The organism is Ruminiclostridium papyrosolvens DSM 2782 (assembly GCF_029318685.1).
Classification (GTDB): domain Bacteria; phylum Bacillota; class Clostridia; order Acetivibrionales; family DSM-1351; genus Ruminiclostridium; species Ruminiclostridium papyrosolvens.
Map to the genome: position 1 here is coordinate 4,534,185 of NZ_CP119677.1, position 57,671 is coordinate 4,591,855.

Consider the following 57,671-nt stretch of genomic DNA (forward strand, 5'->3'; position numbering starts at 1 on the left):
TCAGGTGCAAACTTCAGCTCACTCCAAGCACCCATATAGTAAACCACACAAACACCCACAATTGCCAAAATAAACTCAATTGAAATAACTGAGCGTACCAAATCATTTTTTATAGTTTTGAAAAAAGATTTCATATTGACACCTCTTATGTATTAAAGAATTTCTTCTCCAGAAATAGCATTAACACGAATATATGTATTTGGAACTTTGTCAATTTCTGCAATATTTGTGTTTTCCGTATTTTTTCCTTTTTGATTAATTGTAAAAAGCCAGCATGGTACAAGATTTAACTGTTTTAAATCTATTGCACCGGTTTTTGAATCAATTTTGGGATTTATTAATTTAGGCGTATATATAAGGGAAATATTTTTAATTACAATCTCTTTTTGTAGAATTACACTGTCATACCTTTTTTTTACAGTTTCTAATGCTTTATCGATTGTAATTACAGACTTGCCATCACCAACAGTTCCAACCTTCTTATAAATCGTACCAAGCGGAGTAAAAAGTTCAATTCCTTTTTTTGAAATAATAATTTCAATTTGACTACCACTCACCGGAATACCTGAAGGAATCTGTGTATATCCTATATTGTCACATGGTATGCCATTTATATCTACTCTAAATTGTATATAATAAAATTCATCATCCTTTGTCCATTTTTCTTTCAGTTTAACCTTACCTAAATCAACAAAACCCTGAAGGCCTTCTTTTAGGCTTTTTTCCTGTTCCTGTTGCATGGTTTTATAATCAATAGAATAAGCTTTAGGCTGACCATATGTAGTTATATTAAGTTTACTAATAAATTCTTTCGCTCTTGAAATTGCTTCTTGTTTAAACATGAAGTCCAGATTTTCCAACTTGAATTTATTTAGATTTCCAGTATCAGATGTATTAATAATTCCCTGAATATTACTCTTTAACGGCGTAAAAAATTCAAAAAAGGTTTTATCATTAAGTATCATAAGGTTTTTTTCATCATCTTTATACAATACCCCAACACCTTCTTTTTTACCTTTGATATTTTTTAATTTAAAGAATATGTTAAGTAGTGTTTCGGGGTCAAACTTTATACTTTCAGCTTTTAACACCGAAACACTTTCTATTTTAGGGGCATCAACTATCGCATCAACATATAGGTTTTCTCCCAGATTTTTTTTAAATCTATGTATTGAATTGGATGAATTATTTAAGTCCTCTTGAACTGACGTAATCGAAGATTTTGCAGCTGAGATATTTGTATTTATTCTCTCGTTGTTAGAACACCCGATAAAGGTAAGTATGAGTATGCAAATAAATGTTAATATAAATGTTTTTTTCATAATAAGATAGCCCTCTGTTGTAATAGATTAAATACGTTTCATAGCATTACCGTTTGTTGTATTTTAGCATTTATGTAATCATATGTAAACAAACCCCATAAATAAAGCCCCGTTTATAAAACGGAGCTTTAGAAAAAATAATTTATTAAGAGGAAAAACAAAAATGAAAAAAAGTTTATGCACTTATATTAACAGCACAATATTAATAAATATTATATAATCAATGAACTTTTTGTAAACACGCAAAAGTGTATAAAAAATCCTCAAAGTACGATTCTTTGAGGATTTTTAACAGGTCTTTATTTTATGCTTATGACAATTCCATATGCTTTTTATTAAATAACCTTACACCTATAACATAGTACACAGCTGTAACAATGATAACTACTGCTAAATCACCTAAAACATTCTGCAGTCCCGCACCTTCATCCATTACCTTTTTTAGCGCAGTCATTGCAGGGGTTGTAGGCAAAAAGTCATTTATAGCTATAGTGTAGCCTGATATAGTAAATAAGTTTAATCTTGGTATAGGGAATGCTCCCGAAAAAATGAACAGCAACATATATGGTATATTTCCGAATATCAGAATATCGCTGGTTGTTCTTGAAAAACTTGCAACAATAAATCCAATAGGTATTACAGAAATACATGCAAGCATACTTATTAGAAATATAGTTGCTACGTTACCGCCAGGTTTAGCGCCAAATAATACAAAGGCTGTGAATAAGGTTATTCCTACTTCAACAAAACCAATTAATATCTGAGTAAGATTAAGTGACGCAAGCACTTCTAAAGCTGAAGCTTTAGATATTTGGAGTCTCCTTAATGTTCCGCTGTCAACTTCTTTAATTAAAGCTATTGCAGCAGTAAATAGTATCATTATTATTCCCACCATTATAGCTGCCGGTATTGATGCTTCAAAGGTTGTTCTGTTCTTATAATCTACTACAAAATCCTCTACAAAATTCAAGGAAGAACTTTTTCCGGTTATAGAATTAATCAGCTGCATACAATACTCGTTTATCATGATTGCTGAAATCATATAGTTTTGATTAGCCTTATCACCATAAACATACATATCTGCTTTAGCAGCATTAGGATTATTTTTTTGTTCTGCTATTCTTTGTGAGAAGTTTTCTGGAAATACTATATATCCATCATATTTCTTTGCTCTTATATTTTCTTTAGCTGTGTCCAGGTCTTTTTCAACAATAACTTTAAACATGGGTGTACCGTCAGAATTCTTTCGCTTATTTAATACATCAAGCAGACTTTGAGCAACATTCACGGTTGTACCGCTGTTGTCTGTGACCTGAACGTCCTTATTATAGATTGCAACTTTATATGTAGTTTCATGATTACTAAATACTCCAAAGAATATAGCAACAAACAATGGCCCGAATACTAGAACAAAGATGAGCAGTTTCCAGTCTCTAATTGCTTCAATTATAAATTTTTTAAAGAGGTACCATGTTCTCATTCTCTTAATCCCCTTCCAGTTAAAGTAATAAACACATCTTCTAATGTTCTTTTCCTGAATCTAATATCTTCAACAGTAATTCCATTCTTTTGTAAGATACCTTTAATATTTTGAATGTTATCCAGAATATCCGGTGCAACTATATTTAAAAGATCGTCAACAAATGAAAAACTTTCTGAAACCGCTGATAAATCAGTCTTCATGTTTTCAATCTTTTTAGGTGTAGCCCCTTCTGTTTTGATTTCAAGAACATCCCCCTGTCCTAGCTTGTTCTTTAACTGTTCTGATGTATCTATAACTAAAAGCTTGCCTTTGTCAATTATAGCAATTCTGTCTGCAACTCTATCGGCTTCATCCATATTATGAGTTGTTAGCAGAACTGTCTTATGTTTTGCAAGAGATTTTATATAGTCTCTCACTAAAATTTTACTTTGAGGGTCTAATCCGGCCTCCGGTTCATCCAATATAACCAGTTCAGGGTTATGAACCAGAGCAAGAATAATATTCAGTCTTCTCTGCATACCACCGGAAAGAGTTTTAGCAAGCTTGTTCTTCTTTTCTATCAATCCCATAGACTCAAGCAAACCCATTCCTTTTTCTTTGATTGCTTTTTTCTCCATATCATACATTTTTCCAACTAACTCGATTTGTTCGTAGCATGTTAAATCCTTCCATACTACAACATTCTGAGGACATATTCCAATAAGCCCTCTGGCAGTTTTGGGTTCTTTTTTAAGAGAAACGCCGTTTATATAAATATCTCCGTCGTCAGGCTCTATAAGTCCGCTAATCATACTGATAGTAGTGCTTTTCCCTGCTCCGTTAGGACCAAGGAATCCAAAAATTTCTCCTCTTTTTACATCAAAATTCAACTTATCAACTGCTTGAACCCCTTTGTAACTTTTAGTCAGATTCGTTACAGTAAGAATCGAAGAAACGTTATTATTTTTCATAGAAACTACCTCCAACATCCTTATAAAAATAATGAAAACTATTCACTTACATGGTTTGTAATTAAAATCTATACTTAGATAAACCTTGGAGATTTAGTACAGAACTCTTCAAATTCTTTTCCATAAATTCTTAGAAGATTCTTTTCTTCTATTAAAATCGTTATATAAATCATTATAAAATATGTAATTAAAACTATTACCGAAAGGAAAGTGTACCAAGCTATATTAAACCCTATTATAGCAATCCCATATCCAACATATTGAGGATTCCTGGTAAATCTGTACAAACCGCCTGTTATAAGTTTCTTTGTGTCAGTACCCATAGTTCTGGTGAATTTTCCGAAGTTAACCATACCCAAAACCATTACACCAAGTCCAAATACTATTAATAAAATACCAAATACTTTTAGAAGCATGTTATCAGGATGTTGATAAATTGAGTTGTAAGATGAATAATCTAAGATTATCCCATGCTCACAGAACCAAATTAAGAGAATTATAGAGCCCGTTAGTGTAAGCCTTCCTTTTTTATTGTAATCATACAGCATTTTAACGGAACTTATCACTCCTAAAACAAAAAATAAAATAAAGTATCCTAACATTGATTTTTCTGTATACATAGTTTTCCCCCTTGTCTTTTCCGTGGTATTTATATAACATATGCGTAATTTTTCTATATCAATCCTCCCTGTGATTAAAGTACATCAGCAATACCTAAATAGAAATATACTTCTATTATATTTTCAAATTTCTACTTTAGGCTGATTGCAGCTAAATAGTTCTAAATGGAATCTGTATCATCAGGCATTTTTATACCTTTGTAATATACTTCATTAAAGAGAATATTATATTCAAATATAGAGTCCTCTCTCAGCTTTACTTCCTCATCAGTTATATCTAAAAAACCCAGTCTTGCTAAATGTTTAATAAAATCGTTAGTGTTTTCAACAGGATCAGCATCGAACTGCTGCTTAAATTTTCTTCTGGAGATGTTCAGTGAATTTAAACCATAAAATATATTGGAAACTATATCACCCTCTTTATCATTACAGTTTACGTAAGATAGTGGCGGTATCTCTTTTTCTATACAGTCAATATATTTATCAATGCTTTTATATTTCAGATAGTTGCCTGCTGAAGCTGTCATGCCATGGCCTGAAGTTCCTAAAGCTAAATTTTCATGTAAAGGTATCCTATCTCTTAAATCTGCATATACATTAATACTTTTATCATCACGTGCAAAGTCATTTATTTTATAGTGAACAAAACCTTCATCTAATAGTCGCTTCCTTGCATGAAAATACATATCCGTTTCTCTTTTTATCATGGCTTCTTTTGTTTTATTATCTGTATTTCTCATTAATCCGTATATCGATATATGGTTTGCATTAAATTGAATTGCTCTTTCAAGATCCTCATAAAACATTTCGTCAGTTTCTGAATCAAAACCGTACATTATATCAACATTAAAATTCCAGCCGGCCTCTGATACTTTTCTTGCAACTTCTAATGCTCTATTAGAATCATAATCCCTTCCCATTTCCTTCAATACACTATCTTGAAATGACTGTATTCCCAGACTTATACGGTTTATTCCAGCATCTCTGTACTTGCTTAAATTATCACAGTCAAGAGATTTAGGGTGGGATTCTAATGTTATGCTGGTGCTCTCGTCAACAAAATATTCTTTTAATTTTCCAATAATATCGGACAGCTGATGAGCAGATAGTACTGTTGGTGTCCCCCCACCAAAATAGACAGCTTTGGCTCTTATTTTACTATTATTTTTATTCTTTCCGATGAATTCTATTTCTTTTATGAGTGCCCGTACATATTTCTCCAAATTGCCTTTATTTACTGATTTACTGTACGGACAATCTCTGCAAAAGGAATCGCAGAAGGGGACATGAATATAAATAATAAAATCTTCTTTTGGAACAAGCCTCTCAAAATCACTGCTTGCTTTGGCCCTGACCACATCGTTCATACCTTTATTAAAATCCGGCCCTAAACGTTCTACCAGTTTTCTTCTAATAGAAGCTTTTGTTGCAGAATAATTACTTGATATATTAATGGAATTAAGCATAGTTTTATATTCCTTTCCTAGTAGCCATTTTTTCTATAAAGGCTTCAAATCTCGTTGTTATTTGAGATTCTGAAAAATATCTCTCATCCATTGTATCTGAGTCGAAAAACAGTACTGGTATGCCCAGCTCTTCTAAAATGTATTTTCTTATTTCATATTGTGGTAAGGATTGAGGTCTGCAACTTCTGTCATTATGTAATATAACACCATCAATATTATATCTTTCAACCATATTTTTTATTTTTAGGCATTTATCCTGAACACCTCTATGAACATCCGAGTTTAACATTGAAGTTGCTGTATATCTGATCATGCCTTCCCTTACTTCATCAATGGTTTCACCTTTTTTTGAGTATTTTAACTGGAATTTTGCATTTTCTATTTGTTCTTTTGTAATCGGATACTTAAAGTCAAATTTCATGGCACTGCCTAACTCGTCATGCATTGCAAGATAAGTTCCGGTAACTAAGGAAACATTGTGTTCATCGAAAAGATTTTTAAAGAACCTCTTTTTTGAGTATATCGGAAGGTAGTGCCACATAACTCTAAACTTTTCATTGTTTTCAATTTTTTTGTTTCTCTCTGTTTGTATATAAACGTCGTTATATAGTGCAGCCATCATGTTTAGCATACCATCATCGGTATCCATTGAAATAAAACATGAGGTGAACATAAATAAATCCAACGCATTTACCGGTGCCGGACTGATAATATTAGCTTCACAAATTTCCCTCCACATTTCTGAAAATGTAAAGATATTAGCGTAGCTATCGTGTATACTTTCTATATCCATTTTATGACCTATTTTATTTTCTAAAATGTCCATCATCTCAGCTACCTGATCTGATACATAATTTATCATATCTTCATTTATTTCATCATATACGTATGGAAAATCAAGATTAATTAGGTCAACACCCATATATTTGCTTAAAAACTTAAAGCCCTTAGTTACTTGTCCACATGTACTATTAGATGTAATCAATATATCCGGCTTTGGAATATTAAAAGCAATTTCATTTTCACAAAGAACGGCTCCGATAACACCCTTTACTTCGCCACAAATATTGTGTGGTATTTCCCACTTACTCTCCAAATCATTCATCATGTTTTTAACTGCTTTGCGTTGAGCCTGAAAAGCTGCATGGATTTGTGGAAACACCGGTACAATACCCATTGCTCTGAATATGTAAGCCGGAATATCTACTCCTACCCAAGCCACCGGCTGGTTATTATCCTTCTTTCTGTTCATCCCGTTATAATGCTTAAGTAATAAGTTATTTGCTATTCTTGTAGAATGTGATAAATCGGCTTTATTATTTTTTTTCTTAAATAAATCATTCATAATTATATCCTTTCTAAAAACGATATAGTGATTCCAAAAATGCCTCTACTCTGGTTTGCATTTGGGCAAAATTATTTGTATTTATCACTGTTTCAACAAGCAAAGATTTTATACCCTCTTCTGCAAATTTTCTCTTTACGTAGGCATATTCCATAAACTGTGGGTCACAAAATGGAAAATAAATAAATATTACTCCGTCACAATCAGCTTCCCTGAACTTATCTATAAGTACCTTATCATAGCTTATATTTTCATAATTCTTTGCAGGGCAGAATAAATTGGACGTTACATTTGCAAAAGCATCCGGATATTTGAAGTCTCCACTGTCCTTTAGAGGTACAGTTCTTGCTCCTTCACATAAGTCATCACTTAATACTATTGCTCCACTTTCTTCTATGAGCTCAATTAACTTCAGATTACAGTTAATTATTCCGGAAACAATAATTTTCTTTTTATCTGTTTGTATATACTCTTGTAAAGACAATTGTTCTAATAAGCTTTTAAGTAGCTCGTTATGCTTATCCTTAGCCATGTAAAGTCCGGCTATTGTTACAGCCAAGCTATCGTATCCGCTGATTATTCCGGGCTTATTCCTTCTCAATTCATTGAGTTTAGAAAGTAGTTGTCTGTTTTCTCTATATATTTCATAACTTTTTTGAAGCATCTCTTCATCAATATCAATGTTCAATCTACTTTCTACCTCTGACTTAAAACCAGATATTGCACTCTTTATGTAGTCGTAAGAATATTGTGAATCCAGACTGGAAGGTATATTATAAATAAAAATATTTTTGTCAGTAATCCCGTGTGCTATACACGCTGTAACCTGAAGAGTGTCACAGCAATGACTGAATACAATTCCATCAAGAGAATCAGCATCCTCTGAACTTAGAAAATCAATAATACTCCTTGCAAACTCACAACAGTTACTGGTAATATATTTTTCTGAATTTATATTCTTTTTAGAAAAGCCCATAATCCTTACGGGTATGTAGCCTGCTGCATGAAGAATTTCTTCCGGTGGAAATATGCATGTATAGCCAATATATTTACCACCACTTTTAACTTTTTCTTCTTTAATATAATTTACAGGATCGTTAACAATTCTATGACATTCTCTATAAATATCCTTTATATCCATGAATACCTCCCACCTTTATGTATGCCAGTATTTTTTTCTATTAAATATATATCCCGGCGCACTAACAATTTTAAGCTGTTGACCTAAGTAATAATTCTTCCAGTTAACCGCTGTCCCTTTAACATAAAAATTTGCTATAGCTGCTCTAAAAAGACTTACGGTACTGATTTTATCAATCTGAGTCAACTCAAATTTACTTTGTCCGTTAATATGTGCCGTCAGAGCTTCCTTGTTGCATTTTTCCGTTAAATCCTTTATTGATAATTCAGTCATACTGATATCATCAAGTGCAATAAGATTTTCCCCATTAGAGCCCATGAACTTACAATCTGTTTGGTTGTCATTAAGATTAATAGTCGTTATTTCATCTGTAATTAGCTTTTCTAGTCCGTTGAATTTTACAATTTTTGATATGATTAATGAAGAAAATACTCCTACTGTTCCCAAACTATATATTCCTTTGAAGCTAATTCCCAGACTAAAGAGAAAGTTGAATATGCAGAAATTATGAATTATGGTTAATACCAAATTGAAATCATTATTACTGCTTGCTTTTAACTCTCCACTTTTAATAAAATCTTTTATGTACTGTATGTATTTATCAGGCAATTCTTTTAGTACACTGTCAAAGCAGTCTCTATAGAGTGAAAAGCTGTTGTAAAAGTTCAGCACATCCTCTTGTTTATGAATAGCTTCATTGAGAACTAATATTCTTTCCGGGAACGTTTTTTCTTTATGTCCATAGAATATTCTATCCTTCATAGGGCCTTTTTCGACTAACTCTTGCAGTTTTTCTTTTATTCCTTCTATTGAGTCGCTTTCAACTGCCACCCTATACTTATGATGAGCTCTTCCATATGATAATGTATAACACAAATTTGAAAAATAGTAACGATTTTCTTGTCGATTTATAGAATTTATTATTTTCTTGTATATTTCTGTCATAGTGTTTTCGTTCTGAGAGGATAGCACTAATAAATAACCATTATTGTTGCATTCATTTACATCATACAGGGGCGTTTGTATGTATTCCTCCACTACAACATGTGCATTAGTTCCTCCAAATCCGAAACAATTTATCCCGGCTCTTCTGGTATATCCATTAGGCTTCCAATCAGATAATTTATCATTAATATAAAATGAAGAACCTGCCAAATTTATTTTGCGATTTGCTTTATTAAAATTTAACATAGGAGGCAGCTTACGCTTTTTGAGTGCCATTATTACTTTAATAAGCGCCATAATTCCGGCAGCTGATTCACAATGCCCGATATTCCCCTTTGTTGTAGCAATTGCACAGAACTGTTTTTTATCAGTTGCTTGTTTAAAGGCATCTGCCAAAGCTTTAAACTCAGTATAGTCACCTAACTTTGTTCCGGTGCCGTGTGCTTCAATATAGGATATTGTATCTGCATCTATACCTGACTTCTTATAGGCTTCCAGTATTGTTTTCTTTTGTGCTACAGGGCTTGGAGTATTAAGTCCGTTAGTCTGACCTGCATGCATCACAGAAGTACTTTTTATTACAGCATGTATATTGTCCCCTGCTTCAATTGCTTTAGACAGAGGCTTCAATAACACAGCACCTACGCCTTCACCTCTTATATAACCATTTGCATAATCATCAAATGGTCTGACTTTACCATCTGTCGATAAAAGTCTTGCCTTAGAAAATATAATATTATTATCAGGAGCCAAAGTGAGATTAACTCCTCCCACCAGTCCCATTTCACATTCTCCTTGCAAAATATCCCGGCAGGCATTATGCAAGGCTACCATTGAGGATGAACATGCTGTATCCACAGCCAAGCTCGGCCCCGTCACATCTAAAACATATGAAATTCTGTTAGCAACTATTGAAAAGGTATTGCCTGACGCTAAATGAGGGGATAAATTTTTATAGTCCTTTGATTTTAGGTGAGCGTATTCATTGTTGCATATGCCTATATATACTCCTGTTTTAGTTTTAGCTAACCTTCCGTTACTGTAACCTGCATCCTCTACGGCCCTCCATGCAACTTCCAGCATGAGTCTTTGCTGAGGATCTATCATTGACGCCTTGTTAACTGATATACCAAAAAATGCAGGATCAAATTTATCAATACCATCTATAAAGCTTCCATATCTGCAGTCAGTTTTTCCCAGTTCCTCCGGATCAACAGAATAGTACTCTTCAATATTCCATCTTTCTTTAGGAATTTCTTTTATGGAGGTATATCCCTCACATAAATTTCCGAAGAATTCTTCGGCCTCTTCTGTCCCCGGAAACCTTCCTGCAAGACCAATAACGGCTATGTCATAACAACCGTCTTGTGTCTTTTTATATATTTTTTCTTCTTTTATAATTTCATCAGTTTTTTTAGCCTCAATAATTTCAGAGGATCTGGCTTCACTGATGGTTACATCATCAGCAGCTTCCTTCTCGTCCGCTAACCCATTGGCTAATTGTTCTCCATACGTTTCAAGCAAAAATTCGGCATATTTATTTATAGTATTATATTCAAACAGTTCTGTAGGGTCCAACTCCATATTTAATGAGTTCTCATATCTTGCAATAACTTTACCCGAAATAATAGAATCAAAGCCTATACAATCTAAGGTTTCGTTAATGTCTATCTCTTCTTTTTCGTATCCCATGCTTTTATTTATCTCGTCCAAAAAAATGTCTATGATTTTGTCTTTTATTTCTTCCTCACTTATTTTATGAGGTTTTTCAGATACTATATGTTGCTCAATAGACGCAACAGCTTCAACCACTTTTTCTGCTCTCGAAGTATTAGCCTGAACCTGCCCCGCCCTCTGGACTTTGTTTGTATTATCCTTGAGAGCTTTCAGTGTTACCCAGTATCTCTTATCTTCAAAAGGATATGTAGGAAGTGGTATTATCTGACCCTTACTCTTAAAATAATCGCTCCAATTAATTTCGCACCCTGAGCTATATAGTTTAGCAACTATATCATGTATGAATTTAGTACCTGAAACTTGTCTTGAACCGGCTGTTATCCTAGTTTCACAATACTGGTTTCTATTATCTCTGTATAAAGGCTCCACTACACCAAAGTCAATAGCTATATCATATTTTTCTTCTAGCATAGGAGTTTCTGCTATAGAGTTATTATTAGTATCTCTAATAACTTTTTCAAAAACATATTTATGATTATATATTTGATTACCGGCTTTAATAATATCTGCTAAAACAGCACCTCTGCCTGCTCCAATGGCCATTTTAGGCTTAATTCCCCACTTCATAAAAAGCACTGCCAACGCATATTGATAAGCGGTAATTGCTACTCCCAGCTGATAGTTTGTTAATGTTGTAAAAGCACTGCCACTCTTAGTTTCTAATAGTTCAAGTAAAGTTTCACTGTCCTTCGGTTCTGCTTCATTTATAAACTTCTGATAATACTGTTTAAAGTCTTCTTCCTCCATGAATAATGCAGTGATATTTTTGATGGTAGTTTCATAATCCAAGTTCTTTGCATTAGGAAAAACAAATAAACAACTTCCTTTTTGTTTCGCCTGTTCTTTACAATTACTGTAAATATTATTACTTTCTATTTCAGTGTCTAATCCTCTAAGTGATATTATTTCAAGTTTATCTTTTAATTGTTCAACATCTTTACAAACAAGAGCTATTCTTTTATTAAAATGCTTTCTTCCTACTCCCAGTGTATAGGATATATCTTCTATATTGTGGTCAGTTGTAATATAATTAGAATTCTTCGCCAAGTAATTTTTGAGATTTTTCACTATGCTTAAAAGAGCTTCCTTTGTTCTTGCTGATAAAAGAATAACCACTGAAGTTCTTGCAGGAACATTTATATTTTGTGTCCTTTGTACCTTTCCAACAGGCTGCTGCAATATGACATGTGCATTAGAACCCCCCATGCCAAAAGAACTCACGGCTACCGTCTTAGTAATATCTTTTCTATCATATCCGGTTACTTTATCTGCAATAAAAAATGGAGTGTCTTCCAATTTTGCCAGTGCATTTGGCTCATTAAAATTCAAGTTGGGAGTGAGTAGCCCACATTTAAAGCTCATCAGTGCTTTCAATATTCCTGCTATACCTGACGCAGGCTCAAGATGTCCTATATTTGTTTTTAAAGCTCCTATTGCGCAGAATGATTTCTTATCCGTATACTTGTTGAATACATTAGTTAGAGCCTTTATCTCCAACGAATCTCCATATAGGGTTCCTGTGCCATTTGTCTCAACGTACCATAAATCGGATGGATTGACGCCACTGTCCCCGTAGGCCTTTAAAAGCAACTGCTCTTGAGCTTTGGGATTTGGTGCCATAAGTCCATTAGATTTTCCATTATTATTTACTGCATATCCTTTTATAACTCCATATATAGTGTCTCCATCCCGTAAAGCCTTTTTGGCGGACTTTAACATAACAAAGCCCCCTCCTTCGCCGGGAACAACACCATTGGCATTCTTATCAAATGCCTTACACTTTCCATCCGATGAAAGAAGGCTCAACTGAGAAAAGCCCATATAATGTTCCGGCGGAATAAGAAGTCTTATACCTCCGGCGAGAGCCATTGAACACATACCACTTCTAATACTGTCACATGCGGAGGTAACTGCAATTAAAGAGGATGAGCATAGTGTTGCAACATGTTCACTGGGTCCTTGCAGTCCAAAAGAGTATGAAATCCTGTTTGCTATAACTGCAGCCTTATTCCCTAGCAGTAAAAACGGGCTGTCTGTATCTTCACTCTTACTAATTATGTCTTCGTAACAATTGTAGGAAGAGCCTACAAATACCCCTGTATCAGTATTCATGGACCTCTGTGCATATCCGGAAGTTTCAAGAGCCTCCCAGGCCAGCTCGAGCATAACTCTCTGCTGAGGATCCATAACCTTTGCTTCGTTTGGTGAAATTCCGAAGAAGGCTGCGTCGAACTTATCAACATCCTTTACAAACCCGCCCCATCTGCAACTTACTTTTTCAGAGTCTTCTTCTTTTAAACCACTTATATACCCCTGCCAGTCTATTCTGTCATAGGGTATTTCTTCAACTTTATTTACTCCTGCCGCTAAGTTACTCCAAAACTCCTCTATGTTAGCAGCTCCCGGCAGTCGGCAAGAATATCCTATTATAGCTATGTCACTATCATCATATACTGTTTTTATATTGCTACTGCTTACTTCTTCTTTGTACTGTTTTTTAGGTTCTTTCACAATATTATCTATTTGTATAGGCTTTGATTCCTCTTTTAATTCGCCGTCATCTCTTACATGTAACTCTTTTTCTTCTGTTGTTATCTGCGCTACATAGTCGCTTAACTCATTTATATTTTTATATTCAAAGAATACCGTAGGTTCAAGTTCGACTTTAAATTCTTCAATAATCCTCTCAACTATATTACCAACAATTATTGAATCCACTCCGTAGTCGCTGAAGGCTGCGAACCCATCAATTTCTTCTATGTCTATACTCAGAACCTCGGACAATATGATCTTAATCTTGTCCTGAACTTTTATTTCATAATTATTATCAGAAAAATCCTTCTTTGGGTTTTCAATTACATTCCCTTCATGCATTCCTTCAATTATATAATCAGATATTTCATCCACATTTTTATATTCAAAAAATATAGTCGGATCTATTTCCATGTTAAATTTAACATTTATAGCTTCCACTATCTCGCTGGCATTTATTGAATCAATGCCATAATCAGTGAAGGATGTAGTACTGTCAAATTCTACAGCATCTAACCCAAGTTTTATTGAAAGGATTTCTATTATATCTTGTTGAATAGCATCTTTGGATTTTACAGCATTAATTGCACATTCCTCTAATATAGGTTTTTCAGTTCTTTCAACTGATTCACTTATGTTGTCTATCCCCAATACCTTTAAGTAAACTTTATCAAAATCAAACTTATCCTCTTTTGTGGGTACGAAGGCTATGTTTTTATATGACGAACCCAAAATTCTTTTAAAAGCCTCAACACCCATCTCTTTGGATATACTTATTAAGCCCATATTTTCATTGGCCTTAAGTACTTCCTCAGATGCCATTCCCTCTGTCCAGGTAGACCAGTTTATACTTATTACCTTTTTTATATTCTTATAGGATTTTGATGCAAATGCATCCATATAAGAATTAGCAGCAGCATAGTTTGCCTGACCTCTATTACCTATTACTGAAACAATAGATGAACATAGTATAAGAAAGTCTAATTGTCTGCTTTTTAAAAGGTTATCTAAAATCCACAACCCGTGAACCTTTGGTTTTAGCACACTGGAAAAATCCTCAGAACTCATATTTACTATAAGTTTATCTCTTAAACCTCCGGCAGCATGAATTATTCCATTTATTTTTCCAACTTCTTTTTCTATGCTGCCCATTACTGTTTGCATATCCTCATAATTACATATATCAACTGTATAGAGGAATAATTTCGCTCCACTTATTTCAATATTTACCAGTCTTTTGATTTTACTTTTTAATTGAGCATTTTCCGTATTTTCCAGTACTCTTTTCCAATCCTGTTTTTCAGGATATCGGGTTCTGTTTAATAACACAATTTTAACGTTTTTATATTTGCCTATAAATTCTGCCAGAGATAAACCTATACCTCCACAACCGCCTATTATTACATATACTCCGCCTTCTTTGATATCTGTAACTTCATTTTTTAATAAATCTATAGATTCGCTAATTGGAACATACCAATCGTTATTTCGTATTACATTGTTTACTGCTGCCTTTTTGTTACAAATTACCTTTAATACTTTATGTGATAACTCCTCCTCCGAGCTGAAGCTGCTATCAACATCTGATAAAGAACAACTCAATCCGGTGTTTTCCATATTTATACTTTTTACTAACCCTGATATGGAAGCATTTTCACAACATATTTCTTCTTCATCTGAAATCGAAAAAGCATTTGAGGTTATTACATTTAGAAAACCGGTATTTGTATTTTTTAATTCTTTAAATGCTTTTACTATATTGAAAATACTTATTAAACCCGTATCCAATCTTTTTTCAAAATCCTCAAATGTATCGTTTTCAATAGTAAAATTACTTATAGTTGTCAAATGAATTATACGGCTTATGTTATTGTACTTACTAAAAAAATAGTTAAATACTTTTTTATAGTCTTCAAAGAGGTTATCTCTAATAAGAAAAGAATTCTCAGAGACTTGTCTAAATTCATTGCCTGCTCTTATAATTAACGGATTTGCGCCATTTGATTTTATGTCTTTGGAAAGCTGCTCTGCCAAAGCAGTTTCCTTGCAGAAAATAATACAATTCTCACCTTGTATTGATAATTCATTTCTATTATCACTATTTAGTTTTATATATTTAGAACTTTTAAAACTATTTTGAGGAATACTGATACCATCATTTTTCTGTTTATGTTTACCTACTGATTTGATTGTGAGTCCTTTTATTTGAACACATATTGCATCATTTTTATCACATAAACAAATATCGTACTTTTTTATTTGTGAATTATCAAAATTACTTTTCCTTTGATTACTTATACAGATAATGGAGTCATCAAAAGATTTAGTATAAATAAGTTCTTCAATATAGTAAGGCAGAAAAATAGAATCTTCACTTTCATAAAAAGATGGCATGGCTGCCGCCTGAAATGCACAATCTAATAAAGCAGGATTAACTATAAAATAATCTTGCAGGTAATCGCTGTTTTTATTAACGTTTAGTTCTGCAAATACATCCTTATCATTTATCAAAATACTATCAATACATCTGTAGAAATCTCCATATTGAAGTTCGGCCTTTCTATACATCTCATAAACTTTATCCTTATTAAGTCTGAATCCATCGTTGTTTTTATACTGAGCATATTCAGGTTTTAGTATCTCTTGGCAGACTTTCTCTTGAATCTGACCTTCAACATGTACAAGCCAACTAGAAGTCTCATCCATTGATGAAACGGAAAAATTGTATATGTCCCCTTTATATTCATATTTAATTTGAACTTTCTTCGTTTCTCCATTTTGAAATACCATGGGTGTATTTATTTTTACCCTTTTCATAACTACACCTGTTTCAGGATTCCAATACTCAAAATTGGCAAGTACAAGTTCCACATAAGCTGCGGCAGGAAGAATAGTAATTCCAGAAACTATATGATCATTTACAAATCTATGTTCTAAAGCGTTTAATTCAATTTCAAATATATCCATAAAAGCACTTCCCCTTTAACAATCTAAAAATTACTTAAACAAATCTTTTCAGTACAAAATGCGAAAAGTCCATTACTAAAGAGCCATCTTTATTACAGACCAATATGTCATATACCAACTGCTCCGGATTTTTTGAGCTATCACAGTATGCAACACCATAGCAGTAACTTATATCCTCCGGTTGTTTATAAACACGAACCCTTCTTATAAAACTTGGCAAATAAATATTTTTGGGGCTTCCACGATAAATGGCTCCTATTGATTGTATTACCCCATCTATTATTGAAGGGTTAATTGTAAAAGACTGGTTTTCTGAATTTATATTGCTGTTTTTTATAGTTGATAAAAATTCAAATTTATTTGTATAAACTTCCTCAACTGTTTTGTAATACTTCCCATATAGTATGCCGCTATCCTCATATCTTTTATAAAATTCATTTTTATTGATTATGCCTTGGCATCTTGTTCTAATTTCATTAAGCATCAAGGAATCCCCCCGCAAAATAGGGGACTCACTTACTTTACCTAATGCATGTATAATGTTCTTATCCTGTACACTACTCATTACCTTAAATCTGAACATAGAATTATCATACTCCAGATGAACCGCTGCTTTTGTGGGCACATCCTCTTCAACAACCATTGCGTTTGTTATATTTATATCTGAAAATTCAATACCTTGGAGCTTTTTGTCTTGTGTTAACGGCAGCATAACCAATGCAAAATATACTGCTGCCGGTACAACACATCTGGACATAACTTTATGGTCACTGATAAAATTTTGGTTTATTGATAAGAAGGTTTCATATATTTTGTGTGAATCATTCATTTCTTTTCCCCCAAAGTATAATTATTGAACTTTCTTTCCTCTCATAGACGAGGTTCTTCCTGTTTTACTGCTCATATGTGAGTCCTGAAGTTCTTTAAACCAATAACTTTTTCTGTTGAAAGGGTATGCAGGCAGAGGAATCTTTCTGCCTTTTTTATTAGCATATATTTTGCACCAGTTTATCTTGCTGCCCAGAGCATACAACTGGCCTAACACATCAGTTACTGTCTCCAAATAATTTTTAGAAGGCTGCAGTGATGATAAAAGTATTTTATCTTTTTTATCTATAAAAATATTTTTACACAGATTTACAAGAGTTTGTCTTCCGGATATCTCTACAAACACCTTGTACCCTTGTTCTTCAAGTAATTCTATACTGTCCATAAATTTCACAGGGTTAAGCAAATGTTCAACCAAGTATTCGGGATTAAAAGTTTTATCCTTAAATATATCAGCACTTACATTAGATACAATTGGTATAACAGGTTTAAAATATTGAATTTTGCTTGCTAATGCTCTGAATTCATTAACAATAGGCTCCATTAAAGGCGAATGGAATGCATTTGAAACCGCTAACTTTTGCGAATTTATATTATTTTCAGATAATTTTTTAATTACTTGTCGTGCAATTTCCTTGTCACCTGAAATAACAATATTATTTGGTGAATTTATGGCTGCAATGCGTATCTTATCAGAAGGATAATCCTTTATGTATGCTTTAATAACCTCTAAATTTGCAAATACGGCATACATCTCTCCCTCTGCAGCGACTTCACTCATAAGCCTTCCTCTTTCGGCAATAAGCTTAATACCATCTTGTAATGAGAAAACTCCTGCAACAACAGCAGCAATATACTCACCTACACTGTGGCCTAATACAATGTCAGGTCTTATACCCCATTCCATCCATAAGCAGGTCAGGGCATATCCAAAAGAGAATATAACCGGCTGGGCTATGTTAGTCTGATTAAGAAGCTCTTCACTACATTTATCCGAGTACAACAAATCCGTAAGCTTATATTTAATATACGGTAATAGTAATTCCTCACACTTTTCAAGGGCTTCCCTGAATATCGGTTCATTTAGATAAAGAGTATAACCCGCACCCTTATATTGAGAACCTTGACCTGTGTACATAAAAACTACAGGCTGATGTTTTTTATCACTATTTTCACTCTTCCAGACTCCTTGCATATTATCTGAAAAATCGCTTTCTATAACACTTTCCAGCTTATTAAGCAGTTCGTCTCTACTATTGCATTTAACAGCAAGTCTATTATTCATGTGCTGTCTTCCTGTAGAAAGGGTATAACATAAATCATAAATGTTTAAATCATTATTTTTCTTGATATGTGAGTAAATATCTCCTAAATATTTTTTTAACATGCTCTGATTCTTACCTGATAAAGTCAAAAGTGATAATGCTGAATCAGGCTCTTTACATACATCAGCACTTATTTTCGGTGCCTCTTCAAGTAATATATGAGAGTTAGTTCCACCGAAGCCAAAGGAGCTTATTCCCGCCCTTCTAGGAGCACCATCGCAAGACTCCCATTTATTAAGAGCAGCATTTACATATACAGGTGATTCAATAAAATTAATTTTCTTACTTGCCCTTTTAAAGTTGACACTAGGTGGTATATATCCATGTTTCATGGCCAATATTACCTTTATAATTCCGGCTATCCCTGCCGCTGATTCTGCATGTCCTATATTGCTTTTTATTGACCCTACAGCACAGAAAGACTTTTTATTTGTATATTTCTTAAAGGCTTCGGTAATTCCCCTTATTTCAATAGGATCTCCTAAAGAGGTAGCTGTTCCATGTGCCTCTATATAACTTATAGTTTCAGGATTTATGCCACCCTTATTCCAGGTATCACATAAAAGCTCTGTCTGAGATACAGCATTAGGCACTGTTAATCCGTTAGATCTTCCGTCCTGATTAACCCCGGTAGCTTTAATAACAGCATGTATATGGTCACCATCCCTCAGAGCATCCTCTAAGGGTTTCAACATTATTGCCCCTGCACATTCAGCTCTTACATATCCATTTGCTGAATCATCAAAGGTTTTGCAATGGTGGTCTGCTGAAAGCATTCCGGCTTTTTCAAATATTGCCTGACTATCATAATCCAGTAGTAAATTTACCCCTCCTGCTATAGCAATATTACTCTCTCCTGAGTATATGCTTTGACAAGCTAAGTGAATAGCTACAAGAGAAGAAGAACATGCTGTATCAACGGAAATACTGGGCCCTTTTAAATTAAATGTATGAGATATTCTGTTAGCAATAATGGAAGGAGCATTTCCCGTTCCCATATAAGGACTGAATGATTTTCCTTCACTTATTAGAACAGAATAGTCTTTACTGCTTGTACCTACAAATACCCCTGTCTTTCTATCAGATAATTCCTGGCTGTTATATCCGGAGTGTTCAAGAGTTTCCCAAACCACCTCCAGCATAAGTCTTTGCTGAGGGTCCATACATTCAGCCTCTTTACCTGATATGTTAAAAAGTAACGGGTCAAACATATGTACATTTCCTATATAGCCTGAAAATACATTTTTTAATGTATCATTCTTTTCAGCACCCCCATAAACATATCTCTCTTCCGGCAGTTGGGAAATTCCATCAAACCCTTCCTTCAGCTTGTTCCAAAGCATTTCCGGGCTATCACACTTAGGAAACCTTCCTGAATATCCAATTATGGCTATATCACTGCTATTTTTATTTATTAATTTAAGTGGTGTAGTTTCACTTCTTAATGTATCTTCCGTAGTATTTATTATTGGAGAAATATACTGCTCCACAACAGGCTCTGACTCTTCTGTTCCTGCAAAATATGTCTGGAATTGTTCATTATACTCTTCCGCAAGATATTTAGAAAAATCTCTTATGGAAGAAAAATCAAACAGAAGTGTTGGGTCAAGCTGTGTCCCAATTTTTTGCTCATATACCTGTAAGGTAGATACAGCAAAAATCGAATCAAATCCATAATCCATAAGGCTGGAATCAATATCTATCTGATCAGCTTTAAATTTTAATTTTTCTATTAATTGCTCAACAAATATGCTTGATATTTTATCTGCCAGACCCTCTGTTGAATAGCTGTAAACCTTAATAGTTTTGCTGTTATCCGAATTTTCGGTTTTTACTAAGCTCTCTTCAGCTTTCTCTGAGTTTTCTTCGCCGGCTATGTATCTATCTTCATTGAAGCAATAGGGTGGTAATTCTGAGACTCTTCTTTCATCTTCTGCAAAAATCTTAAACCATTGTATTTTTTCGTCTAAAAGATAGGCCTTCTCCAATTCCTTTAATATTGAAACGCGTTCATCTGCAGTAAGGTTTTCTTCTAACTTTTGTCCCCAAACCTTTGAAGACCTTACTGCATAGTTAGATTTTATTATGGAATACCCATATTCATTATCAGTTTTAAAATTTTCTTGAGACAATATATACTCCAATTTTCTAATAACTTCGTCTCTATTCTGTGCAATGAATACTATACGATTAGAAAAATGTTTTCTTCTTGCTGTCAAGGTATAGCTTATACTGGCAAGATTTATTTCTTTATTCTTTTTTATATAAGCACAGAGCCTTTTAATATTGTTACGCAAAGAAAGCTGATTTGTAGCAGAAACCGTAAATATACAATGTTTCTCACTGGCGTCTGATACCCTTGCTATGCTTGGAGCTTCCTGAATTACAGCATGGGAATTAGTGCCTCCAAATCCAAATGAACTAACACCTGCAATTCTCTTACCGTTTTCACACTTCCATGGCTTTACTTCATCAGCAATGTAAAATGGAGAATCTATTAAAGGTATATGTGCATTGAGCTTTTTGAAGTTCAAGGTTGGTAATATTACTTTATACTTTAATGCTAATATTACTTTAATTATTGAAGCTATACCTGAAGCGGCTTCTAAGTGTCCTATATTTGTCTTCACCGAACCTATGGCACAAAAAGACTTTCTATCAGTAAAACTATTAAACACAGATGTCAAAGCCCTTATTTCAATAGGATCACCCAACGGCGTACCCGTTCCATGAGCTTCTATATAAGTAATGTTTTCCGCATTAACCTTTGATAGCTTTAGTGCCTTCTTTATTACCAGCTCCTGTGATATAGCATTTGGTGCTGTTAATCCGTTTGTATGTCCATCCTGGTTGACTGAGCTTCCTTTTATTACTGCCAGTATATTGTCCTTATCTTCCTTTGCTTTTTTCATGGGCTTCAGTACTACAACTCCGCAGCCTTCTCCACGGACATATCCGTTGGCTGAACTGTCAAAAGTTTTACAGCGTCCATCTGCAGACAACATGCCAGCTTCATTAAATACTTTAGTAGTATTTGTTGTAAGTATTAAACTTACCCCTCCGGCAATAGCCATGTCACAATTTCCCTGTCGTATATTTGCGCAGGCCGTATCGAGGGATACAAGGGAAGATGAACAGGCTGTGTCAATAGCCATGCTCGGCCCTTTAAGGTCAAAGAAATAGGATATTCTGTTAGCGGTAATAGATAATGCATTCCCTGTTCCTACTTGTGAATGGTGTTCACCTACCAGCAATTGATATTCATTTGTACTCACTCCGATAAAAACTCCTGTATCTGAACCCTGAATTTTATCAGAATATCCGGATACTTCAACTGCCTCCCATACAACCTTGAGCATAGTTCTTTGCTGTGGGTCCATTAATTCTGCTTCTTTGGGAGTTATATTAAAGAATTGAGGATCAAAGGAGTAAATATCCTCCAAATATCCGCCTAATGGCTTGTTGTTGTCTTGCTTCTGCACTTTAGTTAATGCTCTGTCCCAGGGGAATTCATTAATTGCACTTTCTCCCTTTGTTAAAAAATCCAAGAAATCATTTTCTTCATCTGTTCCCGGAAGTCTATAGGACATGCCAATTATAGCTATGTCCGTTTCTTCAAACTCTTCTTCTGCTGTATCGGTAATTAAGGTCTCAGTAGCAATTTCATCAATAAAAGTTCTTTCATTTTCCACACTGCTTGCACTACAAGCTACTAAGCCTTTATCAATAATTTCATCCAAATAGTTTGCAGCTAAAAAATTAGATAAACGTTCAATATTGGGATAATCATAAATGAAGGTAGGGTTTAAAGGAGTATCCAGCAGGTCTTCTATTTTTCTGATTATCTCTACACCAAGTATGGAATCTATTCCCAGTTCCACAAAGCTTGTTGTTATGTCTATACTTTCCTTGTTGTAATCCAAAGCAGCACATAAAAAGTCAGCTATTTTATTAATAAAATAATCTTCTGCTTCTTGTTTATAATCTTTTCCATCATTATCTTTTTGTGAAGTTATATACTGGGATAAATCTGCTATTATAACCTGCCCATTCTCTCTAGTAAGACTGTATTCCATTGCCTCCATGGCAGCAGCATTTTTTATAGTCTTAACTCCTCTTGATTTTTGGGCATTTATAAATTTAACTCCCATACCTATCTGTTCCCATAGTGTCCAATTTAATGAAACAGCGGTTTTACCCGAAGCTCTCCTTCTATGTGCAAGAGCATCTATATATGAATTTCCTGCTGCATAATCAGATTGCCCCATATTTCCTGTAATTGCAGCTACAGAAGAATACATCGCAAAGAAATCAAGGTTATCATTTTCCGTAACCTTATCCAGCAGCTCTGCACCTATCACTTTTGGTGCCAGTACTTCAACCATATCGTCCCAAGTCTTTAAACTTATAAGCTTGTCCTTTATTATTCCTGCCATATGGAATATTCCATTTATTTTGCCATATTTTCTTCTTATAGAGTCAATGCAGTCTTTTAATTGAGCTTCATTCGTAATATCGCATTGTAAAACTTCCACTTCACTATCTAAAGCTTCAATAGCTTTAATTCTTTTATAATCCTTATGATTTTCATTTTGGTTTTCAATAATAGAGTTCCAGTCTTTTTTATCGGGGAAAGCAGTTCTTGATAGTAATATCAGTTTTGCATTATAATTTTCTGCTAAATATTTGCTTGTTTCTAAGGCTATTTCACCAAGTCCTCCCGTTATAACATATACTCCCTGTTCAAGGAATTTTGAAGGTGTCTGAGCCACTTCAGACTTTAACTGATATATTTCTGATATGTATCTTTTGCCACCATTATAAAGAACATATTTGTCCGCGCCTAAACAAATTTCCCTTGCAATACTTTCACTATTCCCCTCTTCATTTAACTGACCACAATCAAAATCAATGCATCTTACATTAAGACTTTCATTTTCTATGTCCATAACCTTTGAAAAAGCCCAGACAGAAGCATTTTTAGGATTTATTTCAGCTTTTTTCTCTTCAATATATACAGCGTCACCGGTTAAAGTAATAAACTCCAGTTTCTGCCGTCTATTAGTGCTGCCTAAGCTTTTAGCAAGATAAAACAAATTTCTTAGGGTGGCTCCTTCTTCCCTGTAAAAACATTCAATAGAATTTATTTTTGCTTTTGCATTATCATAGGCAGTACTGTATATAATGCCTCTTATACTTGAATGCATATCTTTAATGCTTGAAATCTCTTGCTCAATATCCTTAACTTCTGAAATAATAATGGCTTCCTGTCCATAACCGGCTAACTTTTCTTTTAGTATATTTGTAAACCTGTTATTGTCGGAAAATATAAGCCACTTTCCTGACTTGTCCATTTTGATATCATTATTGTTCAGATTTACATTAATCCATCTCACTTCATTCAGATAATTCATAACTTCACTTGACACATTTACATTTTTCCCATTCTGAAGAGTGAGCTGCTTTTTCTTTACAGTGAAGCCTTCTATAGAAATTATTTTTTTGCCATAAGTGTCATATATATCAATATCACACTTTATATTTGAAGCTGCTTTTGATATATCTTCTTTTATTTCTCCATGACATATGTATTTTGAGGTATTTAATTTTTCATAAATCAGTATGTTTTCATAGTAAAAAGGTAAATAGGCTGTTGAGTTATCAACTCCATTATTCATTGAAGCTGCAATTATAGATTGCAATGCCCCATCTAGCATTCCTTGATGGACATAGAAATATCCCAGTTCAGATTGCTCCTTGAGACTTAAGTGGGATACAAATTGCTTACTATTAATCCGAATAGAGTCTATACACATAAAGGATTTACCATAATTCATGCCAATAGATTTATAAGCTTCATATATGTCTATGGAATCAATAATATTTCCATCAATTAAGTTGAAATTATTTTTATCAATGTTCTGAGAAACTTGCTTTTCAAAGCTTACCCTTCCTGTGACACACTCTATTTGTCTTTCTCCCGTTGTTTCAGAATTGCTTTTACAAATAGTAAACAGACCCTCATCACTATTCTTTTTACACTCGATTATTACCTCACCACTATTAAACTGCTCATATGTAATAGTATTCAATACAGTTACGTTTTGTATTTTTGCAGGCACAGATCCAGTGAACTTCTGCATTACGAACATTACAATATCTATATAGCCTGTTCCGGGCATAATCCTATTGTTTAGTACTTTATGTTCATTCATAAGTTTTTCGAGAACTGCGTTAAGCTTAATATTATAAATTGAATGCTGATAATCTCCACTTATTAAACTTATTTCATAAACCTCTTTTACCGCCGAAGCAGGAGCTATCATACTGCTTTGCTTCCAGAAGCTATTTCTACTAAAAGGATAGAGCGGTAATTCTGCCTTTCTGGTACTATATTGCTGGTATATACCTGACCATTCTAAATCAACACCTAAGGAATATAGCTTTGATATAATAAAGGTAAACAAATTACAGTCTTTATTTATAAAGCTGTTTATTGGTAATAAACTCTTTTCTTCGTTTATCTGCTCTGTTGATTTATATCCCAGATAAAGTTTATAGTCAGCTTGTTGGTCTGAATCCCCGTCCAATGACTCTTTTATTTCTTTAAAATAGTCATCTTCCTCTGTTACACCCTTTAATATTAATTCAATAGCCTTTTCAACTTCCATATAACCAGTCAGGCATGCTACTGTGTAAACTCCTTTATCGGTATACTCCATACTAATAGGTGCCAAGCCCGCATGTTCAAGCATTTTGCCTAGGGAGTACTCAAAGAGAAACCCGGTAATGCCTTTAATTTTTTCATCTTCATTGACCTGCTTTTTAAATAAATCTTTTTGTTTTATCAATTGTAAGAAGTTTATGCCTTTTTTACACAAAATACTATCGAATTTATCCAGTATGGTCTTATACTGCTCTTCACTTTGATATAATTCTTCAATTGTTTCAGCGCAGGTTTCTAAATTCACTTGCCCGCTAAAATGATAAGTAACCTTTATATTTTTATTATTATTTTCACCATAAAAGAATAATTCTTTTTCCTTCACAGACTCTGTTTCAAAAGCGTCCAGTGCTGTTATCACTTTGTCAACGGAATCAGCATTTATTGCAAGACGATATTCAAAATGTCCTCTTCCTGTATTAGTGGTGTAGCAAACATCCTGAAATTCCGCTGTATTATCCTCTAATAACATATTCTTGTATGAAGCTGCAAGCTTTTTTAAGCCGTTTTTATTTTTAGCGGATATTGTAATAACGTTATATTTTCTTAGTTTTCTCTCTTCCTGCATTTTGTTTACAGGATATTCTTCTACTATAATATGAGCATTGGAGCCTCCCATACCAAATGAGCTTATACCCGCTCTTTTAGGGCCTTGGCACTTCCATTCCTTTAGCTTATCATTAATGTAGAATGGAGAATTTATAATATCAATAAATGGATTTAACTTATTAAAATGAATAGTTGGAGGAAGCTTTCCGTGTTTCATTGCTAAAACAACTTTTATTATTCCTGAAACTCCGGCTGCTGATTCCAAATGTCCGATATTGGATTTTAACGAGCCTATAGCACAGTATCCCTTTCTCTCTGTATCTTTGCTATATGCAGCATCTAGTCCTCGTATTTCTACCGGATCTCCTAACACAGTGCCTGTACCATGTGCTTCTATGTAAGAAATATCGTCAGGCTTCAATCCCGCATCCTTCATAGCAGACGTTATAACCATTTCCTGAGCCTTTGAGTTAGGTGCCGATAAATTGTTTGCTCTTCCTCCGTGATTTATTGCCGAGCCTTTTATTACTGCATATATATTATCTGAATCCTCTAAGGCTTTCTTTAGAGATTTTAGTAATAATACTCCGCAGCCTTCCCCGGGAACATATCCATTAGCTTCTTTATCAAAAGCCTTGCAAGACCCATCAGGAGAAAAAGCCTGAAGCTTGCTTCCGCTCAGATAATATATAGGGCTGAAGACTGCCATTACTCCCCCTGCTAATGCTTGATCACACTCTCCATTCTGAATACTTCTGCAAGCCAAATGAATGGCAACAAGTGACGATGAACATTGAGTGTTTACAACCAATGACGGTCCATTGAAATTCATAAAATATGATACACGGTTTGCTATTATCGCCTCATGGTTACCCAGAGGTGTAAAAGTATTAATGTAAGGAATGTCTTCTTTATATTGAGTATGTGCTACTCCTACAAATACTCCTGTATTACTTTCATAGAGTCTGTTACCTCCGTAGCCCCCGGCTTCCAATGCATGATATGCTTCCTGTATAAATAATCTCTGCTGAGGGTCCATGTCCTTAGCTTCTTTAGGTGATATACTAAAAAACTCAGCATCAAACATGTCAACGTTTTCTAAAAGTCCTGATTTTTTCAAGTATGTCTTCTTATCTGCATTACGGTTACTATCATAATATTTATCTAAGTCTAATCTGAAAGCAGGTATATCACTTACACAATCTAATCCTTGGGAAAGATTACTCCAGAAGGTATTTAATTCTTCTGCTTTTGGAAACTGCCCTGACATTCCTATTATGGCTATGTCATCGTCTAAGCATTTTTCAACTTTTGCTTCTTTATGCTTAAATTTTTCTTTATTATTCGTATCACTTTCAGGTACATCTTCCATTGATGGAGTTGTTATATTATCAACACTATTAAAATACCTTAGAACATTTTCTTTATATTCCTTTAATATAAAATCAGACATAGCATCTATACTGTTATATTCAAAAAATGCTGAAGGATAGAAAACCACATCAAGTCGTTTTTCAATCTCTGAACCAGTATAAATTAAAGAATTAGAATCTAGTCCCATACTCATAAAAGTGTTATAAACACTCAATTGACCTGATATAGGTTTTGAAGCTCCTGCAATTATATCCAGAAGCAAATGATTCACTTTCTCTTTTAATTTATATTCCTTTTTGGGTTTAATTGCGGGGACTTCTTCGGGCTTTATCTCAAAAGCTTTATTTTCAACAACCTGCTGATTCTGCCAGTATTTCTTACCATTGAAAGGGTATAGCGGAAGAGCAATTCTCTTCCTTTTATAGCCCTTATCGTAAGCCTCATAGTTAATGCTTATTCCCTTTATGTATAATTGGGTCATTGCTTCCTGAAAACTGCGCCAATCTGAACTTCCCCTTTTCAAGGTGGATAGTATTAGCAAATCTTCTCTGGTTACTATTTTTTTTGCCATGTTGCATAAGGTGTTTGTTGCACCTATCTCCAGCATAATTCCAATATTACTCTCTTCACAGCTCTTAACCGACGAATAAAAATCTACCGGCTCCATTACATGTCTTAGCCAGTACTCTTTTCCTAATGTTTCTTCATCTGCCTTCTGCCCTGTTACTCCGCTTATTATGGTTATCTTACTTTCATGGAAGTCTACCTCATCCAGAATTCTTTCGTAATCCTTTAACATAGGCTCAATCATAGGTGAATGGAAACCGTGGGACACAGAGAGTTCTGTTGCTCTTATGTTTTCTGTCTCTGCTTTGGTCATTAATTCTTTTACTATATCTTTATCCCCGGAAATAACCGTATTTAAATATCCGTTTTTTGCTCCTATGGATACTAGTTTCTGTTTTTCTGTGTTCAGCCCATTTATTAGGTTTTCAGCCTTTTCCAAGCTGCACATAAGGGCAGCCATTGCCCCTCTTCGGCATTTTTCCTGCATTAACCTTCCGCGCCATGAGATTAATTTTAGTCCGTCTTCCAGACTGAATATTCCTGCTATGCAAGCTGCTACATACTCTCCAACGCTGTGTCCCATTACCACCGCCGGTTTTACGCCACAGGCCATCCACATTTTTGCAAGTGCATAGTTAATGGCAAAGGTTATAGGCTGAGTTACTGAAGTTTCCTTCATTTCCTCCCCATTGGACTGATAAATCATTTCAATCAGTGATTTACCAATATAGTTTCTTAGCAGCTCATCGCATTTCTTTAATTCAGCTCTGAATATGGGCTGATTTTCATAAAGTTCCAAAGCCATTCCAGAATACTGAGCTCCCTGTCCCGTAAACATAAATGCAACTTTATGGGATGCAGCTAAGCCGTCTCCTGTCAGCACCTCCATACTTCCAAGCTTTTGAGAAAGTTCAGAAGTACTTGAACACAGTACCGCTAAGCGGTTTTTGAAGCTGGTTCGGCTTGTTCCGGCAGTAAAACATATATCCCCAAGCTTGAGCTGAGTGTTCTTTGATAAATATACCGAATAATTTTCAGCTAATTTTTTTAGAGCCTCTTGGGATTTTGCCGACAAAAGAAACAGCTGCTCCTTCCTGTCTTCAAATTCTTCTGTAGACTTTACTTGGGCAGGGGCTTCTTCCAATATCATATGGCAATTTGTACCGCCGAAGCCAAAGGAGCTTATTCCTGCCCTTCTTACCCCGCCTACGGGGTTCCAATCTGACAAATATGCCGCAGGATAGAATGGTGAATCTACGAAATTTATTCTTGGATTGGGCATTTCTATATTTAAAGTAGGTGGTATTTTCTTGTTATACAAAGACAGGACAACTTTAATGATACTTGCTATTCCTGCCGCAGTGTCAAGATGCCCTATATTAGGCTTAACAGTTCCTAATGCACAGAATGATTTATTGTCTGTATACTTTTTGAAAGCTTTATCTATAGCCCTTATTTCTATTGGATCTCCAATCATAGTACCGGTACCATGGGCTTCTATATATGAAATTGTAGCTGCATCCACTGATGCAGCTTTTAGTGCCATCTCAACAACCTCCTGCTGGGCATCCAAATCAGGAGTAGTTACACCTATGGTGTTACCGTCGTTATTAACAGCAGAACCTTTGATTACAGCATATACTGTATCTCCATCTTCAACTGCTTTTGTTAGGGATTTAAGTATAACTACTCCTACCCCTTCACCGGGTACAAATCCGTCCGCTCTTTTATCAAAAGTATAACTTACTCCATTACTTGCTAATGATCTGGGCATTAAATTCAGCGATATAAAGGTATCTGCGTTTATGCATAAATGTACCCCTCCTGCCACAGCCATGTCGCATTCATGGTTTAAAATACTTTTACAAGCATAATGAGTGCTTACTAAGGATGAAGAGCAAGCTGTATCAAATACTAAGCTTGGTCCTTTGAAATTAAAGAAGTTAGATATTCTTGCTGAATTAAAATTTCCTAATGTTCCTGTTAATGCAGCACGGGCATTCTGGTAGTTATTATCAAACCCTTGTTTATAATCTCCGCCTCTTGCCCCGATAAATATACCTGTTCTGCTTCCCCATAAACCTTCACGGCTATATCCTGAATATTCAATACCCTCCATTACAGCTTCAAGTAGTAGTCTGTGCTGGGGGTCCATTGCAACAGCTTCTTCTTCAGTAATTTCAAAAAAGTTGGCATCAAATAAGTCTACACCATCAATAAACCCGCCATATCTGCACATGGAAGCAAAAGGCTTAACACCTCTCTTTTTCAGCTCCTCATCAAGCTTCCATCTATCTTCCGGTATATTTTTTATAGCAGCAGAACCCTTTATAATATTTAACCATAGCTTGTCACTTGATTCAGCATCAGGAAAACGACATGCAAATCCTATTATAGCTATATCCTTATTATTTTCTGATTTATCTGTATCTTTATATTTTTCATTTTCATAAATATATGAATATGCTTCCTCAGGGGTTATCTGCCCAGATTCAAGCCCTTTTAATATCTTATCTACTTTCTGTTGCAAAACTTCCCCTCCCTTCTAAATTTAATAACGCCTCTAAACCCTCTGCTCTATCCATTTTCCCATTAGATACATCCTTTAAAATATTCATTCTAAGCTGTTTGATATCAGGTTTAGCAACTTTATTATCTTGTGGTTTTGGTAAAGCACTTACCTTTCCTTTATGAGTTTTACATAAATATTCAGTTAGTTTGCTTATATTTGAATGTTCCATAAATACTGAGTGTGGTATTGACCCTCCTAAATATTCTTCTATGGCTTTTACCATATCCCCTATTATCAGAGAATCAAGTCCGAAATTACTAAACTCCAAGTTTGTATCAATCTGTTCCTCTTCCATATATAAAAGCTTTGCAAGGGTTGTTTTTAAAAATCTTTGTATAGCATTGCTATCTTTATTCACATTATATGTAGGGAGGACAACCGCATTATTTATATCTATATTCTGTAATATACTGTTTACAGCCTGTATAACTTCCTGAGATTTTATAGGGCCCAATCCCTTCTGACTAATGTGCTTTATGTATTTACTATCAACCTTCATACCTCCATCGAGTACAAAAGGAAGATTAATTGATACTTTTCTAACTCCTTTGTCTCCAACAGAAGCATAATAATCCATAAAAGCATTTGCTGCAGAATAATCCATCTGACCGGGATTTCCTTCTACAGACGCTAGTGATGACATCATAATAAAGAACCCTGACTTTTTTACAGGAACAAGTTTATCTAAAATATAGCTGCCAAATATCTTAGGTGATATTACTTTTTTAAAGGATTTAAAATCTTTATTTACTACCAGTGCATCCTCAACTACTCCTGCACAATGAATTAGACCGTCTAACTCCCCATATTTTAACCTGATGTGCTCAGATAGTTGTTCTACACCTTCATAAGATGTAACATCGGTGCAAATATATTCAACACTATAACCAGCTTCCACTAATCTCGACAACTCTTCTGACCTTTTTACAGCTTCCTGTGAGTTATCATTGTCAGACAGTTCCGTTCTTCCAACAATAATAATCTTGCAACGGTATTTTTGCAGGTAATATTTAGCCAGCCTTAATCCTAAACCTGAAGCTCCGCCGACTATCATTATAGCTTTAAAGCTTTCCGCTATTTCCTTATCAGAACCCGTTAAGATATCCTGTATCTTCTCCAATTGTCTTACATACTTAATTCCATCTCTGAAGCATATCTGTTCCGCCTCGAAGCTTGACGTCTTAAGCTCATGGAAAATACAGTCTGCTATAATCTCACTATCCTTTTCCTGTCCGTCAATATCTAAAGATTTAGATTTTATCCTCGGATTTTCCTTAGTTAAACTCTCTAAACCAATGCAGGAAGAATACTTTATTGCAGATAAAATATTCTTTTCCTCAAATAAATTATGTGTAGAATTTGTAACAAATAAGAGTCTGATATTTGCTTCATACTTGTGAATTGCTTTCCCAATAAAAAATATTGAATACAGTCCTAAGGAAAGCCACTTTTCTATTTCTTCAATATTCTCAACTATGGGTGAAATATTGTGAGAAACATTCCACATATGCACAATTAATACTTCTGAGGAATTGCCCTTTAGAACAGCTTCAAACAGCTGAGTATAACTGTTCTCCTCCATAGGATTCAACTGGTAATGAGTTTGCGTTATCCCCCTAAAGCTGTCTGATACCTCAACGACGATATATTCCAGATTATTTTTTTCTAATGTTTCCAAAAAAGCTTTACGTTCAACTTCTTGGTTGCTAAAAACAATAATCTTTTTATTCTTTAATTCATAGTCACCTAAACTTACTTTTTCAACTTTCTTCCATTTATAGCTGAACAGACTATTGGGTTTATCTATTTGATTGGTTAACCCGGCTTTAATTAAATTGCTACTGTTTTCATTTTTCTTTTTAACGGTTTCCTTCTTAATCAAAATATCATTATTTGTAACATTGTTATTAGCTTCAATAACACTATCAATACAATATCTTTTTCTTTCAAAAGGATACATAGGAAGAATTAATCGATTATATTTTTCTCCCTGATAATATTTTGTCCAGTCCGGCTCCAACCCTGACAAAAAGGCTTTAGCTAAGGTTTCAGGGAGGGATGTTATGTTCATTATTTGGTAGTCGGAAGCTGTATTTTCCCATTCTATGGCAAAAACTTTATCAATTCTTGCTTCGCTTAAAATAGATTGAACTATTTCATTTCTATCAATATCCCCGTCTTCAATAACCCTTATTTTTTTAGAACTGATATTAATTGAAATACTCTCATCTTTAATCAATGCTTCTAAAGCAGTCTCCAAAGAAATCGCATCTGTTAGAACTGCAGCCAGCATTAACTGAGATTTTGCAGTTACATACACCGCTGGTTCCAAACCTAACACCTTTAGTGTCTTAAGGGTTACATAGGCTGAAATAAAGGACATAATTCTAACTGCGGAATGGTAGTTTTTCTTTTCTATAATTTCCTCAAGGCTATCACCTGTCAAATTAACAGCTATTTTGTTTAATTCATAGATAAGATTAAGATTATCGGATTTTTTTATATTCAGTAATAAATCCATATCAATTTTCGTAGTATTCCCTAATACTACAGCAAATCTGGAAGACTTGCTGCTATTTAAATCATAAATTACTGCACCGGACTTAGGGGAATTTTCAACACCCTTCATCGCTGCATACTTCAACTTTTCTCTTAAATCAGAAATAGAATCAGCCACAAAACAAGCTTTATAGTCAAAGGAATCTCTTCCTGTATTCATTGAGAAACAAAGATCCTGCAACCTTATGTATGGATTTTTATCAATATACTCTTCTAAATCCCTGATTATTGCATTTAAAGAGTATAAAGTCTTGGCTGAAATAGCAAGTACATTTGTATTGCTCACCGCATCTCTTTCATTTTTACTTTCAGTTTCGTAATCACTTAATATTACGTGACAATTGGTTCCCCCAAAGCCAAAGGAGCTCACTGAAGCATATTTCTTTGCTCCTCCTCTGTCCCAAGGACGTAACTTATCATTTATATAAAATGGTGTAGAAGTAAAAGGTATATGGGGATTTATCTTATTAAAATTTATAGTTGGCGGAAGCATCTTATTTTTGAACATCAAAACTGTCTTTATTAATCCGGCTACTCCTGATGAAGATTCTAAATGCCCTATTATTGACTTTGCCGTGCTTATGGCACAAAATGAATTTTTATCAGTATATTCTCTATATGCTTGTGTCAGAGCCTTAATTTCAACCGGATCTCCCAAAGCCGTACCTGTGCCATGAGCCTCAACGTGACTTATATCCTGAGGAGTAATATCCGCTCTCTTAATTGCCTCTAAAATAACTTGTTTTTGAGCGTTAGGATTTGGTGCACTAATACCCACTTTGTCATTGCCGTCGTGATTTACAGCTATGCCATTAATGACAGCATATATGTTGTCCCCGTCCTCTATAGCCTTATTTAATGGCTTTAGCAGAACTGAGCCAACGCCTTCTCCTCTTACATAACCGTCAGCTTGTTCATCAAAGGTTTTACATTTACCATCCTTAGCTAACATTCCGGCTGCTTTAAAAACTTTAAAAGCATCGGTAGAAAAATAAAGCTGAACTCCACCTGCAATAGCCATGTCTACCTGTTTATTAACAATAGCATTATATGCTATATCTAAGGCTACTAAGGAGGATGAACATGCTGAATCTACAGTTAAACTTGGTCCCTTTAGGTTTAACAGGTAAGATACTCTATTTGCAATGACACACAATGAGTTTCCTAATCCCATATAAGGACTTGTAATTCCGCTATTTTCACATAATTTTTTGTATTCTACCTGACTGGCTCCAACGTATACTCCAACAGTCTGATTATTTAGTCTCTTTGAGCTATACCCAGCCATATCCAACGTATTCCATGCTGTTTCCAGAAACAGTCTCTGCTGTGGGTCAACAAAAATTGCTTCTTTCGGAGAAATATTAAAAAATAATGGCTCAAAATATTCTACGTTTTGTAAAAATCCACCCCAGATATCAGAATCCTTATTACCTTGTATGAATTTTTCCTCAGTGAGTGCAGTAACTGAGTTTACCCCATTCTTTAAAATCTCCCAATACTCATCTACGTTTTTAGCTCCCGGAAACATCCCTGCAAACCCGATAATGGCAACATCATTGTTATTCTGTTGATGTTGCTCAGGCTTTGGGCTATCTGCCTGCACGCTCTCTGTTTCCTGCTCTTCCTTAATTGCTTCTATTATTTCAACGCTGCTTTTTATTTCTTTTGTCTCATTAATAAGCTTCTTAAAGCAATCTGCATGGTTACTGAATAAATATTGTGAAAAATCCTTTATTGTTGAGTATTCAAATAATAGTGTAGGGTAGAGTTCAGCATTTATTCTATCTGCAACCCAACTTGTAAAATCAACAATAGATATGGAATCTAAACCTAATTCCATAAAGTTAATATCAATATTTATATCTTTCTTACTTATATCTAATATTTCTGATATTTTTGTAATCAGTTCATCTTCAATAACAAACTCCACATCAACAAAATCAATTTCGTTTGTTTGGGTTTTCGGCAGGGATTCCTGTGGGTGATTTTTGATTTCTTGTGATGGTGCAGCAGTTGGTAAAGCCATTTCTTCAATAGAGTTATTAAGTGCAATAACCTGGCTTACATTAAGACCTAAAATTTCTTCTAGCGCTTCATATCCGTCTTCTATACCAAAAGGTTGCATTCCAATTCTTTTTTTAGCGTCTGCCTGTCCACTACGCACTCCCATGCCCACTGCATCCCACAAAGTCCAATTAATTGAGATAGCTGATATCCCCAAATTTTTACTAATAAAATCAGCGTAATCATCCATGAAACTATTTGCTGCAGCATAATCACTTTGCCCTATGCTTCCAAAGAAAGATGCAATACTGGAGAAAAACACTATAAAGGAAGGATTGACTTTTTTAAAGGTTTCTACAATATTTACACTTCCTTGAATCTTCGGTGACAAAACTTTATTAACATCCTCAGCACTCTTATTCCTAATAAGGGAATCTCTTATTACACCAGCCATATGGAATATGCCATCTAATTTTAGATTATCACCCAATTGGTCAAATAAGGTTTCAACCTCATATCTATAAGTCACATCCAAGTTAAAAATCTTAACTTTAGAGCCATTTGCTTCCATCGTCCTGATAGCTTTTATCTTAGTTGAAAAATTATCATCTGAATAAGTTCCTTGTAAGTAGGAATCCCATTCTTCTCTATCGGGGAATTTAGATTTGCCTACAAGTATTAAATCAGCACCATATTTCTGAGAAATAATCTGGGCAATACTAAAACCTAAACCATTAAGTCCCCCGGTAATCAAATAGGTACCTTCTTTTTTTATTTTGCCCATTGCTGATGTAGCAGGCTGTGAGCTAGTCTGCTCTATAGTCTGAATAAATCTTTTTTGATTTTTATATTTGACAACCAAATCATTACTTTCACTGTTTAACTCATTTATAATGAGCTTACACAGACTGCTTGCGGTACAATCATCCGTATTTACAAGACTCATTTTGATATTCGGATATTCTTTAGCCACAGTTTTAACAACTCCGGAAATCACTGATTTAAATGTATTAAATAAATTGTTTTTACTAAAACATTCATCCGATACCGTTAATATTTTTGAAACTTTTAAAGCTTTATTCATTTCTATAGCTTGCATTAAGCTTATAAAATCTATTACTGCTTCCTCTGAACTCCTGAAATATTTATCTTTTTCCCTGCTGAAATAATCAATATTAGTCTTAGGAAGAAAGTTGATAACTTTAATAGTTTGTATTCCCTCAGAATATAAATTGTTAAACATATTGTTAAAATTATCTGCATTACTAAAGTCCATTTCTGTTGTAGTTTTATCAATTCTCTTGAACTCTTTTCCTTTTATACAGCGTATGGTATGAAAATTAAGTTCTTTAAGACATTTTTCAACTCCATCATGGAAACTGTCATTGTTACATAAAATTAATACAGAAAATTCATTACTGTTGCCAGATATAGAACTTTCCTTTTCAACGAATTTAGGAATATAGAAATAGCCATTTCTTTTTGACTTATTTAATGAATGAATATTTATATGGGTATTTATTTTTTTGAATGAGTGACCTTGTATTGTTATCTTCACATTTCCTTCAGTATCAGTAATGAGGATATCAGCAGTTATTACCTCCTTACTATTTCTGGTAATCTTTAAATAGCTATACCCTTCCGACTGAAGCGGTTCATGTATGGAAACTTTATTTACAAGAAATGGGATAAAAGTATCATTTTTCGATTCCTCATTTTCCTTCAACCCTATTATCGATTGTAAAGCTCCATCCACAAAGTTTGGATAATAGAGGGTTCCATTATTTATTAATTCATCTGTTCCAGATAATTTCAATTTAGCTATAACACTATTTTCATTTGCCCACAGCTGCTCTATACTTCTGAAGGTACTTCCATAAGCTACACCCTTGCTGTTAAATTTGTTATATATTTCATCAATAGATACAGGTGATTTACGAAGTTTATTAATCAAATTACTCAAATCTATTCGTTCATTACTAGGGCTATCTCCAAATTCTATACTTCCACCGGCGCATAACTTCCAATCGTCTCCATTGTCAGTTTTGTACATAACTTTAAAATCGGAATTATCAATGCCTTCATAAATAATCTTAATTTTAAGGTTATTTCCATCTTTCAGTTCAAGCTGAGTAATATGTTTAATTTGTTTTAAAGCTGCAACATGCTTTTTGAATTTTTCAGCAGTATTTCTGATTACAGCTTCCCATAATGCAACCCCCGGAAAAACCTTCACTCCGTTGACTATATGGTCCCTAACCACAGGATTAAATTCATTTATTGTCTCAACTACATCCTCATCCTGCAAAGATAGGTTGTGGTATCTTTTGCCTTTATATTGTTCAATCCAGCATTTCTCCCTTTCAAGAGGACATATCGGAACCAATTCAGTTCTGGGCTTTTTAGCCTTAAAAATACTAAAGTCCAAATTTAAACCTGATGTAAATAATTCTGCTGCTGCACTGTTTATACAACTTATTTCGCCTTTATTTTTATTTAAAGAAGGTATTATTCGTATTCCATCTCTTCCTTTTAATATATCTTTAATCATATTCGAAGCAGATGTGCCGGGCCCGGCTTCGAGGAATATATTAATGCCATTTTCTGCGGCTGTGTTTATACTCTTTTCAAACATTACAGTCTGCATTAAGTGATTTTTCCAGTAATCTTTATCCAAGGTACCTTTTTTTATAAGGTTTCCCGTAACATTTTGAACCAAAGGTATTTGTAAATTATTAAAAGCAACATGTTCTAAGGCTCTTTCAAACTCTTCAACAATAGGGTTCATAAGAATTGAATGAAAGGCGTGAGAAACAGACAGCTTCACATATCTTATTCCTCTTTCGGAGAGTAGCTTTATTATTTTGTTTATAAGTGTAAGTTCACATGAAATTACAGTATTTGACGGGCTGTTAATTGCAGCTATGGATATGGAGTTTTGTTGGTCAGCTGACAGCTCATGGATTAGCTCTAAAACCTTATGGTGTGGCATAAAAATTACAATCATCCCACCATTTAGAGGAAGGCTTTGAATAAGATTGCCTCTGATACAAATCAACTTTAATGCATCTTCCAAGGTTAATATACCGGATATACATGCAGCAACGTATTCACCTACACTATGTCCAATAACTACCTTAGGTCTGATACCGCTCTTTATCCATACTTGCGCTAAAGAATAACATATGGAAAACAAAGCAGGCTGCGTATAACATGTCTGATTTAAAAGCTCTTCATTTTCTTTTTTGTATATTATGTCTATTAAGGGTCTGTCCAAAAACTCACTTGCAAGGGCATTACATTCATCAAAGGCTTTCTTGAACACAGGTATCTGCTGATACAGCTTTTCTGCCATGCCTATATAATGTGAGCCCTGTCCCGGAAAAACCATAGCAACGGAGGCCTTAGTAAAGCTGTTATCCCTTGTATATACTTTAAGGTTTTTGACTCCCAAAATTTCATTGGTCTCTGCCAGTTTAAGTTTATCTATGGTATCCTGTTTATCCTGAACGCATAAAGCTGTCCTGTAATCTAACATTTCTCTGGCAGTATTAGCAGTATAAATAAAGTCTTGTAAATTTATTGAACTGTTATTTTCCAGTGCAGTTCTATAGAGATATGCTAATTTCTGAAGATTGTATACATTTTCAGCAGAAAGCGTTAATACTTGTTCTTCTTTTATATCTTCCGTAGCTGTTTTCTTTTTATCAATGTATTCTTCAAGAACCATATGACAATTTGTCCCGCCAAACCCAAAGGAACTAATGGCAGCTCGCCTTATGTTATCAACAGGCTCCCAATTTTGTAAGGACATAACCGGATAAAAAGGTGAGTTTAAAAAGTTTAGTCTTGGATTAGGTATTTCACAATTTAATGTAGGAACAATTTTTTTATTGTAAAGTGAAAGAATAACTTTAATAAAACCGGCTACTCCGGAAGCCGTATCTAAATGTCCGATGTTAGTTTTTACTGAACCGATAGCGCAATAACCTTTTTTATCAGTATATTCTTTAAAAATCTCAGTCAACGCTTTGATTTCAATAGGATCACCTATTACCGTACCTGTTCCGTGAGCTTCAACATATGATATGGTAGACGGCTCTGTCTTGGCGTTTTTATATGCTTGCCTTAAGACATCCTTCTGACCGTCGTAATTGGGAGTTGTTATTCCCATAGTATGTCCGTCGTTATTAACACAAGACCCCGAAATTATACCATATATTATATCCCCATCTTTCAAAGCTTTTTCCAGAGGTTTTAACAGAACTGCACCTCCGCCTTCTCCCGGTACAAATCCATCAGCTCGCTTGTCAAAGCTGTAACACTTTCCATCTATAGAAAGAGCTTTTGAATCACTAAGGGTAAGGTAAGGCACTGGGGTAAGTTTCAGATCAATACCTCCGGCTAATGCCATATCGCATTCCCCTTCATTAAGCATTTTGCATGCATTATGAATTGCTACCAGAGAGGAGGAACATGCGGTATCAATGACATAACTGGAGCCTTTAAGATTAAAAAAATCTGAAACTCTTGCAGCTATGAAATTAGTTATATTTCCTGTTAATTTTTTGGGTGTTCCATATTCATCGTCAGAGGTATTGTAGGTACTGGCTCTAGAACCTACAATTACAGAAGTTCTTGAATTCGAAAGCTGTTTTTTTGAATAGCCGGCTCTATGAAATGCTTCAAGTGCAATTTCTAAGAATACTCTTTGTTGAGGCTCTATATATTGAGCTTCATCTTTATCAATTTTGAAAAAAGCTGTTGCAAACTTATCTGCATCCTTGATAAAGCCGCCCCATTTTGAGTAGCTCATCCCTTGCTTTTTACCATCGGGGCTATAAAATGAGTCCACAGGGCACCGCTCTGAAGGATATTCAGATATACAATCTTTCCCCGTTACTAAATTATTCCAAAAATCTTCAGGACTATCTGCCTGGGGGAATCTTAAAGCCATTCCTATAACTGCTATCTTTTGGTGTTCTTTATCCTTATGTCCGGCTTCAGGAACGACAGTTTTATATACATTCTTGAAAGATTCCTTCAATTCTTCAATTAATAATGACGCTGTTTTTTTATCTATACTATTATTCTCTAATAATTCAAGTATGGCTTTTACTAACCGTTCCACTATAGCTCCTCCCAAATACTCTTTTTACCTATTTGAGCAACTATTTGCTCACATGCACTGTTTATATCAATGTCACCTTTTGCAAATTTATCAATAATGCTATTAAATGGATTAGTAAAATCCAGTCTTATGTGTTCTTCTTTATCTAACACTACACTTTTATTTAATTCTTCCTCTGTGATTGTTTCAGCCATTTCAGGTATATAATGACTAAGTTTTTCTGACAGGTACCCGGCTAATTCAGCCACATTAGGATACTCTAGAAAAATACTTGATTCAATTTGAGTATTAAATTCTCTTTCAAATAATACCGTTGCTTCTTTTATTAACATAGAGTCCATGCCATAATCTCCGAAGTTAACACTATCATCCATTTCTTGAGGGTCTAATATAAGAAGTCTCAAGATTAAAGTTCTTACCTTTATCAAAATATATTTTTTGACATTATCTTCATTTTCGGCATTATGTAACAAATTATCACATCTATTTTTATCAATATTATTACATGGAACCCTACTTTTTCCATTTTTATTGTAGCACTTAATTTTATTGCTGTAAACCCCGGGGATGATTTTCAAGGCTGAACCCGTATGCTTCATAGCACAGAAAGTATTAATATCTTTATGTGAGAGGGATACCTTCAATGCCTCAATGACTTCCTCCAGTTCTACGGAATATATGCCATAATTCTCCATTCTTTTTAATACTATATCCGTTGATTTCATTCCACCTCCATTTACAAAGGGTAAACACAGTGAAATAACTCTTTTGGCTGACTTTTTGAAAGCTGACTTTGCATAACTATTATAAAAGCAGTTAGCTACTGAATAATCTGCTTGTCCCTGATTGCAGAAATACGACGAAACTGATGACAATAAAAGTACAAATTCTACAGGCTTATTGCTAAATATTCTCTCGAAATTGAGCAAGCCTTTAACCTTTGGAGAAAGAACTTTCTTAAAGGCAGGAAGCTCTTTGTTTTGCAATAATGAATCATCCTTAATTCCTGCACAATGGAATATACCGTTTACTTCGCCAAAATTATCCTCAATCTTTTTAACGGTTTTTTCTAGTTCAGTCAAATCAGCTACATCGCAACTAAAATACATAGTCTTAGAACCTGCTTTTTCAAATTTGGCTATAGCTTCCTTCAATTTTTCTGAAGGTTCCTGACTTCTTCCTATAAATGCAATTCTAACAGGGGCTTGCTTTACCACAAATTCAGCAATTTTTACTCCTATATTTGACCCGCCGCCGGTTATAATATAGGTTCCCATACTTTTTATACAGTTGCTATTGCTGGGTTCAACATTTATTTTCACAAAGTCTTTAACAAACCTTTTTCCTTTTCTATAACATACATCCATATTTCTGTCGGCAGTCAGTAATTCATCTGCTACGGTTCCTCCTATAAACTCCAAATCTGCACTTGCTTCGTAATCCAGATTCAGAAAACTAACGCCCTTTTCTTCATTGGAAAATACTTTAGTTAATACCTGCAAAGACTGCATATGAGGATAGATGTTTAACTTTTCGTTATATGTATTATCTCCATTAAATGTAAGGGTAATAAAGTCAACCTTTTCTGTTTGTTTATTTTTAATAAGAGACTTAATTATATTAAATAGTGAACTCAGGTTGTCATAAAAATCTTTTTCGACATTATTGATACTTAAATTATCATTCTTAACTGTGCTGCCCGGAATATAAATTATCCCTGAAATATTGATATTTTTAGTTTTTAAGTAATCAAACAAATGAGTGTAATGTTCTTTTGTTGAAGCGTCAATTTCAATGTAATTATTTGCTATATAGTACTTTTTGCCCAAATATACAGTAATACTATTAATATCTTCTGAGGATAATTGTCTACTGATATGCTGAGACAACCCATCAGTACCGTCAAATATTATGTAGCTGCCCTGAAGCTTAATATTTTGTTTTTCCGTTACAGGCTCTTCCTGCCAAGTATTATCATAAAAACTTATAATATTATTTTTCTCTTTGATGTTAGCAGTAGCCTTCAAATTAGGCTCAACCTTTTCACGAGAAGCGGCTTTAGAAACCTCTGTCCAATATGACTTCAAATTGAAGGGATATAGTGGTAAGCTAACTTTTTTATACCTCTTGGAAGCGTAGAATGACTGCCATCTTATGCTCACACCTGCCTTGAATAATTGTGCTATTAAGCTTAAAAAGTCAAATCTGCTTTCCAGATTGCATTCAATAAGCTTACTAAAAATCTCAGGGGCCTCTTTACTGTAATCAATTTCAGTTATTTCTTTCCCGCTTCCTCCTAAGTGTATAATACAGTCAGTTTTATTTTCACTTATATAGGTTGTAATTGGAGTATCAAATACAGATATTTCCTTAGCGAGTTTAAATGCTTGTACTAATTCTGCATTTTCAGTAACAAGCTTGTTATTAATAATTGATACCACAGGATAGTTTCCATCATTTACATTTATGGTTATGTCCTCTTTATTTAGAACTATCATAATTGCATCCCTAATAGATATACCACCGGATAAAGCCACCCCAGCTATTATTTCCCTGCCATAAGCTATCACGTATGAAGGCACGACGCCTAAACTTTCCATAGTTTTCCCGGTGGAGTAAGCTCTAAAGAGTTGCTCCAATTCGTCTTCCGCCTCTACATTTATTTCCAAGTCAAGTTCCTTAAAAATCTCCCAGCATTCCTCCATTGTTTCATTAAACATGTCATTATCTAAAGACTTTTTATTTGTATTTAAATAGAAAGCTATTTTTTTATCTTTCTTTAAAACAACCTGTTCTGAAGTTTCATCAACAAACCGTTGAAGTTTCTGCTTTAATTCCTCCACTGAATAAACAACTTCCGCAAGCCTGCTGTCCAGTTGTCTTTTACCTACAGCGGATGTATAACATATATCACTTAAACTAAGCTCCTCATTGTTTTCCATCATTTCTGTAAAAGCTTTTGCAAAGCTTCTCAGGGATGCTCTGTTAGCAGCTGAGAGTGTGAATATATGCGGAATCTGTTCTTCTTCCGAATAGTTACTATCAATTCTATAATTGTCTGCGCTCTCAATAATAATATGTGCATTAGTACCGCTGAAACCAAAAGAACTTACCCCTGCTCTTAAAACTTCAGAATCCCAGTTCCTTAGCTTATCATTTACAAAGAATGGAGTATTTTGAAGGCTCAATATGGGGTTCATTTCTTTAAAATTTATTGAAGGAGGAAGTTTTTTCTCTTTCATTGCAAGTATAACCTTTATTATACTCGCTACCCCTGCTGCTGCTTCCGCATGTCCAATATTCGACTTTACTGAACCTATGGGACATGATGATTTATTTAAAATACCGTCATATACTTTATTAAGTCCTTCTATTTCTATAGGGTCCCCTATAAATGTACCTGTACCATGAGCTTCTATGTAGGAAATGGTTTCAGGGTCTACTTTTGCCTTGTCCAATGCCTTTTTTATTACCTCTGACTGTGCAGCTGGGTTAGGTGCAGTTATTCCGTTTGAAAAACCATCGTTATTTAATGCTGTACCCTTTATTACTGCATGTATGATGTCACCATCTTCTAAGGCCTTATCCAACGATTTAAGTAACAGTACTCCAACCCCTTCTGAAGAAACAAATCCATTAGCAGATTTATCAAATGTCTTACAGCTTGCAGAAAGTGCATTCATAGTTTTAAAGGTACCGCAGCTATCGGGCGTAACCAGAAGATTAACACCTCCGGCCATAGCCATATCGCAATCACCTGTTAAAATACTTTCACAAGCAAGATGTAATGCAACTAAAGAAGACGAGCACGCAGTATCCACTGCAATTGCGGGGCCCTTTAGATTTAACCAATAGGATATTCTGCTGGCAAGCATGGAGTGTGTATTTCCTGTAACTGAATATCCTTGAGATTGGGTAGGTATTTTATCAATTATGTCCAGATAATCTCTTCTGGAAACCCCAACAAATACACCCGTATTTACCGGAAGTGTTCCGGTATAACCGTACCCTGCATTTTCAATTGCTTCCCAGGCTTTTAGCATGTATAACCTTTGCTGAGGGTCCATTACTATTGCTTCAGCAGGAGATATGTTAAAAAACAAGGGGTCAAATTTATCTATGTCCTCTATAAAGCCTCCCTTTATATTGGTTAAATCATAATCTTTATCTATAGGCAATAACTCTCTCCGGCTTTCTGGAAAACTATTAATCGAATCAGTTGCTGAACATAAATTATCCCAATATTGTTTCAAATTTTTTGCTCCCGGAAAGGCACCTGACATACCTATAACTGCTATATCAGAATTACTGGAACCCTTTGTGATATTTGTTTGCGCTATTTGCTTTTCCGTCATTGACTTTATATCCGGAAAAGTCAGTATTACCTTGCCTACATTTTTTCTGGATGCCATATAAACAAAAGCATCTCTCATATCTTCATATTTAAATGAGGTTACATTGATAGGCTTTAAGGTTCTGCTTTTTAACATTTTATCCATAGCATTTATATGCTTATCCAATGTCTCTTTACTAAGCCTCTTTAAATCCATGCTGAAGAAGCTTTGATTCTCTACAAAGATGCTTAAGTCAATTTTAGGTGCTGCTCTCAAACCGGCCATACCCATCTCTAAAAATCTTCCGTTAGGTGCAACCAGCTTCATTAAGCCTTCTATCTCATCCCCGGAGGAAGATGTTAAAAGTAAGTCTACACCTTTTCCGTTTGTCACCTTCATTACAAATTCATCCACGTTTTCTTTTCTATAGTTTACTGTATGGTCTACTCCTATAGAATTTAAGTAATCAGCTTTTTCATCTGAACCAACAGCACCAATAACTACAGCCTTTGCTGCTTTAGCTATCTGAATAGCCATGAGCCCGACTCCGCCGGCAGCACCTCTTATTAATATAGTCTCATTTTCCTCTATTTTCCCCAAATAGTTTAAGCAGTGGTGTGCAGTAAGAAATACTATTGGCAAAGCAGCTCCTTGTGAGAAACTCATATAAGCCGGTTTTTGCCAAACTGTACTTTCATCTACACTTACAAACTGAGCAAAGCCTCCGATGCCTTTTGTAAGTCCTATTACCTCCTGACCGACCTTGAACCTTAAAACTTCCTTACCAACTCTTTCAACAATCCCTGAAACTTCATTTCCTAATATATATGGGTATGTATTTAATGCGTTAGGATAGTTACCAAGTACAGTCAGTACATCTGAAAAGTTTATGCCTGCTGCTCTTACCTTTATAAGAACTTCCTTTGGGCCTATCTCAGGGATTTTTGTCCCATTTATAACCAAATTATTAAAACTTCCGGGCCTTGTTATAAGTATGGCTTTCATTTTGTCTACATCTTCATAACATTCTTCCTGTGTACATTTACTTTCAGTAGGAATAGGCTCTTCACCGGTTTCTGCTATTATTTTCTGTTCCTCTGTTTCAGCTGGTTCTGTTTCCGCTTCAACTCTGGAAGTTAACAGTGTTTCAAACTCTGTTTTATATTCCTCCAGCAGATAACTTGATAATTTCTCCACATTGTTATACTCAAAAAATACCGTTGGATAGAGCATAATTCCAGCATCCTTTTCCAATTCACTGCTCAAATTTATCAGTGTTATGGAATCGATGCTTAAATCTAAAAATGCTGTGTTGGTATCTGTTTCATCAATAACAATGCCTATTAATTTATCTATTTTGCTTATTAAGTATTTTTTTGTTAGTGTTTTTAGTAATCCAATCTGATTACTACCTTTTTTTACCACAATTCCTTTGGCAACTGAATCAGCCGTAGGCTTACTATGTTGTACAGCTTTAACCTCTATCGGTGCTTGACTGTCGTTATTCATAAGTACCTGTACAGCTCCCGTTGACAAAATTCTTTTGAAAGCATCTATTCCTTGTTTATTTGTAATAGGACTTAAATTTCTACTCTTCAAAGACTCTATTATATCAGGTTTAGCTGCCATTCCTGTTTCTCCCCAGAACCACCAGTTTATAGCAATTGTCCTTGCCTTCTGCTCCATTTGCCTCTTGAAAGCGAAGGAATCCATAAACATATTTGCACCTGCATACGCACTCTGGCCTTGGTTTGGATAAAAGCTTACCATTCCTGAAAACAGAATCATAAAATCCAGATTTTCCTTCCGGAGCAGTTTATCTAAAATCAATGTTCCTTTAACTTTTGGTGCAAATACTTCCTTTACATCTTCAATGGAGCTATTTACAGATATACAGTCCTTTACAATGCCGGCAGCATGAATTACTCCTGTTATACCGCCAAAATCCTCTTCTATTCTGCCAATACATTGGCTCATGCTGACTTCATCAGCTACGTCTGCCTTGTAGTAAGCGGCTTTTGCTCCATATTCTTTAAGTTCATCAATAATTGCAGTTTCTTTATTACTTCTTCCAATTAATGCGATATTACTTTTATAGTTTTTTGCTATGAACTTTGCAATTTCGCTGCCCACACCTCCAAGGCCCCCTGTAATAACATAAGTGCCCTGACTTTTAAAGTAGATATTATCGAACTTACCTTTATTAAGCTTAACTATATCTCGCACCCACCTGCTGTTTCTCCTGTAAGTTACCAATTCTTGGGACGGGTCACTTAGTTCATTTAATAAAACCTCATAAATGCCTATGTTTTCATCTGAATCAATACTGAAGCATTTTACACCTATATTTTCTTGATTAATTACATTTGCCACAGCATGTACAGTTGACTTCTGAGGTTCTATATAGTCTTCTTCAAATACAACTGAATTGCTGCTTATGATTCTTATAGTTGACCTTGTCCTGAGCTTACTTAATACCTGTACAATAAAATATAGACTGTATGAGCTTAGATACTGACTCCTGTCAAACTGTTCCAAATGCGTTATGCCGGAACGCTCCTTGGAGTAATTCCACAAATGTACTATATTTGCCAAATCAATATTTCTGTCTTTTAACTCATTAAATAACAAAACAAAACTATCTTTGTCTTCAACATTAACTACATATTTTATATCAGAAATCTTTTCATATCTGCTTCCCGGGTATACCTGCACAATATTTATTGACAAAGCCTTTATCTGTTCTGCAAATATTTCATGTTCTCTGTTAAAATCCATGAATAATATTATATTTTCAGGCATTTCTGTTTTATTAGTATGCTTGATTACAGGTTTTCCCTTCCATTCAGCTGTCATAAGCATTACATTACTATCCTCCGAAGCTTGAATGTTTAGGTTCTCATTTGAAGCACTATTTCCCATATTTACTTTCTTCAGGCAGAAATTATTTACTCTGACTATTACATTTCCATTCAAATCAAGTATTTCAACATTTGCTTTTATTATTTCATCATTAGATGTATTTGGTACGAATTTTACATGACTATAGCAGCTATCTTCCAATTCCTTGAAGTATAGCACCTCTTCTATAAAGAAAGGTATATATACTCCATTATCAGAAGCAGCTCCGGAAGGAACAGCACAAATAACCGATTGCAGTGCCCCATCTAAAACAGACGGATTATATTTAAAGGTATTTGAAAGTTCTTTAGCTTCCTTAGGTAATTCAATCAAGGAAAGGCATTCCCTATCCCCTGTACATATATTCTTTATACTTCTGAAAGCAGGGCCATAAACCATATTCTTTGATGAAAAGTTGCTATATATTTTGTCTGAATTTACAGTTTCCAAATTCAATTTATTTTTCAATAATATGATATTTTCACTGTCCGTACCTACTGATATATTAGTTTGAAGTTTACCCACACAATTTTCAGTTAGGTTTCCTTTTTCATCGAAGCTTTCTACGGAAAAACTATATCCTTTTTCCTGTCTATTAAGCTGTACCCTGCCTTTAAGCTTAGTCATTTTATCCAGCTTGATTTCTGATTTTTGCACAATTTCTCTTAATGATATATTTTCTGTGCCTATAGCATATATGGCTGCCTGCAATACCAGATCCCAATAGCTTACACCAACTAAGGTAGGATATCCAGCTATAACGTGATCTCTTAAAATAGTATCGGTCTTCTCAAGCTCAAAAGTAAAAATAGCTTTTTCCATACTGAAAACTTCACATGCATTAAAGCATTTGGGTAAATCTCTTATATCTGTTTTTGGTACTCCTGTATTGAGTTTAGAAACTGCCCAGTATTTCTTACCATTAAAAGGGTATGGGGGAAGAGCAATTCTCTTCCTTTTATAGCCCTTATCGTAAGCCTCATAGTTAATGCTTACTCCTTTTATGTATAATTGGCTCATTGCTTCCTGAAAACTGCGCCAATCTGAACTTCCCCTTTTCAAGGTGGATAGTTTTAGCAAATCTTCTCTGGTTACTATTTTTTTTGCCATGTTGCATAAAGTGTTTGTTGCACCTATCTCCAACATAATTCCAATATTACTCTCTTCACAGCTCTTAACCGACGAATAGAAATCTACCGGCTCCATTACATGTCTTAGCCAGTACTCTTTTCCTAATGTTTCTTCATCTGCCTTCTGCCCGGTTACTCCGCTTATTATGGTTATCTTACTTTCGTGGAAGTCTACCTCATCCAGAATTCTTTCGTAATCCTTTAACATAGGCTCCATCATAGTTGAATGGAAACCATGGGACACTGAGAGTTCTGTTGCTCTTATATTTTCTGTCTCTGCTTTCGTCATTAATTCTTTTACTATATCTTTATCCCCGGAAATAACCGTATTTAAATATCCGTTTTTTGCTCCTATGGATACTAGTTTCTGTTTTTCTGTGTTCAGCCCATTTATTAGGTTTTCAGCCTTTTCCAAGCTGCACATAAGGGCAGCCATTGCCCCTCTTCGGCATTTTTCCTGCATTAACCTTCCGCGCCATGAGATTAATTTTAGTCCGTCTTCCAGACTGAATATTCCTGCTATGCAAGCTGCTACATACTCTCCAACGCTGTGTCCCATTACCGCCGCCGGTTTTACGCCACAGGCCATCCACATTTTTGCAAGTGCATAGTTAATGGCAAAGGTTATAGGCTGAGTTACTGAAGTTTCCTTCATTTCCTCTCCATTGGACTGATAAATCATTTCAATCAGTGATTTACCAATATAGTTTCTTAGCAGCTCATCGCATTTCTTTAATTCAGCTTTGAATATGGGCTGATTTTCATAAAGTTCCAAAGCCATTCCCGAATACTGAGCTCCCTGTCCCGTAAACATAAAAGCAACTCTATGGGGTGCAGCTAAGCCGTCTCCGGTTAGCACCTCCATACTTCCAAGCTTTTGAGAAAGCTCAGAAGTACTTGAGCACAGTACCGCTAAGCGATTTTTAAAGCTGGTTCTGCTTGTTCCGGCAGTAAAACATATATCCCCAAGCTTCAGCTCAGTGTTCTTTGATAGATATCCCGAATAATTTGCAGCTAATTTTTTCAGAGCCTCTTGGGATTTTGCCGACAAAAGAAACAGCTGCTCCTTCCTGTCTTCATATTCTTCTGTAGACTTTACTTGGGCAGGGGCTTCTTCCAATATCATATGGCAATTTGTACCGCCGAAGCCAAAGGAGCTTATTCCTGCCCTTCTTACCCCTCCTGCGGGGTTCCACTCTGACAAATATGCCGCAGGATAGAAAGGTGAATCTATAAATTTAAATCTTTTATTCGGGATTTCTATATTCAATGTAGGAGGTATTTTCTTGTTATACAGAGACAGGACAACTTTAATAATACTTGCTATTCCCGCTGCAGTATCAAGATGTCCTATATTAGTTTTTACAGAACCTATCCCACAGTAGCCTTTATTCTTTGTGTGTTTTTCAAAAACTCTTGTCAAGGCCTTAACTTCAATAGGATCTCCTAACATAGTTCCCGTACCGTGGGCTTCTATATAGGAAACCGTAGCTGCATCTACTTTAGCATTTCTCAGGGCAACATCAATTACAGCTTCCTGTCCTTCCAAATCCGGCGTTGTTATCCCCATTGTATGACCGTCATTATTAACTGCAGAACCTTTAATTACTGCATATACGGTATCTCCGTCCTGAGTTGCTTTCTTTAGTGATTTTAAAATTATTGCTCCTGCTCCTTCTCCTGCAACAAATCCATTCGCTCTTTGATCAAATACATAGCTTTTCCCATCAAAGGAGATAGCTTTAGAAGAACATAATCCTAATACATTTTCAGCTGTAGATTTTATCTCAACACCACATGAAATGGCAACATCACATTCTCCATTCAATATACTTTTACAAGCGTAATGTGTACTAACAAGGGAAGATGAGCAGGCCGTATCCATCACTATGCTTGGCCCTTTAAGATTTAAAAAATCCGATATTCTGGCACTGTTGAAGTTACCCAGTTTTCCGGTCAGGGATGCTCTTACTAAATCACTGTTTTTAGTGTCCATGTCTGTTTTATACATGCATCCTCTGGCTCCTACAAAAACACCGGTATTACTTCCTGAAAGCTGTCCATTAGAATATCCTGAGTTCTCCAGTGCCTTCCATACAGTTTCTAACAGTATTCTATGCTGGGGGTCAATAAAGGGGGCTTCTCCCTCAGGTATACCAAAAAATTCTGCATCGAATTTGTCTATATCTTCTATATAACCTCCCACAGGAGTATATACTTTGCTTAAGTTTTCCCTATCTATTCCGTATTGGCTGCATATATCTTCTTTGTTCCATCTATTATTGAGAGCAGAATTTATAGAGCTTATTCCCTTAGACAAATTATCCCAGAACTTCTCTATACTATCAGCACCCGGGAATTTACATGCAAGCCCGATTATTGCTATATCGTCACTATTGCAATCATTACAAGTTTCTTCTTTGCACACTTCTTCTATTTGTTTTGTTTCTATAGCATCGTTAGTATCAAATACAGAGTCTCTTAAATTTATAACCTTTGTAGCCTCATAAAGCCCGTCAGTTGATGCCGCTTCCTCTAATTTTTCTATAGGCAGCAACTCTGAAAGGTGCTCTGCTAAAGCTTTGATTGTTGTGTACTCAAAAAATATTCCGGGTTCCATACTACAATTAAATTCATTTTCCAAATACTGAATACACTTTTGAAGCATTAAGGAATCCAGTCCGCATTCGTCAAACCTTAATTCTGTGCTTAGCTGCTCCTCTCTCATAAACAGTACATCTATTAACATTTTATAAATAATTTTCACTGCACTTTTGCTGCTCTTTTTAGTTACAGAGGGCTTGTTTTGAGTATGTATCGGTCTGTTCTCAGGAGCCGTTTCATTTACTACAGCTTGTTTTATAACGCCTACATTGCTTAAAGCTTCTATTTGATAAAGAATTGACTCTAAGGTGGAAAAGGCCTCATCAGTTTGAAGGGGCAAAATACCTTTTGCAATCATATTTTTTAAATCAATATCTGGCATAGCCATGCTACCCTCCTGCCAATAAGGCCAGTTTATAGACAAGTATCTTCTGCCGTTTCGACCTCTCATTTTAAACGCATAATAATCCATAAAAGAATTTGCAGCTGCATAGTCTGACTGCCCTGCATTTCCTGTTAAAGCAGACAGCGAAGAATACATAATAAAGAAATCCAGATTTTCTCCAATAGTAACCATGTCCAGCACATAGGTTCCTATAGTCTTACACTTAAACACCTTCAAATATGACTCGAAAGTCTTATTTCTTATAAGTTTATCTTCCTTTATTCCCCCGCTGTGTATTACACCATTTATTGTTCCGAATTTAAGCTTCCCATCCTGTATGACTTCAGTCATCCTTGTAAAATCAGCCACATCGGCACTATAGTATTCTACTGTTCCCCCTTCTCTTTCAATATCCAAAAGAGCTTTAATCCTTTGGGAAGTAGTGTCCTCTTCCTTATGCTGCAATATCCACTGCTTCCAACTATCCTTGCTTGGTAGTTCTGTTCTTCCGATTATTATTAACTTAGCCTTTGAGCTTCTGGCAAGGAATTTTGAAGTCAAAAGTCCTATACCTGTTCCGCCACCCACAATGACATAAACACCTTTGTTTTTAATTACAGGAGTTTCTTTAAATTTAATGTTTATATCTTTAGCTGCTAATTGTTCAATGTATCTGGTACCATCTCTATACATAATTATTGAAGAATCTTCATTACTTTGTAATTCTTCTATTATAATATTTGAAACATTTTCAGCCTCAATTTTCTCCCATGAAAAATCTATCAGCCTGCAATTGCACGCAAACTCAGATTTTATTACTTTTAGCAGTGCCGGAAGGGTGGACTTTTCCAGAGCAATATAATCTTCCTGAGTATTGCTTACAGCATCTGTAGAAACAGCAATTATTTGAGGATACCTTACGTTACTGCCACTCAATGCCTTAGCAATGAAAAACATAGAATGACTGCCCTTATAAAAGCTTTTTTCTAATATTCCTGAATCAACTGTACATTCTTTAGGGTAATAGCAGCTTAATAAATTTAATACACAAGAAATCTTGCCAAAGTCATTTACTATTTCTTTAAATAATTGCGCAAAATCTTCTTCTTTAAAAATGTTTACTGTATAGTTGCTACTATTTTTCTTAGCATAGTAATCCCCTTGATTAATTAAAACTATATTTCTTTCTGTCGTACCAAGTTTTTTTATGAGCTTCTTAGAAATACCATACTCATCCTCAAAAATCACCCAAACGCCATCATTTGTAATTTTCTGAGTTGTCGTAAGCTTTTTTGGTACCCAGGTATTTTCAGTGAGTACAACTTTTCCGGCTATATTATTGGTTGCCTTCATTGCTGATGGCTTTTGTACTATTGATTGTTCAACTACCGGTTGTTCAGCCTCGTAACTATAATTCTGAAGCCAATAGCTGCTCCTGTTAAAAGGATATGTAGGAAGTGGTATTTTTTGTATATGTTTGCCATCAAATAATTCTTTCCATTTAATATTGACACCATTTACATACATTATTGCGATAACCTTGTATAACACAGCCAGCGAGCTTTCCCCCGGAGCTATGCATCGGGCTTCATTTTCCACATATTCGTCACTTACATACTCAGATAAGTACAGCATAAAGCTGCTGTTATCCGGATATATTTTATCTATGGCTTTCTTTGCAGAATCAACAGAGCTGCTTCCTGTCCAAAAGTCAAAATCAGGCTTGCCTTCATTTAGTATGCTTCCATTAAACTCTGATACTATTGGGATATTTGCATTGTTTACCGTTATGGACTGTAGGGTTTCCTTCAACCTTCCATATCCATACTTTTCAACACTGTATTCATTAATTAAAACAGTAAGTCTTATTGCGTCCTCTATACTTATTATTCCTGAAAAGGCCGCTGCCAGAAATTTACCATAACCATAACCAATTAAGAGCTTTGGATTTACACCTATAGAGATTAACATTGAGGACATTGCATATTGTACAGCAAAATCCTTTAGCAAATCATTTTTATCCATTAACTTACTATTTATCCATTCAAAAGAAGTTCTGAAACTATCAATATCCATAAGCTCACTTAAAGCTATTCCTCTGTCTGCATTTCCTCCAAATACGAAAACCAGATTATCTGCTTTATCTTCTTTTTGAACATATATTCCCGGAATATCCATATTGTCTATTTGTTTCTCTTGAACTATTTTTAACAGGTTAATTTTATCTGTTATGCTCTCTTTTGAAGTTGCTACTATAGCTATTCTGTTTGAAAAATGAAGTCTTCCTAAAAGAGCTGTACAAGTTAACTGTTCAATGGAAACATTCTTTTCTTTTTTCAGAAAATCCACATAACTGCATACCAGCTCCTTAAGGGATTCTTTATTTTTAGCAGATACTCCAAATATATAGCAGGATTTATTATCTTGTGTGACACTATTGGGCTTAGGAGCTTCTTCTAAAATTACATGAGCATTAGTTCCGGTTAATCCAAAAGCACTTATCCCTGCACGGCGCGTATTATGTATAGTCGTCCATTTTGAAGGTCTATCATTTATATAAAAAGGAGTTTCATTGAAATCAATAAATTTATTAGCTTTATTAAAGTTCAGCGTTGGTGGTATAACCTTATGTTTTAAAGCTAATATTACTTTTACCAGTCCCGCAAGCCCTGAGGCAGGCTCCAAATGTCCGATATTTGTTTTTACTGAACCTATAGCACAAAAATTCTTTTTCTGAGTAAACTTTCTAAAACCATTTGATATTCCTTTTATTTCAATGGGATCTCCCAAGGATGTTCCTGTACCGTGTGCCTCAATATATGATATTGTTTCGGGATTTATATCTGCCTTTACATAGGTATCAAATACTACTTCCTCCTGAGAGCTTGCATTAGGAGAAGTCATATTATTTGAATGCCCGCAGTGATTTACAGCGGTTGCTTTTATTACCGAATGTATATAATCCCCATCTTCTACTGCTTTTGTAAGTGGCTTAATAAGTATAATAGTAGCACCTTCTCCGGGAACATATCCGTCAGCACTGTCATCAAAGCTTTTACACTTTCCTGAATATGAAAGTGCCTGCACACCGCTCATAATTGAATAATGATTAGGTGAAAGTGTATGAGCCCCTCCAACTAAAGCCATTTCGCATTCTCCTGTCATAATACTCTGACAAGCTAAATGAACAGCTACTAAGGAGGATGAACAATATGTATCAACAATCATGCTTGGTCCGCTCAAATTCAATAAATTGGAGAGTCTATTTGCCAACAGCGGATTCCCATTCCCTAAGCTTGCAAAAGGGGTTTCATTATCACTATTCGGAATGTTTGAGTAATAATTATTATATGAGGTTCCTATAAATACTCCTGTTTTTCTGGGAAGTCCATTACTGCAATAGCCTGCCTTTTCTATAGCCTCCCAAGCCACCTCTAACATCAATCTTTGTTTAGTATCCAAAACACTGGCTTCCCTTGGAGAGATATTGAAAAATAAGGGGTCGAATTTATCAATATCTTCAACAAATCCACCGTACCTGCAATAAGATTTCCCGTAAGCTTGGGAATCACTGCTGTAAACCTTATCAATATCCCAACGGGTTTTTGGTATTTCTGTTACAGAATCAACACCATTTTTCAGATTGTGCCAGAACTCCTCCTCATTTTTTGCTCCCGGAAGTCTCAAAGCATACCCAACTATGGCCATATCCATAGGCAAGTTTTTATGTTCATCATAGTTTACTTCTGAAACTTTTTCTGAGGTTTGTTCTGTCTCATCAACTTTTTTAACAGTATTTTCAATATACTCTTCCTCAGGTATTATAGGTATAGCTTTACTAATAACTTCAGCCTCATCATTTTTCTGTTGTTCACCTTCTAAAAACAAGTCCTCGACGACCGAATTTTTGGAGCACTCACTTGAAAGATATTCTGCTAATTCATCCACAGTCTGGTATTCGAAGAATATAGTCGGATAAAGCTTTAGCTCCAATTTCTTTTCCAGCCCGCCAATCATTTTTACTAAGCTTGTTGAATCCATACCCATTTCCAGAAATGTATTTTCTTCCCACTGAGTTTCTGTTATAGCTACATCTTGAACAGCGTCCTGAATCATTTTCTTTAATAGCTTTTTAATTTCTACACCTAATTTCTTCGTATCCATATATGACCTTTCTACTACTATTTCCTCCTTAGTTTCCTTTTCCGAAGACTGTCCTTTATAAATAATAACCTGCCCGTTTTCTAAAGAAAAAGCATCAAAAAAGGCTCTAACACCCTCGTTAGGCTCGATAAACCGTACCTTGGCATTTTTAGCATTTTGTATTGTAACAGGGTTATTACCCATACCAACCTTTGCCCACAGTCCCCAGTTTATAGCAAGTGTCTTTCCTTTTCTCTTCAGACTTCTTAAATAACTGAAGCTATCCAAAAAGGAATTAGCAGCAGCATAGTCTGCTTGTCCTATATTTCCATCAATTGCTGCAATACTGGAAAACATAATAAAGAAATCCAAATTGTCCTTTGCAGTTAGTTCATCAATAATAACTGCTCCTTTTGCCTTGGTATCTATAACCCTTCTGAAAGTATCTATATCCTTATTTACAATAAATGAATCTGATATAAGACCTGCAGCATGAATAACTCCATTTATTCTGCCATGCTTTAATCGTATCTCATTGACAATATCAGTCATTTCATTTATATCAGTGACGTCAGCTCTTGCTATTTCCAAATGTCTTATTTTTTTCTTGATATTTTTTAATGCTGACAGAGCCTTCCGTTTATTATCATTATTTTTAGTATCAGCTATGTAAGAATCCCATTGAACCTCTGCGGGAGCACCGTTTCTGCTGATTAAAATCAGACTGATATTGCTTTGATTTTCAGCGAGAAAAGAGGCTATTTCTATAGCTATTCCTCCTAAACCTCCAAGGATAATATATACTCCTCCGGCTTTAATGCCTTGTAACGAATTGCTCTTTTCAAGTTTTTCAATTTCTGAATATCTTATTTCATATCTTTCGCCTTTTCTTATTAGAATGTGCTTGTTAGTTGTTCCATTAAGTACTTCTTTAACATATAAAGAAGCGCTTTGTTCTGCATTATACAAGTCATTTTCTATGACAAGGCAATCCAACAAAGGTATTTCATAGCTTATGGTTTTTGCTAAGCCCAGTATAGAAGAATTATTTATATCTACATATTGTTCATCAACTAAAGCAGGAAAAATGGGGTTTGTTAAAATCCAAAGCTTTTGCTTGCTTGTAAAACGTACTTTAGTAAAGGTTTTTGCAATAAAAAACAATGAATGGGTGCCAGAGACTTGCTTATCCTCATAATCATTTAAAATTCCCATTTTATCGTTGCCTAAACTCCACAGGTGAATTATTCCGTCTAATTCTACTCTGTCACTTAATACTGCATTAAATACTTTTAAATAATCTTCTTCTAACAGTGGATTTATTACAAAAGTATCTTTATCATGTCTATGATATCCGAAGCCTATGCCTACTTTAATTATCTTCTTACCTTTGAGCTGCAGCTGATTAATTACCTGTTGGGATATTTCAGCTTCAGTAGCAAATACCAAAAACCTTCCGTTTATTGATGGCAAATCTGAGTTCAGTGCCTGAAGTTTAGCTAATACAGGTCTTTTGAAAATCAAATTTGAAGCTGTTTCCGACTGTACTTCGCAAATATTTTTATCTAAAGACGCTTCCGCGTTTACTTTCTTGCTTTTGTTTGGAATTCTCTTAGCATAGGAATCAAGAATTTTTATTAACACTTCACCCTCTTCGTTAACAATAGTTATATCAAAATAAACCAGTTCATTATTATTCTTTTTAATCTTGGAAATTGCAAAGCATTTCCCCTGTACCGGAGAATAAATTTCAATATTTTTTAAGTAAAAAGGTATAAAAGTAGAGTCATTAATTATCCTGCCATGGGAATCCATTACCGATACCAGCATTCCCTGCAAAGAACTGTCTAATAATCCCGGATGAAGAAAATAACCAACTTTATTTTCCTCTGATAGTTCCTCCAAACTCAGTTCAGTTAATATCACATTACTATTTCTATTGTAGTAAACCTTATTTACTCCTCGGAAGTAAGAACCGTGCAGTATACCGATTTCGTCAGTAAAAGCATTATATAAGACCCTTTTATTTA

At 34.9% G+C, this 57,671-nt stretch carries 13 protein-coding genes (2 of these 13 cut by a window edge); all 13 read right to left on the reverse strand.

Translation table 11 applies throughout. The features are described from left to right. Positions 1 to 134: the 5' end (the start) of a hypothetical protein gene (locus P0092_RS20110; protein ID WP_004621349.1), read on the reverse strand. It extends 643 nt beyond the left edge of the window; the window shows 134 of its 777 coding nt (coding positions 1–134); the start codon lies at positions 132 to 134; its stop codon lies beyond the left edge, outside the window. 18 nt (positions 135 to 152) lie between these two features. Next, on the reverse strand, positions 153 to 1,322 hold the full coding sequence (locus P0092_RS20115; protein ID WP_004621347.1) for a hypothetical protein: 1,170 nt from the start codon (positions 1,320 to 1,322) through the stop codon (positions 153 to 155). 310 nt (positions 1,323 to 1,632) lie between these two features. Further along, positions 1,633 to 2,802, reverse strand: coding sequence for an ABC transporter permease (locus P0092_RS20120; RefSeq protein ID WP_004621346.1), 1,170 nt, complete (start codon positions 2,800 to 2,802; stop codon positions 1,633 to 1,635). Beyond that, entirely contained in the window at positions 2,799 to 3,755 is a 957-nt protein-coding gene (locus tag P0092_RS20125; protein WP_004621344.1) for an ABC transporter ATP-binding protein, read from the reverse strand. Before P0092_RS20125 ends, P0092_RS20120 begins: the two co-directional genes overlap by 4 nt. Positions 3,756 to 3,829: 74 nt before the next feature. Further along, positions 3,830 to 4,375 (reverse strand): methyltransferase family protein, encoded by a 546-nt coding sequence (locus P0092_RS20130; RefSeq protein WP_004621343.1) that lies wholly within the window; start codon positions 4,373 to 4,375, stop codon positions 3,830 to 3,832. Between the two features lie 161 nt (positions 4,376 to 4,536). Then, positions 4,537 to 5,841: a coproporphyrinogen-III oxidase family protein gene (locus P0092_RS20135; RefSeq protein WP_004621342.1), complete on the reverse strand. Its 1,305-nt coding sequence runs from the start codon at positions 5,839 to 5,841 to the stop codon at positions 4,537 to 4,539. A 4-nt stretch (positions 5,842 to 5,845) separates the two neighbouring features. Continuing rightward, positions 5,846 to 7,186, reverse strand: coding sequence for a 2-hydroxyacyl-CoA dehydratase subunit D (locus P0092_RS20140; RefSeq protein ID WP_004621340.1), 1,341 nt, complete (start codon positions 7,184 to 7,186; stop codon positions 5,846 to 5,848). Positions 7,187 to 7,199: 13 nt separating this feature from the next. Further along, the gene (locus P0092_RS20145; protein WP_004621339.1) at positions 7,200 to 8,327 is read right to left on the reverse strand and encodes a 2-hydroxyacyl-CoA dehydratase subunit D; all 1,128 of its coding nucleotides are present in this window, start codon (positions 8,325 to 8,327) and stop codon (positions 7,200 to 7,202) included. A 15-nt stretch (positions 8,328 to 8,342) separates the two neighbouring features. After that, positions 8,343 to 16,508 (reverse strand): SDR family oxidoreductase, encoded by an 8,166-nt coding sequence (locus P0092_RS20150; protein WP_276187008.1) that lies wholly within the window; start codon positions 16,506 to 16,508, stop codon positions 8,343 to 8,345. Between the two features lie 34 nt (positions 16,509 to 16,542). Beyond that, on the reverse strand, positions 16,543 to 17,337 hold the full coding sequence (locus P0092_RS20155) for a polyketide synthase dehydratase domain-containing protein (RefSeq protein WP_004621335.1): 795 nt from the start codon (positions 17,335 to 17,337) through the stop codon (positions 16,543 to 16,545). 21 nt (positions 17,338 to 17,358) lie between these two features. Further along, positions 17,359 to 30,405, reverse strand: coding sequence for a type I polyketide synthase (locus P0092_RS20160; RefSeq protein WP_276187009.1), 13,047 nt, complete (start codon positions 30,403 to 30,405; stop codon positions 17,359 to 17,361). After that, positions 30,386 to 40,144 (reverse strand): type I polyketide synthase, encoded by a 9,759-nt coding sequence (locus P0092_RS20165; RefSeq protein WP_004622688.1) that lies wholly within the window; start codon positions 40,142 to 40,144, stop codon positions 30,386 to 30,388. The genes P0092_RS20160 and P0092_RS20165 overlap by 20 nt, the downstream gene beginning before the upstream one ends. Then, positions 40,144 to 57,671, reverse strand: partial view of a type I polyketide synthase gene (locus tag P0092_RS20170; RefSeq protein ID WP_276187010.1) — the 3' portion only. The gene runs 3,241 nt beyond the window's last position; only the last 17,528 of its 20,769 coding nucleotides appear in the window; the start codon falls outside the window, past its right edge; the stop codon is at positions 40,144 to 40,146. Before P0092_RS20170 ends, P0092_RS20165 begins: the two co-directional genes overlap by 1 nt.

Excerpts from the sequence above, each read along its gene's own strand:
- P0092_RS20135 (WP_004621342.1), bottom strand. The coding sequence starts at position 5,841 with ATGCTTAATTCCATTAATATATCAAGTAATTATTCTGCAACAAAAGCT.
- P0092_RS20115 (WP_004621347.1), bottom strand. The coding sequence starts at position 1,322 with ATGAAAAAAACATTTATATTAACATTTATTTGCATACTCATACTTACC.
- P0092_RS20120 (WP_004621346.1), bottom strand. The coding sequence starts at position 2,802 with ATGAGAACATGGTACCTCTTTAAAAAATTTATAATTGAAGCAATTAGA.
- P0092_RS20125 (WP_004621344.1), bottom strand. The coding sequence starts at position 3,755 with ATGAAAAATAATAACGTTTCTTCGATTCTTACTGTAACGAATCTGACT.
- P0092_RS20130 (WP_004621343.1), bottom strand. The coding sequence starts at position 4,375 with ATGTATACAGAAAAATCAATGTTAGGATACTTTATTTTATTTTTTGTT.
- P0092_RS20140 (WP_004621340.1), bottom strand. The coding sequence starts at position 7,186 with ATGAATGATTTATTTAAGAAAAAAAATAATAAAGCCGATTTATCACAT.
- P0092_RS20150 (WP_276187008.1), bottom strand. The coding sequence starts at position 16,508 with ATGGATATATTTGAAATTGAATTAAACGCTTTAGAACATAGATTTGTA.
- P0092_RS20145 (WP_004621339.1), bottom strand. The coding sequence starts at position 8,327 with ATGGATATAAAGGATATTTATAGAGAATGTCATAGAATTGTTAACGAT.
- P0092_RS20155 (WP_004621335.1), bottom strand. The coding sequence starts at position 17,337 with ATGAATGATTCACACAAAATATATGAAACCTTCTTATCAATAAACCAA.